Source organism: Halolamina rubra (assembly GCF_000739555.1).
Classification (GTDB): Archaea; Halobacteriota; Halobacteria; order Halobacteriales; family Haloferacaceae; genus Halolamina; species Halolamina rubra.
The window spans coordinates 106,330-149,546 of record NZ_BBJN01000030.1 but is presented as its reverse complement, the minus strand read 5'-3'; the positions used below and the strand labels follow the sequence as shown (position 1 = coordinate 149,546).

Below are 43,217 nucleotides of genomic sequence, written 5' to 3'. Positions count from 1 at the left end.
GTACGTAGCTGTACATCGTCGATGCTCAGACGTACGTAGCCTGTACATCGATCGATGCTCAGACGTACGTGCTCAGCAGGCTCCAGGCTCGCCGAACGGAGTCGGCGAGCGGTCGCTCGTCCCTTGGCTACACACAGACACGGCAGCAGGCTCCAGGCTCGCCGAACGGAGTCGGCGAGCGGTCACTCGCCGTGTCTGGCTACGTCCACTTGATGCTGCAGCCCCGCGACGGCTGTTCCTCGATGTCGACGGCCTCCCCGGCGAGCACGGCGTCGATCGCGTCGCGGATGTAGAACTCGGAGGGCTCGTCGTCGGGGTTGGGTGCGTCGTCGAGGCGGCCGTGGTACGCGAGCGTCCAGCGGTCCCCCTCGCGCCGGAACAGGAACGGGTCCGGCGTGCAGACGGCGCCGTAGGACTCGGCGACGGCCTGGCTCTCGTCGCGGAGGTAGGCGTCGTAGGCGACCTCGCCCGACTCGACGTACTCCCGCATCGTCTCGAAGCTGTCCTCCGGGTACTCCTCGGCGTCGTTGGGGTTGATGCCGACGACGGCCGCGTCGTCGTACTCGGCGGCCAGCTCGTTCAGCAGCTCGAACTTCGCCTGCGCGTACGGGCAGTGGTTGCAGGTGAAGACGATGAGGAGCGCGTCCGCGTCGGCGAAGCTGTCGAGGGAGTACGTCCCGCCGTCGACGCCCGGCAGCGAGAACGGCGGTGCCTCGTCGCCGCGCTCCAGTTCGGACTCGGATTCTTTCGCGACCATACCCGCGCTTGGACCCCACACCGGAAGGTCGTTTCGGCGGGCCTACGCGTCCATGTAGCTCCCCTCCCGCGTGTTCCGCATCTCCCGGACGATCTCGAGGTACTCGTCGGTCGAGCGCTTGCCCGCCTTCGCCTCGCGGATCGCCTCGCGCTTCTCGGGGTCGGCGAGCACGTCGACGACCATCGACGCCGTCACTTTCGCGGGGAGGAGGTACGCCATCTCCTCGTCGACGGCGCCGAACTCGGTGGAGTGGGCCGACCCCTCGAACCCGCCGGTCCAGGGGTGGACCGCGGGGACGATCTGGCTCACGTCGCCCATGTCCGTCGAGCCCGTGACGTGCTGGTGCTCGCCGTGGACGGCGTCCTCGCCGATCACCTCGCGGGCGTTGTCGTCGAACGCCGCGACGAGCGTCTCGTCGGTCCGCAGGGGGAGATAGCCCGGGAAGTCCTCGATCGTGACGTCCGAGCCGACGGCCATCGCGCCGGACTCCAGCGCCCGGTTGGTGGTCTCGTTGGCGTCCTCGATGGCGTCGACGCTCTTGGCGCGGACGTACGACTCCATGCGCACGTCCGCCGGGACGACGTTGACGCCGTCGCCCCCTTTCGTCACGATGGGGTGGACCCGGACGTGCTCCTCGTCGGGGAACGTCTCCCGGTTGGCGTTGACGGCGTTCATCCCCGCCATCGCGGCGTTGAGCGCGTTGACACCCTCCTCGGGCGCGCCGCCGGCGTGGGACTCCCGCCCCTCGTACTGGACGGTCTTCCCGACGAACCCGTTTGAGGAGAAGTCGCTGCTGACCTCCCGTTCCGGGGTCTCGCTGGCGGCGTGGATCATCGCCGCGCAGTCCACGTCGTCGAAGTACCCCCGGCGGATGAGCTCCTGCTTGCCGCCGAAGAACTCGATCTCGCCGTCGTCGAGCAGGCCGCGGCGGTACTCCAGGTCGAGATACTCCTCGGCCGGGACGGCGATGAACTCCACCGCGCCCGGCAGGTCGTCGACGACGCCCGACGCGACCAGCCCGTAGGCGGCGCCGACGAGGTTCGCCAGCTGCGCCTCGTGGCCGCAGGCGTGGCAGGCGCCCGTCTCCGGGTCCGCCGCGGGGTGGCCGGGGTTGACGAGCGCGTCAAGCTCGCCGAGCAGGGCGAACACGAACTCGTCGTCGGCTTCGTCGGCGTCGGCCTCGGTGTCCCCGGCGCCGCCAGCCCGGGCGCGGGCGCCGGTGACCGCCAGTTCGGTCTCCACGTCGAGCCCGAGTCCGCGGAACGCCTCGGCGACCTTCCGCGTGGTTTCGGTCTCCTTGTACCCCAACTCCGGCTCGGCGTGCACGGACTCGGCGAGTTCGAGGATCGCCTCGTCGTTGTCGTCGATCGCCTCCCGGACGCGCCGCTTGAGCGCCGCCGTGTCAGTCATCGAGGCCACCGACGGGTGGGCGGAAGATGAGTGTGGCGTCCGGGGCAATCAGGCCACGTTCCGCTCGTGGAGCAGCTCCCCACGCTCGAACCGGTCGCTCCCGAGGTCCGACACGTCGACCGTCGACGCCTCGCCGTCGAGGAGCAGCTCCGCGACGACCTGCCCGGTCGCGGGCGCGTGCTGGAACCCGTGCCCCGAGAAGCCGACCGCCTGCACGAACCCCGGGAACGACTCCTCGAGGATCGGGTGGTGGTCGGGGGTTACCGCGTAGAGGCCGGCCCAGCCGCGCTTCAGTCGCGTCTCGTCCCCGAAGTAGTCGCAGTAGACGCCGGCGCGTTCGACCGTCTCGGCCGCCCACGCGACGTCGAACGACTCGGAGAACGAGTCGGGGTCGGGCGTCTCCGGCGCGTCGGCGAAGTAGCCGCCCACGACCGCCGCGCCGTCGCGCTCCGGCCGGAAGTGCGAGCTCGTCTCGAGGTCGATGGTGAGCGGATCGCTCTCCGGCACTGGGCGCTCCGGGTCGACGACGAGCGCCTGGCGGCGCTGTGGCTCGATCGGGAGGTCGAGCCCCGCCATCGCGGCGAGTTCGCCGGCCCACGGGCCCGCGGCGTTCACCACCGCGTCGGCGTCGATGGCGCCGTCGCTGGGCGCGCCCTCGCCCGTCGCGTCGACGCCGACGACGCGGCCGTCGTCGAGCCGAACGTCGGTGACGGCGGTGCCTGTCCGGATGTCGACCCCCCGCTCGCGGGCGGCGTCGGCGTACCCCTGCAGCGCGAGGTACGGGTCCGCGAACCCGTCGCGTGGGTTGTACGTCGCGGCGGCGATCTCGTCCGGATCGACGCCCTCGCAGTACTCTGTGGCCTCCTCGGGCGTCAGCAACGCCGTCTCGGCGCCGCGCTCGCGCTGGAGCTCGACCTGCCGCTCCAGCCCGGCGGCGGTCTCCTCGGTCCGCGCGAGCAGCAGGTACCCCGTCTGCCGGAACGCGATGTCGACGCCGAAGCGCTCCTCGAACGACTCCCACACCGGGCGGCTGGCCAGCGTCAGATCGACGTTGACCGCCGTCGAGAACTGCGCGCGGATCCCCCCGAGCGCGCGGGCGGTGCTCCCGCTCCCCAGACTGTCCCGCTCACAGAGCACCACGTCGGCCCCGCGGTCGGCCAGCGCGGACGCGCTCGACAGGCCGACGATCCCCCCACCGACGACAACGACTCGCATGGGGAGGCCTCGGCGGGGGGTGGGGAAAACGGTTGTGCCGCCCGGCGTGTGCCCGGCACAGATCCGAGCCCGTCGCGAACAGGCGACGCGTGGGTCGCTCGCGAGGGGCGCGTCGCGCTCCGGCCTCGACTCCCTCGCGGTGGGTTCAGTCGACGGGGAGGCTGGTCCCGCCATCGCCCTTGAACGTTCGGCCAAGAGCTTTCTCCGCGGCGGCGAAGGTGGGAGTATGCGCGTACTCTCCGACGACGACGTGGCGAGCCTGCTGGAGCTCCCGGCGCTGCTGCCGGAGATCAAGCGGGCGTTCCTGAAGCAGGGGCGCGGCGAGGTCGAGCGCCCCGAGCGGCCGCATTTCCCGGTCGGGATCGGACTGGACGGCGACGACCCGCTGGGCACGGGGCTCACGATGCCGGCGTACCTCCACGGCGACGACCACTACGCGACGAAGCTGGCGAGCGTCCACGAGGGCAACGCCGACCGCGCGCTCCCGACCGTCCAGGCCCAGATCGCGGTCACCGACGCCCGGACGGGTGAGCCGGCGGGGCTGCTGGCGGGTACCCGGATCACCAACGCCCGGACGGGCTGTATCGGCGGGCTGGCGGCGAGGGAGCTGGCCGCCGGCGACGGGGCGGTCCGGCTCGGCGTCGTCGGCGCCGGCACGCAGGCGCGCTGGCAGACCCGCGCGATCGCGGCCGCCCGCGGCGTCGACGCCGTTCGGGTGTACTCCCCCAGCGACTCTCGGGCGGCGTGTGCCGCCGACCTCCGGGCGGAGGGGATCGACGCCGAGGCGGTCGACTCGGCGCGGGCGGCCGTCTCGGACGCCGACGTGGTCGTGACGGCGACGACGGCGACCGAGCCCGTCTTCCCCGGCGACGCGCTCGCCCCCGGGACGCTCGTCGTCGCCGTGGGGGCGTACACGGCCGAGATGCGCGAACTCGATCGGGAGACGGTCTCGCGGGCCGCGCGGCTGTTCGCGGACGTGCCGACGGAGGTGGCCGAGACCGGCGACTTCCCCGACCACGACGCGGCGGCGTTCACGCCGCTCTCGGCGGTGTTCGAGGGCGATACGGGGCGGGCGTCCGACAACGAAATCCTGGTCGTCGGCTCGGTCGGGTCGGCCGTGCTCGACGCCGCGGCGGCGACGGCGCTGTTCGATCGAGCGATCGCGGAGAATGTCGGGACGGACGTGGCCCTGTGAACTACTCCTGGACGCCGCCGAAGGGGTCCTCCTCCGACTCGTCGGCGAAGGGGCCGCCGCGCTCGTCGTCGAACTCGTCGTCGGCGCCGCCGAACTCCCGGAACAGCGTCTCGAACTCGTCGTCGGAGTCCATCTCCGCGATCGTCGTGTCCAGATCCTCGCGGAGCGTGTCGAGCCGGTCGGTGAGCTGGCCGTACTCCGCGTTCTCCGCGAGCTCGGCGTCGGTCTTCTCGGCCTCGAGCAGCGCCTTCTTCGACGCCAACGAGAACAGCTCCTGAACGCCGGCGTCGTACGTCCCACGGCGCTGCAGGTTGCCGACGGTGTCGAGCAGCTCGTCCCGCGCGACCGGCTTCACGAGGTAGTCGTCGAACCCCATCCCGAGCACGTCGAAGTCGGGCTCGACGGCGGTGACCATCGCGACCTGACAGTCCAGGCCGCGCTCCTGGATCGCGTCCAGCACGTCGTCGCCCGACAGCCCCGGCATCCGGCGGTCGAGCAGCACGATGTCGACCTCGGCGTCGAGGTCTTCGAGCGCCTCCCGACCACCGTAGGCGGTGCGAACGCGGTAGCTGTCGCCGAGCCACGCGGCGTAGAGGTCCGCCAGGTCTGCCTCGTCCTCGACTACGAGCACGAGAGGTCGATCGTCACTCATCTGAAGGGTAGCGGGTAGCTATAGGTGAAAACGAGTGGCCGGCTATATCAAAATACCCCTTCCGGCCTCCTCCCCCGCCGGCCCGAGTGCTTACTCGTTGGGGCTGTAGTTGGGCGCCTCGTCTGTGATCATCACGTCGTGGGGGTGGCCCTCGGTCTGCCCGGCCGAGGAGACGCGGACGAACTCCGAGCGCTCCTTGAACTCGGGGATGCTCTCGGCGCCGACGTACCCCATCCCGGACTGCATCCCGCCGACGAGCTGGTGGAGCTCGGAGGCCAGCGTGCCCGTGTACGGCGTCGCCGCCTCGACGCCCTCGGGGACGAACTCCTCGTCGTTCTCCTCCTTGAGGTAGCGCTCGCCGCCGCCGGACTGCATCGCGCCGACGCTGCCCATCCCGCGGTACTGCTTGTACTTCTTCCCATTCATCGTGATGACGCGGCCGGGCGCCTCGTCGGTGCCCGCGAAGTAGGAGCCGAGCATCACCGCGTCGGCGCCGGCGGCGATCGCCTTGATCGCGTCGCCGGAGTAGCGGATCCCGCCGTCGGCGATCACCGGCACGTCGTGCTGGCTCGCCACGTCGGCGACCTGCGCGACGGCGGTGATCTGGGGCATCCCCGCGCCGGAGACGACCCGGGTCGTACAGATGCTGCCCGGGCCGATCCCGACCTTGAGGCCGTCGGCGAAGTCGACGATCGCCTCGGCGGCCTCCCTGGTGCCGACGTTGCCGACGACCACGTCGGCGTCGACGGTCTCGGCGATCGCCTTCGCGGAGTCGATGACGTTGAGGTTGTGGGCGTGGGCGCAGTCGATGAACAGCACGTCGGCGCCGGCCTCGTCGGCGACGACCGCGCGCTCGTCGTCGAACGGGCCGACCGCGACGCCGACGCGCAGGCGACCGTCATCGTCCCGGGCCGCGTTCTCGTTCTCGCGGCGCGCGAGGATCCCCTGCATCGTCACGAGCCCGACGAGGTGGTCCTCGTCGTCGACGATGGGGACGCGCTCGATCTTGTGGTCGTACATGAGCTCGAGCGCGTCGCGGGCGCTCACGTCCGCCGCCGCGGTGACGACCTCGTCGGTCATCGCCTCGCGCACCTCGTCGCTCTCGCCGACCTCGAGGTACGGGCGGATGTCGGTGCCGGAGATGATCCCCAGCACGGTGTCGTCGTCGTCGACGACCGGCGCGCCCGAGACGCCCTCGCGCTCCATCATCGCGTCGACCTCGTTCACCGTCTGCTCGGGGGAGGCGGTGACGACGTTCTCCCGCCGGATCACCAGCTCGTCGGCGCGTTTGACCTGCGCGATCGACGCCGCCATCTCGTCGCTCGTCATGTTCTGGTGGAGCACGCCGAGCCCGCCCTCGCGGGCCATCCCGATGGCCATCCCGGCCTCGGTGACCGTGTCCATCGCCGCCGAGAGGACGGGGATCTGGAGTTCGACGTTGGTCGAGACGCGCGTGGAAACGTCCGCGGCGTCCGGTTCGACACGGCTCTCCATCGGCCGCAGGAGCACGTCGTCGAACGTCAGCGCCTCCGGCACTCGTAGCTTCTCTGAGAAGGGTTCTGCCCCGTTACTCGCCATGTAGTCGGTGGTGAGGCTCGCCCCAAAAACGTTCCGAGTCGGGTGACCGTATGGCCACGATACGCACAGTAGCCGGCCGACAGTGGCCGATAGCCGGTCGCAGCCGCCGAGCTAACGGGACGATTCGACGTTTCTTCAGTTCAACCGTGCATCTGCCGAGGGTTCCTCGACTCACGTCCAGTTTCACCGACGATCCGGTCGTGGTTATGGGGGCCACTCTCACACAACGTTTATCGGCTTATCGGGGGAATACCCGTGTATGGACGTCGACCGTCCCGCCGCATCGCGCATCGCCGGCCAGTCGCCCAGCAGCGCCGTCGACCAGCCGACACCGATGTGGCGGACAGCTCGATGTCTCTTCCCGAAATTTACAGGATTCCACCTCCGTCGCGGCTATCCGGACTCGGGAGAACACCACCGTTTGGCCACGGGTGAGGCCGCGAGCTAGTCGTGAGCGTCTCAGACCACCCGATCGCGTTACGCCTCGAACAGCGCGTCGGCGGCGCCACGAAGCTGCTGGCGACGGTGATGGGGCTGCCGCTCGTCGACGGCATCTTCCCCGCGCTCGTCGTCGCCGGCGCCCTCACGACCGACGCGGGCGGGATGGACCCGTGGGGCGTGCTCCAGACCGGGCTGCTCATCTTCGGCGGCTCCGCCACGGTCGCGGTGATCCTCGCCGAGATGGAGGGGAGCCCGATCCAGAAGGCGACCTCCGTCCTCCTGATCGGCCTGGTGCTGATCCCGCTCGCCGTCGTCGAGGCGGCGTTCGCCCAGACGATCTACTCGATGTTCGACCCGGACGTGTTCCAGCGCTTCGCGGGGCTGGTGATCCTCGCGATCGCCGCCAAAACCGCGAGCGCGGAGGTGGGCACGTACCTCCCGGGCCCCGGCGCGATCGTCGCGCTGGGTGTCGTCGCCAGCTACCGTCCCGCGGGCGCGACGCTCTCCATGAGCTTCGAGCTCTCGACGCTGCTGCCCGCGGCGGCCGCCGCTGGCACGGGGATCGCGTTCGCTCTGGGCGTCGCGCTCAGCGCCCCCCAGCTCCAGGGCGCGGTCGACATCGATCGCTTCCGGTTCGGCAGCGCCGTCGCGCTGGGGATGCTCGCCGTCGACGTGCTCGGCGTGCTGGTGACCGACCAGCCGGTCGCGCTCGCCGTGCTCGCGGTGACCGCGCTGCTCTCCTACGACCCGAACTCCGAGGGCGACGCGGGGGCGGCGACCGACGACGACGCGCCGCCGACGTACAGCCCCGACGCCGACAGCGAGGACCGCCCGGTCGACCTCCCCGCCGAGCTGGCCGCCGCCAGCCGCGCCGGCGGGGCCGACGCGGAGTCGGCCGTCGGCGCCGCCGACGGGGGGATGATCGAGGGCGAGGAGGAGCCGGCCGCGGAGTCTGACGAGCCCGAACGCCCGCCGTATCTCTGAGGCGGGTCAGCGGTTCTGCAGCCACCAGACTGCGCCGACGCCGAGCAGCACCGCCGCCCCGCCGAGGAAGAACAGCAGCCCCGGCGGGAGCGCGAACGCGTCCTCCGCGACCCGCACGGTTTCGGCCATCTCCGTCGCCGTGGGCTCGGGGGTCGAAGTCGTCTGGGCGATCGCCATATCGCTCTCGGTCTCGGTCGCGACCTCCGTCGCCGTGGCGCCGGCCTGGTGGTCGGCGGCGCCGCCGGCGCCCGTCCCGAACGGGAGCGGCAGGTCGCCGAGGTACGACTGGACGAGCACGCTCGCCAGCCCCAGCGCCGCGACGGCGCCGATGAGCCGCGAGAGCGCGGCTTTCAGGCCGGTCGTGTCGTCCTCGGTGCCGGCGTAGACGATCAGCGGCGCGTCCGCCGGGCCGTACACCGTCATCTCGCGACCCTTCTCGGAGTACACCGTGTCGACGGGCTCGATCAGGCCGGCGTCCTCGAGGTTGCCGATGTGGTACTGGGCGTTCTGCAGCGAGAGGTCCAGCCGGTCGGCGACCCCCGAGGGGGTGGCCGGGTCGTCGTGGAACTCCCGCAGCATCCCCCGAGCGGTTTCCGAGGAGAGCGCGGCGAGGGTCTCGCCCGCCTCGTCGCTGTCGACGCCGAGCACCCGGGGCTCCGGGTCGGGGTCGGCGTCCGGGGTGGAGGGCAGTATGTCGACCATGCAGCCACCGTTTTCGTGCGGGTCGTTGAAACTCTATCCCCTTCGACCCCGACGAGCTGTCACGTCGACGTCAGTCCCGCCGCCCTGGCACGACCAGCACCCGGAGGTCGTTGACGTTCGTCCCGGTCGGGCCGGTCGTCAGCGCCGCGTCCCGGGCCGCGAGATAGCCCAGCGAGTCGTTCCGCGCGAGCGCGTCGCCGGCCTCGGCGTCGTCCGTCACGGTCCCGGAGTCGACCAGCGCGCCCGCGGCGTCGCTCGCGCCGTCCCGGCCGTCGGTGTCGACGGCGGCGACGACCAGCCCGTCGCCCACGCGGTCGACGCCCGCCGACAGCGAGCGCGCCGCCTCGAGTGCGAACTCCGTGTTCGGGCCGCCGTCGCCGTCCCCCCGCACGTCGACGGTCGTCTCCCCGCCGGAGAGCAGGACGGCGGGCGGGTCGACGGGATCGCCGGACGCGGCTGCCTCCTCCGCGACCGCGACGTGGGTCGGCGCCGCGCCTCGTGCCTCGCCCTGGACTCGCGAGGAGAGCACGCAGGGCTCGTACCCCCGCTCCGCGGCCGCGTCGGCGGCGGCGTCGATGGCCGTTCGGGCGCCGGCGACGACGTGGGTTGGCACGTCGGCGACCGCCGGGTCTGCCGGACCGGGCGTCTCCGGCCGCTCGCCGGCGGCGCCGGCTTCGAGATGGTCGCGGACCGCCGGCGCGTCGACAGCGTACCGGGAGAGCACCGCGAGCGCGTCGTCGTACCCCGTCGCGTCCGGCGCCCCCGGGCCGGAGCCGATCACCGAGGGCGAGTCGCCGACCACGTCGCTGACCGCGAGCCCGACGACCGTGGCGGGGGCGGCGGCGGCCGCGAGCCGGCCGCCTTTCACCCGCGAGGCGTGCTTGCGGACGGCGTTGATCGCCTCGATGTCGGCGCCGGCGTCGAGGAGCCCCCGAGTGACCTCGCGGAGGTCGTCGACGGCGAGCTCACCGGCAGGCGACGCGAGCAGCGCGCTCGCACCGCCTGTGACGACCGAGAGGACGAGCGTGGACGCGTCGGCCGATTCGGCGAGGTCGAGCAGTCGCTCGGTCGCGTCGGCGCCTGCCGGCGTCGGGACCGGGTGGCCGCCGGCTTCCAGGGCGACGGCGCCGATGGAGCCGCCCACGTCGGCGTGGTCCTCGGGGACGACGACGAGCCCGTCGGTGATTCGCTCGCCCAGGCGGGCGTCGAGCGCGCGGACCACGCCGGGCGCCGCCTTCCCGCCGCCGAGGACGAGGATCCGGTCGAACGCCGAGAGGTCGACGAACGATCGATCGCCAGTGTCGATCTCGAGATCCGCGCCGGTCACGGCGACGGCGTCGCGGGTCGCGCGCTCGGGGTCGGCGCCGCGGATGCCGGCCGCGAGGCAGTCGAGCGCGACCTCGTGGGCTGGCGAGCGAGCGAGGGTCGCGCGGTTGCGGAACACGGGCGTGAGCGCGGCGGCAGGGGTCAAAACGGTTTGGGAGGGCTTTCGTCACGGTAAAGGCCCGGCGGCGCCGAGCCCTCCCCAATGAGTGAGTCGGAGGGGAGCGTGCAGGTCGTGGGGACCGCGCACGTCTCCGCCGAGAGCGTCCGGGAGGTCGAGGAGACCATCGAGACGGAGCGCCCGGACGCCGTCGCCGTCGAACTGGACGAGGGGCGCTACAACCAGATGCGCGGCGGGGAGCCCGAGGACCTCTCCGCGGGCGACCTGCTCGAGGGGAACACCGTGTTCCAGTTCCTCGCGTACTGGATGCTCTCCTACGTGCAGGCGCGGCTGGGCGACCGCTTCGACATCGAGCCCGGCGCGGAGATGCTCGCCGCCGTCGAGACCGCGGAGGATCTGGGGATCGAGATCGCCCTGGTCGACCGCGACATCCAGGAGACGATCCGCCGGTTCTGGTCGCGGATGGGGCTGTTCGAGAAGCTACAGGTCGTCGGGTCGCTCGCGTTCGGGGTCACCGACCCCCGGATCGGCGGCGTGCTGTTCGGCGTGCTGGTGGGGGTCGTGCTGGGCCCGATCCTCGGCGTGTTCGGCGGCGCCGTCGGCGTCACGCAGTCACTGCTGGTCGGGCTCACCGGGAGCGCGCTCGTGGGGCTGCTGTCGGCGTACGTGCTCGCCGAGCTCGCCTTCCGCACGCTCCAGGACGACGCGCTGGCGCTCGCGGTCGCCGGCGGCGGCGGGTTCGCTATCGGCACCCTCGCCGGCGTCGGGCTCGGACTCACCGACGCGTTGGTCACCCAGTACCTCGGCGACTTCGTGATCAGCGCCGTCGGGTCGATGACGCTGGGGCTCGCCGCGGGGCTGGTCGTCGGCGTCGCCGTCGCGGGCGCGATGAGCCTCCTCGGCGAGGGCGGCGAGTCTGCCGACGAGGAGGTTGAGGAGCTGCTCGATCCCGACGACCTCACCGACACCGACGTGGTGACCGCGATGATGGAGGAGTTCCGGCAGTTCTCCCCCGGCGGCGCCGAGGCGCTGATCGACGAGCGCGACGCCTACATCGCGCACAACCTGCTCGACCTGCGCGCCCAGGGGAAGGACGTGGTCGCGATCGTCGGCGCCGGCCACCGCGCGGGGATCGAGGAGTATCTCGCCCACCCCGAGCGACTGCCGCCGCGGGAGTCGCTGACGGGACAACGGGAGCGCCTGCTCCCCTGGGGGAAGATCGCCGCCGTCGCTATCACCGGCGCGTTCGTCGCATTCTTCGTGCTGCTGGCGATGGCGGGCGTCGAGGACCGCTTCCTGCTGGAGCTGTTCGCGGCGTGGTTCGTCGTCAACGGCGTGTTCGCGGCGGGGCTGGCGCGGCTGGTCGGCGCCCACTGGCCCTCGGCGCTGGTCGGCGGCTCGGTCGCGTGGCTCACCTCCGTGAACCCCCTGCTCGCGCCGGGCTGGTTCGCGGGCTACGTCGAGCTCCGGTACACCACCGTCAACGTCGGCGACATCGAGACGCTGAACGCGATGCTCGACGACCAGGAGACGCCGCTGCTGGAGCTGATCGACCAGATGTTCGACGTGCCGCTGTTCAAGCTCATCATGATCGTCGCGCTGACGAACGTCGGCAGCTTCGTCGCCTCGTTCCTGTTCGCGCTGTACGTGCTGCCACCGTTCTTCGGCGACATCGGCGGCGTGAGCGCGGTGCCACAGCTCCTGATCGAGGGCGCACAGAACAGCGCCCGCGGCATCTGGAGGTGGGTCGCGTGAGCGCGCCCGACGGCGGGCGAGGCGCGGCCGGGGGCCGGTTCGAACCCGACCCCTCGCTGCGGTTCTCGGGCCAGGAGATCCAGGACCTGCTGATCGCGTGGCTCGCGCTCGGCGTCGCGTTCGCGATCTTCTTCGCCGGCGGCGGCCAGCGCGCGATCGCGCTCGTGACGGGGAGCCCGTCGACGTTCGCGGTCGCGCTAGTCGTCTCGCTGCTGACCGCGGGCGTCGGGTTCCTGCTCCACGAACTCGGGCACAAGGTGATGGCGGTCAGGTACGGCAATATCGCCGCGTTCCGCGCCGAGTACAACATGCTGTTCCTGGCGATCATGAGCGCGTTCCTCGGGTTCATCTTCGCCGCCCCGGGCGCGGTCCACCACCGCGGCCGGCTGACCGACCGCCAGCACGGGCTGATCGCGCTCGCGGGGCCGGCGGTGAACCTCGTGCTCGCGGTCGTGTTCGTCCCGCTCTGGATCGGCGGCGTCGCCCTCGGCATCGACCTGCTCGAACTGCTCGGCGGCCGCGGGCTCGCGGTGAACCTGTTCCTCGCGGCGTTCAACATGATACCCATCGGCGCGCTCGACGGGAAGACGATCGTGGGCTGGAGCAAGGCGGTCTGGGCGGCGGTGTTCCTCCCCAGCATCGCGGTGACGGTGTACGTCGTGTTCGTGCTGGGCGTCGGCTTCTGACCCGCGACGGAGCGGAGGACTTTTGCGCGGCCCTCCCGCCGCTTCAGCCATGACCGAGGAGGAGGGGCTGACGTACTCGGACGCCGGCGTCGACATCGCCGACAGCGAGGCGGCGACGGCCGCGCTGGTCGGCGCCGCGGGCGCCGCGGGCGAGGGCACCGACAGCGACTACGCCGGGCTGCTCGACATCGGCGACCGCTACCTCGCGCTGGCGACCGACGGCGTCGGGACGAAGCTGCTCGTCGCCGAGGCGATGGAGGACTACTCGACGGTGGGCATCGACTGCATCGCGATGAACGCCAACGACCTCGTCGCCGCCGGGGTCCGCCCGGTGGCGTTCGTCGACTACCTCGCCGTCGACGAGCCCGACGAGCGGTTCGCCGAACAGATCGGCGAGGGGCTCGCCGCGGGCGCCGACGCCGGCGACCTCGAACTCGTCGGCGGCGAGACGGCGGTGATGCCCGAGGTCGTGAAGGGGCTCGATCTCGCGGGCACCTGCGCGGGGCTGGCCCGGAAGGACGCGGTGTTCGAGGGGCGCGCCGAGCCGGGCGACGCGCTCGTCGGCTGGGAGTCCTCCGGGATCCACTCGAACGGGCTCACGCTCGCCCGCGAGGCGGTCACCCGCGAGTACCAGTACACGGACCCCTACCCCGGCGAGCGCTACGAGGCCGTCGGCGACGCGCTGCTCGAGCCGACGCGGCTGTACACCGACCTGCTCGACCCGATGCGCGAGCACGGCGTCCGCGCCGCCGCACACGTCACCGGCGGCGGCTGGACGAACCTCGAACGCCTCGGCGAGTTCCACTACGAGATCGACGACCCGTGGCCGGCCCAGCCGGTGTTCGACTTCGTGCAGGACCTCGGCGACGTGAGTGACGAGGAGATGCACCGGACGTTCAACATGGGCACTGGGTTCGTCGCCGCCGTCGATCCGGAGAAGGCGGACTCGCTCGTGGGGGAGACCGAGGGGCGCGTGATCGGGCGGGTAGCGGAAGGCGACGGTGTGGCGATCCGCGGGCTGGAGCTGTAGCGGCTGGTTCTGTGGAGTCGCGGCCCGCGTCAGGAGAGGTGGCTCGCGATGTCCGCTTCGGTGATGATCCCCACAGCCTCGCCGCCGTCGGTGACGATCACCGCCTTGTAGTGGTCGAGCAGGTTGCGGATCTCGTCGACGGTCGCGTCGGCGCCGACGGTCGGGAACGACTCGCTCATCACCTCGGCGACGGGCAGGTCGCCGACGTTCTCGCCGGCGTGGATCACGTCGGACTGGGAGATCGAGCCCACGGGGACGCCGTTCTGGATCACCGGCAGCTGTGAGTACGCCTCCTCGTCCATCAGCTCGACCGCGTCGGTGACGGAGTCGTCCGGGCTCACGTGGACCACGCTCTCGTGCATCAGGTCCGTCGCCCGGACCACCTCGCCCTCGGCCTCGTCGAGCGCCTCGACGATCCGTCTGAGCGTCGAGAGCCGCGGGTCCACGTCGTCGTTCTCGACGCGGGCGATCAGCGGCTGGGAGACGCCGGCGCGGTCGGCCAGCGCCGACTGGGTCATCCCCACCGCGTTCCGCCGCTCGCGCAGGTCCTCGGGTGTCGGCAGCTCCATGCCGACGGATAACTACGGGTAATTTGAAAGCGTTTCGGAAGAACGGGCCGGCGAGCGCGCCGTGACCGGCCTACTCGGCTGTCTGCTCGTCCTCCTCGGTCTCGATCGTCTGGATGACCTCCAGGGGAACGTCCCGGAGCGCGCCGCCGACCTCGCTCTTGGCGATGCGGGTGGCGTGCTCCTCGTTCTCGGCGTTGAAGATGTCGATCTCGAGCACCAGCCCCACGAGGGCGGTGCCGGCGGCGATGAACGCGGAGTCGAACGGCTCGCCACAGGCCGGGCAGTCGGTCAGCCCGACCTCGACGTCGACGTACTCCTTGTCCGCCTCGTTGAGTCGGCGGCCGGACTCGGAGACGGCGACGCCGATGGCGTCGTCGATGTCCTCGACGTCTCGCACGAGCCACGCGGCCTCCATCACGACGTGATAGTTGCTCATACAGAAGCCAGTAGCCTGCGCACGTTAACTCCAGCGAAGCGCGACGACGAGCGACGAGCGCCCGAGTCGACCGTCAGGTCCGCCCCCACGTCCACTTCGCGTCGAACACGTAGCGGTAGACGCCGCTGACGACGATCCCCACCGCGTTCGCCAGCAGGTACTGGACCGAGCCGAAGTCGACCAGCGCGTACAGCACCGCCAGCTGGATCGGGATCGCCGTCCCGCGCACGACGTTCGTCTTCACGAGCCCGGTGAGGTAGTCCGCCCAGCCGGTGTTCTGCATCGACGCGAACGTCCACGCGTTGTTGAGCACGTACGTCATCACGATCGTGATCTCGATCGCGACCGTCGCGCCGAGGAGGTAGTTCGCGCCGCCGGCGTCGACGAACAGCCAGAGCAGCAGCATCTGCACGCCCGCGGTCGTCGTGCCGACGACGACGTACCGCCGGAGCTGGACGGCGACCGGGCCGCTCAGGAGGCTGCGGATGAACGAGCGGATCATCTACCGGTAGCCGAGCGCCTCGAGTCGGTTCTCCAGGTCGGCGTCGACGCCCTCCTCGGGGCCGGCTGCGGTGTCCGCCTCGGCAGCGGCGCGCAGCAGGTCGGCGTGGGCGTCGACGATCCCGCCGAACTCCGCCATCAGCTCCCGTTGCTCCGGCGTGGGGTCCGCGCTCAGGTCCTCCTGCTGGGTCGGGTCGTCGGGGCGGTAGTACAGTTCGGTCGCCTCGGCGCCGGCAGCATCGACGTTCTCGACGTACGTCCAGTCGCGGTCCCGGACACTCACCAGCAGGTCGCCGTCGTCGAGCGAGCGCGGGATGGGTTGGCTGGTCACCTCCTCCCCCCGGACCGTCACGGAGACGACGGGCTCGTCCGCCGGCTCCTCGCCGTCGCGGACGCTCGGCGCGACGCTCGACCCCGTCCAGGCCGCGGGCGCGTCGACGCCGAGCAGGTCGGTCACGGTCGGCGGGATCGCGTCGAGGCCGACCTGCCCCTCGATCCGCTCGCCGTCGGCGCCGGGCACGTCGACGATCAGGGGGACGTTGATCAGTTCGTCGTACAGCTTGGGGTAGTGCGCGAGGTGGCCGTGTTCCTGGAACTCCTCGCCGTGGTCGCCGGCGACGACGACCGCCGTCTCGTCGGCGACGCCCGCGGCTTCCAGGGAGTCGAGCACGCGACCGACGCTGGCGTCGACCTGCCGGACGGCGGCCTGGTAGAGCGTGCGGAGATCCCGGAGCGTCCGGTCGCCGACGTTCCAGCCCAGCCCGGTTCGGGTGTGGGCGTGGATCATCCTGTGGGTGCCGAGGCGGGCGTCGGACACCTCGCGGATGTACCGCGGCGCCGGCACGTACGGCGTGTGGGCGTCCATGTAGTGGATCCAGAGGAAGAACGGCTCGTCGGCGGCCTCGACGAAGTCGGTCGCCGCGTGTTCCACGTCGAACATGCGGGAGGTGTCGAGGAACGGGCGCTCGTCGGTGCCGCCGCGGAGCCAGGAGCCGAACCGCCGGAGCGGCGAGGTGGCGAGCTGGAGCCACGCCTCGACGGTCGGGTGGGTGGCGAGGTACTTGCTGTAGATGCTCGAGCCGACGCTGGCGACGAACGGTTCGAACTCGTCGAACCCGTCGTCGTACCCCCAGTGGGAGGTGAGGAACCCGTTGGCGGCGTTGAACCCCGCCGTGTCGAACCCCGCGTCCGAGAGCGTCTCCGCGAGCGTCTCGGCGCCGTCGACGCCGATGCGGCCGGTGTCGCCGAACACGGGTCGCGAGCCCATGATTGACGGGAACGAGAACGGCGTCCAGTTGCCGGTGGCGAAGGCGCGCTCGAACGTCGCGCCGCGGTCGGCGAGGCCGTCGAGCACGGGCGTGGTGCGGTCGTCGTCGTAGGCGCCCAGCGCGTCGGCCCGGAGCGAGTCGACCGTGACGAGTACGACGTTCGAGGGGTCGGTGTCGGTCATGGTGGGTCCCCGACTGCGGACGGCGGCCGTCGTTCCCCGTCGAGAGCCGGGAACGACGCGTCGGGCGGGTGGATACGTAGTACGGGGCGCCCGGGGCTAAAAGTACCACTATCCCGGAGAGTGACGAGCGCCGTCGTTTTCACCCCCTGCGCCGAACCGGCGCGTATGAACGGGACGGCGTGGCTCCAGCGCCGACAGGTCGCCGTCTACGCCGTCGGCGTCGCGCTCGCAGTCGCCGTCGCTGTCGCCCGGCCCGCTGCCGCGCCGGCGATCGAGGCGCTCATCGACCCGGCCCTGGCGCTGTTGCTGTACGTCACGTTCCTCGAGGTGCCCTTCGTCCGCCTCCGGCAGGCGTTCCGGAACCGCCGGTTCATGGGGGCGGCGCTGGGGATGAACTTCCTCGTCGTCCCGGTCGTGGCGTGGCTGCTGACGCGGGCGCTCCCGGATCGCCCCGCGCTGCTGGTCGGCGCGTTCATGGTGCTGCTGACGCCCTGCATCGACTACGTCATCACGTTCACCGACCTCGCCGGCGGGGACGCCGAGCAGGTCACGGCGGCGACGCCGGCGCTCCTCCTCGCCCAGCTCCTGCTGCTGCCGGCGTACCTCTGGCTGTTCGTCGGGCCGCCCGTCGCGGCGGCGATCGAGCCGCGCCCGTTCCTCGAGGCGTTCCTGCTGATCATCGCGCTCCCGCTGATGCTCGCGTGGCTGACGGAGGCGTGGGCCGATCGCTCGGGCCGCGGCGCCTCGTGGCAGGCGGCGATGGGCTGGCTCCCGGTGCCGATGCTCTCGGCCACGCTGTTCGTCGTGATCGCCTCACAGCTCCCGCGCGTCCGGGGCTCGATCGACCAGATCGCGGCCGTCGTCCCCGTCTACGTCGCGTTCCTGGTCGTGATGCCGCTGCTCGCGCGGGCCGTCGGCGCGCGCCTCGAACTCCCCCTTGCCGAGCGCCGCGCGCTCGTGTTCACGTCGGTGACGCGCAACTCGCTGGTCGTGCTGCCACTGGCGCTCGCCCTCCCCGCGACCTACCGGCTGGCCGCGGCGGTCGTCGTCACGCAGACGCTCGTGGAGCTGGCGGGGATGGTGACGCTGACGCGAGTCGTGCCGCGCTGGCTGGTTCCGGACGCGGCCCGCTGAGGCGACCATTTCCGGCGCGGTGGCCCCCACGCCCAGCCCCGACTCCATCGGCGACCTGCACACGCGAGTGGTGTGTCTGGGCATCGGTTACGAAATTCGTAAAGCTGCTTCGGAACTCGTAGCTATTCGCCGAGCTTATTACGATTCGCGTATTTCGGTGGAGTAATGACGGAGACCGGCAGTGACGACGGAGCGACGTTCGCCCCGGAACCAGTCACGGACGGCGGCACGGCCGACGGCGCGGGCGCCGGCCGGACCATCCTGCTGATCGGCAGCGGCCCGATCCAGATCGGGCAGGCCGCCGAGTTCGACTACTCGGGCGCGCAGGCCTGCCGGGCGCTGCAGGAGGAGGGCGCGGAGGTCGTGCTCGTCAACTCCAACCCGGCGACGATCATGACGGACCCCGAGACCGCCGACCGCGTGTACGTCGAGCCCATCACGCCCGACGCGATCGCGGAGGTGATCCGGAAGGAGCAGCCCGACGGCGTCATCGCCGGCCTCGGCGGGCAGACCGGGCTGAACGTCACCGCCGAACTCGCCGAGCAGGGCGTGCTCGAGGAGCACGACGTGGGATCATGGGGACGCCGCTGGACACGATCTACGCGACGGAGGACCGCGACCTGTTCCGCCAGCGCATGGAGGGGCTCGGCCAGCCGGTGCCGAAGTCGACGACGATCAGCCTCGACGACGACGAGTCGGTGACGGAGATGAGCGAGGACGCGCTGACCGAGCGCGTCGACGCCGCCGTCGACGCCGTCGGCGGGCTCCCGGTGATCGCCCGCACGACCTACACGCTGGGCGGCTCCGGCTCGGGCGTCGTCGACGAGATGGACGAGCTGCTCGAGCGCGTGCGGAAGGGGCTGCGCCTCTCGCGCAACGACGAGGTGCTCGTCACCGAGTCGATCTCGGGCTGGGTCGAGCTCGAGTACGAGGTGATGCGCGACGCGGGCGACTCCTGCATCATCATCTGCAACATGGAGAACCTCGACCCGATGGGGATCCACACCGGCGAGTCGACGGTCGTCACGCCGTCGCAGGTGATCCCCGACGACGGCCACCAGGAGATGCGCGACGCGGCGCTCGAGGTCATCCGCGATCTCGGCATCCAGGGCGGCTGTAACATCCAGTTCGCGTGGCGCGACGACGGCACCCCCGGCGGCGAGTACCGCGTCGTCGAGGTGAACCCGCGCGTCTCCCGCTCCTCCGCGCTGGCGTCGAAGGCGACGGGCTACCCGATCGCCCGCGTCACCGCGAAGGTCGCGCTGGGGAAGCGCCTCCACGAGATCGACAACGAGATCACCGGCGAGACGACCGCCGCCTTCGAGCCCGCGATCGACTACGTGGTGACGAAGGTGCCGCGCTGGCCGATCGACAAGTTCCCCGAGACCGACTTCACGCTCTCGACGGCGATGAAGTCGACCGGCGAGGCGATGTCGATCGGCCGCACGTTCGAGGAGAGCCTGCTGAAGGCGCTCCGGAGCTCCGAGTACGACCCCGCGGTCGACTGGACGGCCGTCGACGACGAGGAGCTCGCCGACGAGTACCTCGTCCGCCCGAGCCCGGACCGCCCGTACGCGATGCTCGAGGCGTTCGTCCGCGGGTTCTCGGTCGACGAGGTCGCCGACCTCACCGGGATCGAGGACTGGTACGTCGGGCGCTTCCAGCACGTCGCCGAAGCGGCTATCGACGCCGCCGCGGGCGACTACACCGCGGCCGCCGAGGTCGGGTTCACCGACAACGAGATCGCGGCCATCGCCGGCGGCGAGTTCCCGGACACCCACGCCTCCTGGCTCCCGGCCTCAGAGCCCGCCGCGGCCGACGACGCCCCGGCGGCGGCGACCGACGGGAGCGGCGTGACGCCGCAGGCAGTCGCCAGCGAGACGCCCGACCGCTCGTTCAAGCAGGTCGACACCTGCGCCGGCGAGTTCGAGGCGTCGACACCGTACTACTACTCCGCGCGCCGCCCGGAGCTGTTCGACGACGCGGGCGCCCACAACGAACTTCAGGTCGACACCGACGTGGAGAGCGTCGTGGTCGTCGGCGGCGGCCCGATCCGCATCGGGCAGGGCGTCGAGTTCGACTACTGTGCGGTCCACGCGGTCCGCGCGCTGGAGGAACTGGGCATCGACGCCCACGTGGTGAACAACAACCCCGAGACGGTGTCGACGGACTACGACACCTCCGACGGACTGTTCTTCGAACCCATCACCGCCGAGGAGGTCGCCGACGCGATCGAGGCGACCGACGCCGACGGCGTGATGGTCCAGTTCGGCGGGCAGACCTCCGTCGACGTGGGCGAGCCGCTCGAGGCGGAGCTGGGACGCCGCGGGCTCGACTGCGAGATCCTCGGCACCGGCGTCGACGCGATGGACCTCGCCGAGGACCGCGACCGCTTCAACCGCCTGCTGGCCGAGCGCGGGATCGAGCAGCCCGCCGGCGGCTCCGCGACGAGCGAGGCCGAGGCGCTCGATCTCGCCCACGAGATCGGCTACCCCGTGCTGGTGCGCCCCTCCTACGTGCTCGGCGGGCGCGCGATGGAGGTCGTCCACAGCGACGAGGAGCTCTGTGAGTACGTCGAGGAGGCCGTGCGCGTCTCTCCCGAGAAGCCGATCCTGGTCGACTCGTTCCTCGAGGACGCGGTCGAGCTCGACGTCGACGCCGTGGCCGACGGCGAGGACGTGCTGATCGGCGGCGTGATGGAACACGTCGAGAGCGCGGGCGTCCACTCGGGCGACTCCGCCTGCGTGATCCCGCCGCGCTCGCTGGACGACGCGACGCTGACCCGCGTCCGCGAAGTGGTGGAGGAGATCGCCGAGGCGCTGTCGACCGTGGGGCTGCTGAACGTCCAGCTGGCGGTCCAGGAGGACGACGACGGCGCGACCGTGTACGTGCTCGAGGCGAACCCGCGCTCCTCGCGCACGGTCCCGTTCGTCTCGAAGGCGACGGGCGTGCCGATCGCGAAGCTCGCCGCCCGCGCGATGGCCGGCGAGTCGCTGGCCGAGATCGACGCCGCCGAGCAGATTCCGGAGCAGCCGAGCGTGAAGGAGGTCGTGCTGCCGTTCGACCGCCTGCCGGACTCGGATCCGCGCCTCGGCCCGGAGATGAAGTCCACCGGCGAGGTGATGGGCACCGCCGAGAGCTTCGGCGCAGCCTACGGGAAGGCACAGATCGCGGCGGGCAACGAGATCCCCGACTCGGGCGCGCTCGCGGTCGACGGCGACTGGCCGGAGGCGGTGATCGACGGGTTCACCGACTACCTCGACGCGGTCGAGCCCGACGACCTGGAGTCGGCGCTGATGGCCGGCGAGGTCGACTTCCTGCTCTCGACGGAGCGCGACAGCCTCAGGACCGCGGTCGACGAGGAAGTTCCCTACCTCTCGACTGAGGCGTCCGCCCGCGCCGCGCTGGCGGCGCTGGAAGCGGGCGAGGAGACCGACGGCTCGCTGGCGGGCGTCGACGTGGCCGCGCTCTCGGACCGTCCGATCACGGAAGAGAACTGGGGCTGAACACGCGAGCGACCGCTACTCCAGCTTGTTGAGCGCCTCGAAGAACTCCGCGTCTGGCCCGGCCAGCCGGATCGGCGTGTCGGCGGTCCGGATCGTCACCGTCGCCGGCGGGTCGGGGCTCCGGGTGACGCGCCCGTCGACGATGACGTGAGCCTCGGGCGCGCCCGAGAGCCGGACCGTGATCTCGCTGTCCAACCCCACCGCCAGCGGCGGCATCCCCGCCTCGGCGCACATCTCGTTGAGCACGACCGCGTCCACGTCGGGGTGAACCAGCGGCCCGGACTCCGAGAGGTTGTACGCGGTCGACCCCGTCGGCGTCGCCGCGAGCACGCCGTCGGCCCGGCCGGAGGAGAACAGCGAGCCGTCGACACGGATCTCGAGGTCGATCCCGCCGGCCGGGCCGCGCTGGGCGCCCTGCAGCACGATCTCGTTCACTGCGGGCGGGCTGACCCAGTCGTCGCCCGCGGCGACCAGCCGGGGGGCTTCCCGGACCGTGAGCTCGCCAGCGCGGAGCGCCTCGACCTCGTCCAGCACCGCCTCGACCGCGTCGTCGGGGCCGATCGCGTTGAGGAACCCCACCTCGCCGAGGTTGACGCCGACGATCGGCGTGTCGCCGACGCCGCGGGCCGCGAACAGGAACGTACCGTCGCCGCCGATGGCGACCACGAGGTCGCACGCGTCCATCGCCGAGACCGGGCGGCCCGACTCCCCGTGTGACTCGGCCGTGGCCTCGTCCAGCCACACCTCCACGTCGGCCTCCCGGAGGCGGTCACGGATGTCCGCCGCCAGGAACGACGCCCGCCTGTTGCCTCGCCGCGCGACGATGCCGACCAGCATGGCTCGCGGTTCCAACCCCGCCGGCAAAAGCGCGCGGATACGTCGCGCCACGGACAACCTTCATTTGTGGGCACGCCGAGAGTCCGACAATGACCGGACGCCTCGCGGGGGTGGACGCGCCCACATGAGCGACGACGAGGAGGAAGACTGGTTCGAGCGCGCGATGCGTGAGGCCGAGGGGGCGTCCGAGGAGGACGAGCCGCCCGAGGAGCGCGACGCGGACGCGACGGACCCGACAGGTGAGGAGCGATCGGACGACGCCCCGGCCGACGACGGCCCGGCCGACGGCGAGCCGGAGGAGGCGCCGGCGTCGAACCCCTTCGGCGACGACAGCGACGACGGGGCCGACCCGTTCGGCGGCGGCAGTCCGAGCGGGGGGACGGAGTCGGATCCCTTCGGCGGCGTGGCCGGCAGTCGGGACCGCTCGGAGCGGACGGACCCGTTCGCCGACGCCCCGGGGTTCGGCGAGGGCGGCGCGCAGGGCGCCGACGACGCCCCGGGGGGGTTCGGCAGCGGTGAGTTCGGCGGCGACGAGGGGTTCGGCGAGGGCGACGAGGGGTTCGGCGGCGGCCGGGAGTCGTTCGAGGACGCCGAGCTCGACTCGGACATCGACCGCATCGACGTGGGGATCGAGGGGCTGGACGAGATGATCCTCGGCGGCGTCCCCCAGCGCTCGCTGATGGTGGCCATCGGCGCCGCCGGGACCGGGAAGACCACGTTCGGGCTCCAGTTCCTCACCGAGGCGCTCGAGGACGAGGGGCGGGCGATCTACATCACGCTCGAGGAGTCCCGGGAGGCGATCCTCTCGACGGCCGAGGAGAAGGGGTGGCCGTTCCGGGAGTGGCGCGACGAGGGGCGGCTCGCGATCGTCTCGATGGACCCGATCGAGATGGCGAACTCGCTATCGTCGATCCGGAACGACATCTCGCGGCTGGTCGAGGAGTTCAACGCCGACCGGCTCGTGCTCGACTCGGTGTCGCTGCTGGAGATGATGTACGACCACCCCGCCCAGCGCCGTTCGGAGGTGTTCGACTTCGCGCGCTCGCTCAAGCGCGCCGGGGTGACGACGATGCTCACCTCCGAGGCGAGCAGCGACGACCCGTACACCTCGCGGTACGGGATCATCGAGTACCTCGTCGACGCGGTGTTCATCCTGCAGTACGTCCGGCCCTCGGACTTCCGGGAGACGCGGCTGGCGGTGGAGATCCAGAAGATCCGGGACGCGAACCACTCCCGCGAGACAAAGCCGTACGAGATCACCAACGAGGGGATCTCGGTGTACCGGCAGGCGAACATCTTCTGAAGCTCGGTTCCGGCGACGGGCAGCCGGAACCGTGTGACGTTCGGCCGCGGTGGCGACCAACCGCGGCCGGGAGGCGTCCACGCCCCCGCGGCGCACCCGTCGGAGTAAAGAACCCCGCGGGTCAGGTGGTGGGTATGGTCTCGGTCCCGCGCGGGCTGCTCCGGCGGCTGTTCAACCGCGAGTTCAGGCCCGCCGACGTGGCCCAGCAGGTCGTCGGTGGCTTCCTGCTCGCGGGACCGTTCGTCGTCACCGAGGAGGTGTGGGTGCTCGCGGGGTACATGAACGTCGTGCAGTGGGCAGTGACGGTCGCGATGGTGTTCGCGATCGGCTGGGGCGCGCTCTACCGCGCCGACAGCGACCGGGACGCCGACGACGAGACCGAGGTCGCGGGGATCCCGTACCGCTTTCTGACGCTGATGCTGGTCTCCTTCGGCTCGGTGCTGGTGCTGGCGTACAGCTTCGCCGCCCCCCAGGCGTTCGGCGCGGACGCCTACCAGACGGCGAAGGCGGTGAGCATCGGCGCCGTGTTCGCGGTGGTCGGGGCCGCCACCGCCGACAGTGTGTTCTAGCCTTCCACGGCGCGCGCCCGGCTCCAGCCTCCGTGCTGGAGCCACGAAGCTCGATGCCGTGGAAGTGTTCTAGCCGGCGGCGGCTCGTGACCTACCGCGCGCTCCGTCGCGCGGCGACGGAACTCGACGCCGCAGACGTGTGGCGACCGTTTACGGCGAGCGACCGCGCGGCGTCGACGCCGGCACGTCGTACTCCCGCTGTTTCCACCCCCCACCGACGACGGAGTTAAATCCCCGTCACGACTACTCCCCCCAAGCGTGAGCGCGACCGTCGAGACGCGCCGGGACCCGCGGGGCGACGCTACCCACGAGTCCGCGGCGTGGCAACTGAAAGAGCGGATTCGCAGGGAGGAAGGCGTGCTGAAGCAGCGCCGGAGCTTCTTCAGGGACGCCTACCGCCGTGCCGACTGCCGGCTGCTGTTCGTCGACGACGAGCTCGCGGGGTTCGTCTCGGCCCGCCGGGACGGCTACATCCTCTTTCTCGCGGTGTCGCCCGAGTACCGCGGCGAGGGGTTCGGCGAGCGCCTCGTCGCCGCCGTCGCCGAGGACCACGACTCCGTCACCTGCCACGCCCGGGCGACCAACGACGACGCGCTGTCGTTCTACCGCCACATCGGCTTCGAGGACGTGCGCCGCATCGAGAGCTACTACGAGGACGGCGGCGACGCGTTCTACCTCAAACTCGGCGAGGACCGGACGCTCTCGGAGAAGCTCTCGGAGTTCGTCCGCCGGTAATCGGCCGTCGTGGCTCGCTCGTCGTCTCGCTCGCCGACCGGCTTCTGAACACGGCGGAGGGACTGCGACCGGCAGCAGCTGTTTTTGCGCTCGCACCCCCACGCCACCACATGGACGCCCACCTGCGGGCCGGCGTCGCCGTCTACAACGAGGGCGAGTACCACGGCGCACACGACGCCTGGGAGGAGCTGTGGCTGGACCTGGCGGCGGGCACCGACGACGAGCGGTTCCTGCACGGCCTGATCCAGTTCACTGCGGCGGTGTTTCACGCGCGGTACGGGAACTGGGCCGGCGCGGTCGGGCTGGCCGACAGCGGACGGGAGTATCTTCGGGACCTCCCCGGCGACTACCGGCGGGTGAACGTCGACGCCGCCCGGTCGTACCTCGCAGCGCTCGAAGCCGACCCGGAGCGGATCGAACGCGCACGACCGCCGGCGCTCCGCGTCGACGGCGACGCATTGCTGTACGACGATCTATCGTTCGACGCGGCCGTGATCGCCGCCGGGGTGCTCGCGGCGGAGCACGGGTACGACGAGTCACGACGGGAGGAGGCGGCGTCGTTCGCGCTGGCGAACCTCGGTGACGACGGGGCGCCGGGGTTCGAGACACTCGTTGTTGAGTTCCTCCGCGGTTCGGCAGAGCATTGAGGAACCCACTGCATCTGTCCCGGGACACCAGTACCTTCCCGACGACGTCGCACGGAACGGTCGCTAGTGCGAACGTCGCAGCCGGGAGGGAAGCGGGCGGGGCAGACGTCTCTCTCCCCGCCGACGGCGAGATCCGCGTGGAACCGACCTGCGAAACCGTGTACGCGACCCCGGAACCGTAGTCACTGACGGGAGTTCTCACGCTGCATCGAGCGAGGGGCTCGTCTACCGCAGAGGGCTCGCGGTCCCGACTACGCCAGCGCCTCGTCGAACGCCTGCTGCAGGTCGGCCTTCAGGTCGTCGACGTGCTCGACGCCGACGCTCACTCGGATCAGGCCGTCCGTGAGTCCCGCCGCCTCGCGCTCCTCCTTCGGGATCGCCGCGTGGGTCATCGTCGCCGGCTGCTCGATCAGGCTCTCGACGCCGCCGAGGCTCTCGGCGAGCGTGAACACGTCGGTCTCGGAGACGACCGTCTCGGCCTGCTCCAGCGTGCCGTCGAGTTCGAAGCTGAGCATCCCGCCGAAGTCGTCCATCTGCTCGCTCGCGAGCTCGTGGTCCGGGTGGCTCTCCAGCCCGGGGTAGTAGACGCGGTCCACGGCGTCGTGATCCTGCAGCCAGTGGGCGAGTTCGCTCGCGTTCTCGCAGTGACGGTCCATCCGCACCGGCAGCGTCTTCGTCCCGCGGAGGACGAGGAAGCAGTCGAACGGCGACGGCGTGGCGCCGACGGAGTTCTGGTAGAAGCCGATGCGCTCGTCGAGGTCAGCGTCGTCGACGATCAGCGCGCCGCCGACCACGTCGGAGTGGCCGCCGAGGTACTTCGTCAGCGAGTGGGAGACGATGTCGGCGCCGTGCTCGAGGGGTCGCTGGAGCATCGGCGTCGCGAACGTGTTGTCCACCGCCGAGAGCGCGCCGTACTCGTCGGCGATGTCGGTCAGCGCGTCGATGTCGTTGACGTTCATCAGCGGGTTCGTCGGCGTCTCGACCCAGAGCAGTTCGGTGTTCTCCCGCATCGCGTCCCGGACGGCGTCGTGGTCCGTGGTGTCGACGAAGTCGAACTCCAGGTCGTACTCCTCGTACACCTGCGTGAAGATGCGGTGGGTGCCGCCGTACACGTCGTCGCGGCGACGACGTGGTCCCCGGATTCGAGGAGGTTCAGCACGGTGTTGATCGAGCCCATCCCGGAGGAGAACGCGCGGCCGAACTCGCCGCCCTCCAGTGCGGCGAGGTTCGATTCGAGGTCGGTCCGGGTGGGGTTGCCCGTCCGGGAGTACTCGTAGCCGCGGTGGTCGCCCGGCGCGTCCTGCTCGTACGTGGAGTTGGCGTAGATCGGCGTCATCAGCGCGCCGGTCTCCTCGTCCGGCTCCTGGCCGGCGTGGATGGCCCGGGTCTCGATGCGCTCGTCGTCGCCGCGGTCGTCGCTCATACCGGCGAGTAGGGCGGTGGGGGCGTCATAGTTCCGCTTCCGGCGTGGTCGGGGTTGGGGCTCGTCGCCCGCGCGACGCAGGGGCCGCCCGCGCGGGCCACAGACGTGACTCGAGAACGCATCGTTTATACGCCGACCGCGAGTACGCGACGACAAGACCATGCCTAGCTCCAACGGGCCCAACACTGGCACTCGCAACAAGCTGTCCAACCACCCCCGGGACCGCGGCACGTCGCCACCCCAGCGCGCCATCGCCGAGTTCGACGAGGGGCAGAAGGTCCACCTCGTGCTCGACCCGTCGGTCGAGGACGGTCGGTTCCACGCCCGCTTCAGCGGCCACACCGGCGAGGTCGTCGGCACGCAGGGCGACGCGTTCAAGGTCCAGATCACCGACGGCGGCAAGGAGAAGACGATCATCGCCAGCGCCGCCCACCTTCGCGCACAGGAGGAGTAATGACGATCTTCAAAGAGAAGCTCGACGAGGAGTACCTCACGGCCGCGGAGGTCAAAGAGGAGCTCCAGGACGTCGAGGAACAGCGCGCGGCCGAGGACGACCGCGAGCTCCGCTACGAGCTCGCACGCGCCATCGAGCACGTGAACCGCTTCGCGCTGCTCGACGCCGAGGAGTCCCGCGAGCTGGTCGAGCGCCTGAAGGAGCTCGACAAGGTCGACAACCCGACCGCCCACAAGATCGCGGACCTGCTACCCCGCGACCGCGACGAGCTCCGGACGGTGTACGCCCAGGAGCGCTACTCGCTCTCGGGCGAGGAGCTCGACGCGATCCTCGACGTCGTCGCGGAGTACGCCTGAGTTCTCCCGGCCCGGTCCCACACCGGGCGACAGTTTATCCGTCGCGATGACTTATCAGGGGCATGAGCGATGCAGAAGAGTCCGACACGGCCGAGGACACGGCCGAGGACGCAGCCGTCGAGCACGCGGTCGTGCTCGACCATCTCCCCTACGGACGCCCCGACGACGACCGACCACAGCACCAGAAACCCGAGATCGCCTACGCGGTCGGCGAGGAGGAGTTCGACCTGTTCGAGCTCACGCTCGTCGACGGCGCCGACGTGAGCATCGGCGACCGGATCGTCGTCGCGCCGGACGCCGACCGCGAGCTGGTCGACCGCTACCGCGAGATCCAGCACGACGATCTCTCCCGGGGCGCCGAACAGGAGCTGGAGTACGTGATCGAGGAGATCGTCGACCGCCACCCCAAGCGCTTCCTCGACTACTTCAACGACGCCCAGCCGCTGACTCTGCGGCTCCACCAGCTGAACGTCCTGCCCGGGATCGGCGACAAGCTCCGGGACGACATCCTCGACAGCCGCAAGCGACAGGGCCCCTTCGAGAGCTTCGAAGACCTGGAGGAGCGCATCTCCGGCCTCCACGACGCGAAAGGGACCGTCGTCGACCGGATCATCGAGGAGCTCACCGAGGACGTGAAGTACCGCGCGTTCGTCGGCGAGGAGTAGTTTTCTCGCGGGCACTGTGTAGCTCCCCCGCCGCGCTCTGACAGCCGCCGAACAGGTCGAACGGGGCCGGAGCGGGGCTTTTAACGCCGACGGCCCGCTACCGCGGGTAATGACTGGCCCCGACGACCCTCGGGATCCCGACGCCCTCATCCGCCGTGCCAAGCGGGGGAACCCGGAGTTCGATCAGCACTTCCTGGTCGACGACCGGGTGCTCGACCGGCTCCCGGGCTACCTCCCCGAGTCGGCCGACCGCTCACACGTACTGGAGATCGGCGGCGGGACGGGGGCACTCACCGACCGGCTGCTTGCAGCGGCGCCCGAGGGCGGCGAGGTGACCGTCGTCGAGCGCGACCCGGACCTCGTCGCGTTCCTACGCGAGGAGTTCACCGCGGCCATCGACGCCGGCGAGCTAACGGTGATCGCCGGCGACGCGCTCGCGGTCGACCTCCCCGAGTTCTCGGCCTCGGTGTCGAACCTCCCGTACGGCGCCTCCTCGGAGATCGCGTTCGACCTCCTCCCGCGGAAGCGTCCGCTGGTGTTGATGTTCCAGCGGGAGTTCGCCGAGCGCATGGTCGCCGAGCCCGGCGACGACGACTACGGGCGGCTCTCGGTGTCGGCCCAGCACTACGCCGACGTGGAGATCGTCGAGCACGTGCCCGCGGAGGCGTTCGACCCGCGACCGCGGGTCGACAGCGCGGTCGTGCGCTGTACGCCCCGCGAGCCCGAGTACGAAGTGGCCGACGAGGACTTCTTCCTCCGGTTCGTGAAGGCGCTGTTCACCCAGCGCCGGAAGACGATGCGCAACGCGGTGCGGAACACCGGCCACATCTCCGGGCTCGAGACGCCGGACGCGGTCGTCGACGCGGCCGACGAGTCGCTGATGAGCCGGCGCGCGGGCACCGTCACGCCCGCCGAGTTCGCCGAGCTGGCGGCGCTGGCCCGGCAGGTCGACCCCGGCGTCGAGGGGGGTGGCTGAATGTCGACGCACACCCTCCGCGAGCTGATCTGGTCGGCGACCGTGTCGACGGAGGCCCGGATCCTGGCGACGGTGCTCGTGTTGGCGCTGTTCGCGGGGCTCAGCGTCGGCGTCCGGACGCTCGGCGCCCGACTGAAACAGCACGTCGACGAGGCCGTCGCGGAGTCGGTGCAGGCGACCGTCGTCGCGCTCGCGACCGCCCTGACGGCGATGTTCCTGGTGACGGTCTGGCGGGCGGGCTGGCTGCTCGAACAGGGGTTCGCCCAGATCGACCCCTCCCGACAGCAGGTCGTCGCGACCGTACTGAGCGGCGTCATCCTCGTCGCCGCGTACCTGCTGACGCGGTTCACCAAGAACAGCATCCGGCGGCTCTCGAAGGAGCGCGGCGCCATCACCGACCACCAGCAGGAGGTCGCTCACCACGTCGTCCAGCTGCTGATCTTCGGGATGGCCGTGCTGGTCGTGCTGGGGATCTGGAACGTCGACCCGAGCCAGCTGCTGCTCGGCGCCGGCGCCGCGGGTGTCGTGATCGGCCTCGCGGCGCGACAGACCCTCGGCGCGGTGCTCGCGGGCTTCGTCGTGCTGTTCTCCCGGCCGTTCGATCTCGGCGACTGGGTCGTCATCGGCGACGAGGAGGGGATCGTCACCGACATCAGCGTGTTCAACACCCAGATCCGCACGTTCGACGAGGAGTACGTGATGATCCCCAACGACATCGTCACCGACACGGAGGTGCGCAACCGCTCCCGGAAGGGCCGACTGCGCCTCGAGACCGACGTGGGCGTCGACTACGACACCGACGTGGAGCACGCGATGGAGGTCGCCGCCGCGGCGATGGCGGAAACCGAGACGCCGATGGAGCGCCCCGACCCCAACGTCGTGCTCGCGGAGTTCGGCGGCTCGAGCGTCGTGCTCCGCCTGCGCTACTACATCGACAACCCCAGCGCCCGGAAGATGTGGAAGGCCCGGACGGAGGTCATCGCGGCGGTCAAGGAGGCGTTCGCCGCCGAGGGGATCAAGATCCCGTTCCCGCAGCGCGAACTCTCCGGGCGGGCCGAGGCCGAGAGCCTCGCGGTCTCCGGGGTAGCCGCCGACGGCGAGCGTGACGACGGCGACGGCGGCGACGACGACCGCGTCGAGCGCGAGGCGGCCGCCGCGGACGGCTCCGGCGACGACGGGGGCGACGAATGACCGCGAACGAGCCCGACGACGAATCGACGGCGACCAAGCTCGCGGACCGCCGCGGCCAGGAGACGAACGTGTACCAGCCCGCGGAGGACTCGGGACTGCTCGCCGACGCCGCCGAGGAGTTCGCCCGCGGGCGGACGCTGGAGGTCGGCACCGGCTCGGGCTGGGTCGCCGAGCAGGTCGGCCCCCACGTCCCGTCGGTCGTCGCCGCCGACGTGAACCCCCACGCCTGCCGGCAGGCCCGCGAACGCGGCATCGAGACGGTCCGGACGAACCTGCTCGACGCGTTCGGCGACGGGAGCTTCGACACGGTGCTGTTCAACCCGCCGTACCTCCCGACCGACCCGGAGAACGAGTGGGACGACTGGATGGAGCAGGCGCTCTCCGGCGGCGAGAGCGGCCGCGAACTGATCGCGCCGTTCCTCGACGATCTCGGGCGCGTGCTCGCGCCCGGCGGGCAGGCGCTGCTGCTCGTCTCCTCGCTCGCCGGCTACGAGGAGGTCGAGGAGCTGGTTCGCGACGCCGGCTTCGTTCCGGAAGAAGTGCGACAGGAGTCCTACCCCTTCGAGACGCTGTCGATCCTGCGGCTGACGCGGTTCTCGATCTGTGGGAAGCCGTCGAGCGGGAAGATCGAGTAGCTGCCGCTAGTCGAGTACCGTCGAAGTTTTGCGAGGGAAGAACGCTCTGTGAGCGTCCTCCCGCACTGTGTGCCAGTGCGAGGGAAGGGATTTGAACCCTTGGACCTCTACAGGAGCGGATCTTGAGTCCGCCGCCGTTTCCCAGCTTGGCTACCCTCGCACGCAGTCCGTGGAAACGGGCCGTCGGGGTTTAAGCCACCGGTTCGGACCGACCGCCGTCGGTCCGTCGGTTGGTTCGTACTGGCGCCTGCTCGGCCCGGCGATAGTTTCACGCCCCCACCGCCACTACATCTCGGACGATGGACGAGCACACCCGCGACCCCGGCGTGGCGCCGCCGCTGGGGAACCCCACCGGGTGGCGCGAGGACCGCCGCTGGGAGCACGCGACGCTCCGCCGGGCGGCCGAACACGGCGTGCGCCTCTACAACGACGGCGCCTACACCGAGAGCTACGACTGCTTCAAGTTCGAGTGGTACAACTACGGCCGCGGCACGGCGGAGTCGGCGTTCTGCCACGGGATGCAGCAGGTCGCCGCCGGGACGCACAAACACGCCGCAGACTGCGGCCGGGGCGCCGACGCCGGCGACGCCGGGATGCGCTCGCTGTTCTCCACCGCGCTCGAGTACCTCCACGGCGTCCCCGACGACTTCTACGGCGTCGACGTGGCCGCCGTCCGGCGCCGCCTGCTGGTCGCGATCTTCGAACCGGCCCTGATCGACGACTGGCGCATCGCCATCGACGACCACACCCCGGACGCCTACCCCGCCGACTACGAGTACGCGGCGGGGCTGGGCTGACGTGCTCGCCCCCCCAGCGCGTCGCCGACGCCGAGTACGCCAAACGCCGGGTGCTCGCCGACGAGACCGACACCCGGTTCGGGACGTTCGTCCACGACTCGACCCACGAACACAGAGCGGCGGCGACCCAACTGCTCGACGCGCGGCTCCCGGCCGTCGAGACGCCGAGTCGGCCGACGCGCGATGGGGCCGCCCGCGCGCTCCTTGATCGAGTTGACGCGCTGTTCGAGCGGCACGACCGCCCACAGCGCGTCGTCGCCGGCGTCGACGCCGAGACGGCGGCCCGACTCGCGCCGCTGGCCAGAGCGCGAGGCTACGAGCGCGAGGACTACTGGGCGCTGGTCGCCCACGACGTCGACGCCCGCGCGGCCCCGGACGCCCTGCGGTTCGACGTTCGATCGCACGGCAGCGACGCCGCCCGCGCCGTCCACGAGTCGGTCGGCCGCGACCCCGAAGGCGTCGCGTACGCCGCCGCGGTCGCGAGCGCGCTGGGTGGCCAGGAGCTGGTCGCGGTCCGCGACGGCGAACCGGTCGGGGCCGCCGGCTGGTACGTCCACGGCGGCGCCGACGACCCCGTGGCTCGGCTGACCCACGTCGGCGTCCGTCCCGGGGCACAGAGCGAGGGCGTCGGATCGGCGCTGCTCCGGACGCTCGTCGATCGCTGCCCGCTCCCCCCGGCCCGAATCGTCGTCTGTGCGACCGCCGACCGGTCGGGGTTCTACGAGTCGCTGGGGTTCGTCCGGAACACCGCCCTCTGGCGGTTCGCCCGGCTCCCCTGAGCCGGCGACGGTCGCCCCGACCGGAGCGCCTTTGGCCGCGCCGGGCCAGCCTCGGGTATGCACGACCGCGACCTGCTGTTCGACCTCTCGGCGGCCGCGGGCCCGTCGGCTACGAGGACGGCGTCCGCGAGGTGGTCCGCGCGGCGCTCGGACCGGAAGTCGACCGACTCCGGACGGACGCGATGGGCAACGTCGTCGGAACGGTCGACGGCGAGGGCGACCGCGAGGTCGTCGTCGCCGCCCACGTGGACGAGATCGGGTTCATGGTCTCGCGGGTCACCGACGACGGGTTCCTGAAACTCGACTCCCTGGGCGGCTGGAACGCCCAGATCCTGCGGGCCCAAGCAGTGACCGTCCACACCGACGACGGCGAGGTGGCCGGGGTCATCGGCGCCGAGCCGGCCCACACCCGCGACGAGGACGACGTGGAGGGGGTCGACGACCTCGCGGTCGACCTGGGACTGGACGGCGACGCCGCCGCCGAGGCCGTCTCCGTCGGCGACGTGGTCACGCTCGACACCGACCCACGGGTGCTGGGTGACTGCGTGACGGGGAAGGCGCTGGACGACCGGGCGGGCGTGTACGCGATGCTCGCGGCCGCCCGCGTGGCCGAGCCCGACGCGACGGTCCACTTCTGTGCGACGGTGCAGGAGGAGGTGGGCCTGCGCGGCGCCCGCGCGGTCGCGACGGACGAGCGGTTCGACCCGGATCTCGTCGTCGCGCTCGACGGAACGCTCGAACGGAGTGTGCCCGGCGTCGACGACGCCGAGACGATCACCAGCCTCGGCGACGGCGTCGGCATCAAGCGGAAGGACGCCTCCGTGATCCCGAGCCCCGCGGTCGTCGACTGGCTGACCGACGTGGCCGAGGAGGAGGGCGTCGAGCACCAGCGCGAGGTCGCGTGGAACATCGGCACCGACACCGGCGCGCTCCAGAACGCCGGCGGCGCCGTGCTCTCCGGGGCGCTCTCGGTGCCCGTGCGCTACCACCACTCGCCGGTCGAGACCGCCCACCGCGACGACCTGACGGCGACGGTCGACCTGCTCGCGGCGGCGCTTTCCCGGACCGGCGAGCTCGTCGACTGACCGAGGGGACCGTTCCCGGCGACTGCGGCCGAAGCCGAGCCCTTCTTGCACGTTCACCCCGTGGGAGAGTGTATGCAGATTCACCAGTTGGGTGAGGGGCAGCCCGAACTGGCCGTCGTCGCCGGGATCCACGGCGACGAGCCGTGTGGGGTGCGGGCGGTCGAGCGCCTGATCGACGACGACCCCGAGGTCGAGCGGCCGGTGAAGCTGATCGTCGCCAACGAGGAGGCGCTGGAGGCCGGCGAACGGTTCCTCGAGGAGGACCTCAACCGCGCGTTCCCGGGCGATCCCGACGGCGACACCCACGAGTCGCGGCTGGCCCACGAGCTCGCCCGCGAGGTGCAGGGCTGTACGGTGCTGGCGCTGCACTCCACCCAGTCGTACGCCGAACCGATCGCGGTGATCGACACCGTCGACGAGATCGCGCGCTCGCTCGCTCCGCTTCTACCCGTCGACGTGCTGATCGAGACCGACAACTACACCGACGGCCGGCTGGTCGAGCACGCTCACACGATCGAACTGGAGTGCGGCCTCCAGGGGACCGACGAGGCCGCCGACAACGCCTACTGGCTCACGCGCTCGTTCCTCGCGGCGACGAACGCGCTGTCCGTGCCGACCGCGGACGACCGCCTCGCCCAGCCGGGCCGCGACGAGGTGCAGGTGTTCCGCCTCGACGGCCCCATCGCGAAGCCGCCGGGGAAGGAGTACGACGTGGTCGTGCCGAACTTCGAGCGCGTCGACGCCGGCGAGCGGTTCGCACTGGCCGACGGCGAGGCGCTGACCGCCGACGAGCCGTTCTACCCCGTCCTCCTCTCGGCGGAGGGGTACGACGACATCTTCGGCTACGCCGCCGAGGCCGTCGGCACCATCGAGTAGCCGGATCGACGCCGTCGGGCGGCGAACGCGGCGTCGGCGGTTCGGTACGTTTATTTCCGGCACCGGGGTTTGGGTGACCATGAGTGGACGCCCGCTCGACGTGCTCGAGGAGTCGCTCTCGGAACCGGTGACGGTCCATCTGAAGGACGGCGAGTCCTTCTACGGGACGCTCGCGGGCTACGACCAGCACATGAACGTCGTGCTCGAAGGCGCTGACGCGAGCGACGCCGTGCTGGGCGAACTCGACGTCGAGGAAGTGGACAACACAACGATTATCCGTGGGGACAACGTCGTTTCGGTAACTCTATGACCGGCGCAGGAACACCGAGCCAGGGGAAGAAGAACACCACGACCCACACGAAATGTCGACGCTGCGGCGAGAAGTCCTACCACACGAAGAAGAAGGTCTGCTCGTCGTGTGGCTTCGGCAAGTCGGCGAAGCGACGCGACTACGCGTGGCAGTCGAAGAGCGGCGACAACTGAGGCTTCTCTCTGCGGCCGTTCTCGAGACTCGATAGCGATCGCGCTATCGACTCCCGCCGTCGTCGAGTCACCAGCTACGGCGTCGTCAGCGGCGATACATCCTCAGCGACAGCGTCGTCGACGTCGATACCCCACAGCGACGGCGTCGCCGACGCCGACGGGTATACACGATACTGTATACTCTCTGGAGATGACGGCGAAGATGTAGCACGATAGCGGGGGTTTTTGGTTCCCGAACCCGGAGCGAGAGGTATGCACGAGGGTTCGGCTGGGAGGCCGGCCGGCGAGGACGGGATGCGAGACAAATGCGGCGTCGTCGGCGTCGCGCTCGAGGACCGCGGGGCCGCACGCCCCTGCTACTACGGGCTGTACGCGCTCCAGCACCGCGGGCAGGAGTCCGCGGGGATCGTCACCCACGACGGGTTCCAGCAGCACGATCACGTCGAGATGGGGCTGGTGGGCGAGGCGTTCGAGGAGGCCGACCTCGACGGCCTGCAGGGCGAGAACGGCGTCGGTCACGTGCGCTACCCGACGGCCGGCAGCGTCGACGAGGCCTGCGCCCAGCCGTTCACGGTCTCCTTCCGCTCGGGGTCGCTGGCGCTCTCCCACAACGGGAACCTGGTCAACGCCGGCGAGATCCGCGAGGAGCTGGCCGGCGAGGGCCACGCGTTCACCTCCGACGGCGACACCGAGGTGATCGCCCACGACCTCGCGCGGAACCTGCTCGATTCGGACCTCGTCCGCGCGGTCAAGCGCACGATGGACCGCATCCACGGCTCCTACGCGCTGACGGTGATGCACGACGAGACCGTCCTGGGCATTCGGGACCCCCAGGGGAACCGCCCGCTCTGTCTCGGCGAACTCGACGACGGCTACGTGCTCGCCAGCGAGTCGGCGGCGATCGACACGCTCGGCGGCGAGCTGATCCGCGACGTGAAGCCGGGCGAGCTGGTCCTGCTGGATCCGGACGGCAGCGGCTACGAGAGCTACCAGCTGGTCGAGGAGTCCAACACCGCCCACTGCTTCTTCGAGCACGTCTACTTCGCCCGCCCGGACTCCGTGATCGACGAGGAGCTCGTCTACGACACGCGCCGCGACCTCGGCGCGCGCCTCTGGGCGGAGTCGGGCGTCGAGAGCGACGTGGTGATGCCCGTGCCCGACTCCGGGCGCGCGTTCGCGACCGGCTACGCGGAGGCCGCGAACGAGGCGCTCGGCGACGACGCCCCGGAGTTCGCCGAGGGGCTGATGAAGAACCGCTACGTCGGCCGGACGTTCATCATGCCGACCCAGGACCAGCGCGAGCAGGCGGTCCGGCTGAAGCTCAACCCGATCCGCTCGACGGTCGAGGGGAAGTCGGTGACGCTCATCGACGACAGCATCGTCCGCGGGACGACGTCGACGCAGCTGGTCTCGCTGCTGGAGGAGGCCGGCGCCGCGGAGGTCCACCTCCGGATCGGCGCGCCACAGATCGTCGCACCCTGCTACATGGGGATCGACATGGCCTCCCGCGAGGAGCTGATCGCCGCGGACCAGGACACCGCGGCGATCCGCGAGACCGTCGGCGCCGACTCACTCTCCTACCTCTCGGTCGACGGCGTCGCCGAGGTGCTGGGCGAGTCCCGTGCGGACCTCTGCCTAGGCTGTGTGACGGGCGAGTACCCCTACGACATCGACGGCGAGGAGACCGACCGCGACGTGAGCCGGCCGGGGATCGACGGCGGCGTCGTGGCCGACGACTGAAGCGCGGCGACTGTCAGCCGCGTGTCTGTGACGACCAAGCGCCGGCAACTGTCAGCCGCGCTTCTGTGACGACCAAGTCCTGGCGACTGTCAGCCGCGCTTCCGTGACGACTGATACGCTCGGCCGAGGTTTTTGAGGACCCGTGCGGACGTTCGCGTATGGAGACGTTCTCCCCGGACGACGCGGATCGAGCGTCGCTCTCGGAGGGGCTCGGAACGACCGACGTGGCGATCAACCGCTACCGGCTGGCGCCGGGCGAAGGGCTGCCGGGCGGGCTCCACACCCACCTCGATCAGGAGGAGGTGTTCGTCGTCCTCGACGGCACGGTCCGGTTCGAAACCCTCGCTGAGCCGGCGGTCGTCGACGCGGGCGAGGCCGTGCGGTTCGCGCCCGGCGAGTACCAGACCGGCGCGAACGACGGCGACTCGCCGGCGGTCGTGCTCGCGATCGGCGCGCCGAAGGGGAGCGAGGCGGTGCGCGTCCCGCTCGCCTGCCCGGACTGCGACCACCGTGGACTCGCCCCCGAGTGGGACGGCGAACTGCTGCTCGCGTGTCCGCAGTGTGCCGGCGAGCACCGGACGCGAGGCTGTCCAGAGTGTGAGCGCGGGGAGCTGAAGGTCGCAGCCGGGGAGAACGAAGGCGAGACGGTCGTGGTCTGTCCGGACTGTGGCGCCGAGCGAGCGACGCCGCAGTGGGCGTAGTCAGGCGAGGACGTAGATCAGCAGGTAGACGACGACGCCGAGCGCGAAGGAGATCGCCCACAGCGGCGCCGCGACCTTCCCCACCCGCCGGTGGTTCGTCGACGGGATCTCGCTCACAGGGTGGCTCCAGGCGAGCAGCAGCGTGTAGAACAGCAGCGGCACGGAGACCACCGCGAGCGTGATGTGGATCCCGAGGATGGCGAAGTAGACGGTCTCGATCAGCCCCGATCCGGGGAACTCCGTCGGGCCGATCAGGGCGACCCGGTAGAGGTAGCCGACGAGGAACACGACGAACAGGCCAAAGGCCGTGCCCATGAGTTTGCGGTGGCGCTCCACGTCGCCGCCGCGGATGGCGCGGACGCCGACGACGATCAGCACGAACGCGACCGCACTGACGAACGCGTTGACGTGCGGAATCGCGTCGACGACGGCCGACGGCGCCCGCGGGAGCGCCTCGGGGGGAATGACTCGCAGCGCGGCGGCGAACACCAGTGCGAGTGCGACGACGGACAGCGCCGTCGCGGTAGCGAGGGTGTGGTCTCGAACGGCGGCACGGAGGTTCATACCTGACCCTCGTCCCGGGAGGGGATTAAACGTGTGGCGACGGCATCGCCGACCGCCCGGCCGGCCCCGCCGGACGGCGCCGTCGCCCGAGGGGAAAGGGAAGCCCTTTTACTGGCCCGACGGCAACGATGGAGTGCAGCAAGCACACGAGTGCGTGGGTAGCCAAGCTAGGCCAACGGCGCAGCGTTGAGGGCGCTGTCCTGTAGAGGTCCGCCGGTTCAAATCCGGTCCCACGCATACCGCTTTACCTCAGAAAATCACCTTCCCAGAGGCGTTTCCGTCGATCCAGGGCTCCGGCGCTTATCACCGGTGGCGGCCGTCGCTCGAGCCCCCGAGCCGAACCGCTACTCGAGATCCCGCCTCATCCCTTACCCTCGTTTTTGCCTTCGCCCTTCCCCCCGCTCTTGCCGTTCCCGTTGCCCTTGCCAGGTGCGTGTTGCCGTCGTGACCGTTCCCCTTCCCGCGGTCGTGACCCTTCCCCCGGTCCTTCTCGTGGCCCTTGCGTTTCCCAGGTTTGTCGTCGTCATCGTCGTCGTCGTCGTCGTCGTCATCGTCGTCGTCCTCTTCCTCTTCTTCCTCCTCCTCCTCTTCTTCCTCTTCTTCCTCCTCCTCCTCTTCTTCCTCTTCTTCCTCTTTTTCCTCCTCCTCCTCTTCCTCTTCTTCCTCTTCCTCCTCTTCTTCCTCCTCGCTGTCGTCACCGTCGTCCGTACTCTCGTCGTCCTCGCTCCCCTCACCGTCGTCGCCGCCCTCGTCGGTCGAACAGCCGCCGCGACGGACGACGATCGGCTCGTCGAGCGCGAGCGTGGTCCGGGTCCGGCCGTCCGCCGACGCCGAGACCACCTCCCAGGCCGTGAGTTCACCGTCGTAGTACACGCCGTACAGCGTGGCGTCGGCGTTGAACGACGGGTCGATCCGGAGCGCCAGATCCGGGTCGGTTCCCAGTCCGCGGAACGCGCCGCCGTCGGTCCGGCTCTCGCCCCACGTCCAGTCGACGGTCGCCTCGGTGCCGTCGCGACGCCACTGGTCGTAGTTCGACTCGCCGTCGTAGTAGTCGTCCTGGACGACCCACTGGCCGTCCAGCGGGAGGCCGGCGAACTCGAACGTCACGGAGCCGCCGTCGGTCCCGTCACCGTACTTGTCGTGGACGACGACGAGGCTCAGCCCGTTCGGGCCGTCGTAGAGGAACAGGACGCTCGTGTCGGGGCGCTGCAGCCCCACGAGCCCCGTCGCGCTGTAGTCGGCGCCCTCGACGGCCCAGCCGTAGCGCTCCTCGATCGGCACGTCGCCGGAGAGCGGAACGACTGGAACACAGTCCTCGCCCTGCTCGACGACGAACTCGGCGGTGCTGTCGCCCGCGGCGTCGGCCGCCGCGCCGGACTGTGACGCGACGCCGAGTCCGGTCACGGCGACACCGAGACCGCCGAGGAACGATCGCCGCCTCGTGTGGGTCGATCGCTGATCTCGCTGCATACCCCCGACGAGGGCTACCGCGGAGTTTGTTATGGCACTCGTACTGTCGCCGTGGAACCTGGTTCGCCCCAGCGCCGTAGTGATCTCGTCCCGGACGGTGCCGGTCGGTAGTTGGTTCGGCGGTCGGCAGCGGCGTCGATCGACGAGCGCAGCCACCGCAGCGCGACCGCTCCGCGGCCGTCGGCGCCGCTGTCGGGACAGTCGAAAGAAAAACGGAACTGTCGGAGTCGAAGAGGGAGCTGCCGTTTAACCGAACAGCTCGCCGAGGCCTTCGCCGCCGTCGCCTTCTTCCTCCTCGTCCTCTTCCTCGGCCTCGGCCTCCTCCTCGTCGGCCTCCTCGGCTTCCTCGTCGGCCTCGGCGTCGGCCTCGCTGGCGCCGCCGGCGGCCGCACCGCCCGCGGCGGGGGCGGCGGCGGCCGTCTCGATGGCCTCCTCGATGTCGACGTCCTCCAGCGCGGCCACGAGGGCCTTGACGCGGGACTCCTCGACGTCGACGCCCGCGGCTTCGAGCACCGCGGTGACGTTCTCCTCGTTGATCTCCTCGCCCGATTCGTTCAGCGTGAGTGCAGCGTAAACGTATTCCATTGTACTGAGTTACCCGAACATCTCGCCGAGCCCTTCGCCGCCGTCGCTCCCGTCGTCGTCGGAGTCGTCCTCCGGCTCGGAGTCGTCGGCGTCCTCGGCGTCCGTTGCTTCGTCGTCCTGTGCGTCCTCCTCGTCGTCGGTCTCCTCGGTGACTGCCGGGGCTTCGACGCCCTGCAGCTCCTCGGGGAGCGCCTCCTGATCGTCGATCTGGGCCGCCAGCGCACGCAGCTGTGCGTCGGCTTTCCCGATCAGATCGGGGGCGAGATCCTCGTTGACGATCGTCGCCTCGAGGCCGACGGACTTGGCCTGGCCGGCCGCCTTCGCGAGCAGCGTGCCCGCGTTCTCGGCGGTCGGGTAGGCCGCGTTGACCGAGAGGTTCCGAGCCGCCGCGGCGGCGGCCTCGATGTCCTCGCGGTACTCGTCGACGTCGATCTCGAGCTCGTCGGGCTCGAACAGCACGCCGTCGGCGTACACGGCGCGCAGGTCGAGACCGACCTCCTTGGGCTCGATCCCCATCTCGGCGAGCACGTTCGCCAGGTCCTGCGAGACGACCTCGCCGGCGTCGAGCACGTGGGAGTCCTCGGTGACCTTGATCGACCCCTCCATGATCCGCGCGGAGGCGCCGATCGACTGCAGCTCGCCCACGAACGGGCCGGGGTCGATCCCGGTGTCACCCTCGGGGATGACGATGTCGTTGGGCGCGGTCTCGCCGGCGCCGATGGGCGCCGGGGTCTTCGAGGCTTCGAGCTCCTTGAACAGCCCGAACGGGTTGTCGTTCGTGCCGACGAAGGCGACCTCGCCGGCGATCTCGGCGGCGAGCTGCTCGAGCCCCTCGTCGACCTGCTCGACGGCGCGGGTCATGAGCGTGTTGCGGCTCATGCGCACCTCGGCGGTGCCGTGGAGCCCGCGGCGCATGCTCTGGAGCTGTCGCGAGGGGATGCCCGTGACGCCGACGACGCCGACGGCGTCGTAGCGCTCGAGGAAGTCGACGAGCTCGTCGACCTCCGCCTGCTTCCACTCGGGCACCGTCTCGGTTTTGCGGACGTCCTCGGCTTCGCTCATGCGGGCACCTCCACGGCCGGCCCCATCGTCGTTTTCACGAAGATGGAGTCGATGTTGAGGGGGCCCTTCTCGAGGTCAGCCTCGAGGCGTCGAACGATCACGTCGATGTTGTTCGACACCTCCTCGGGCGTCATGTCCTGGGCGCCGACGCGGGTGTGGAACGTCCGGCGGTCGCCGGACCGGATCTGAACGGTGTTCTTCATCCGTTCGACCGTCTCCACCACGTCGTCGTCGGGCTGGAGCGGGGTCGGCATCTTCCCTCGCGGACCGAGCACGGTCCCGAGGTAGCGGCCGATATCTTGCATCATCGCGGCCTCCGCGATGAAGAAATCCGTCTCGTCGGCGAGGTCTTTGGCCTCGTCGTCGTCGTCGCCGAGGTCCTCGAGCTCGTCGGGGCCGAGCACCTCGTCGGCGACGTCCTCCGCACGAACGGCGGTCTCACCGGTCGCGAAGACGACGATACGGGTCTCCTGTCCGGTACCGGACGGGAGAACGACACTCTCGTCGACCCGGTTGGACGGGTCGTTCAGGTCGATGTCGCGCAGGTTGATCGCGAGGTCGACCGTCTCGGTGAAGTTCCGAGCCGGGGCGTCCTCGAGTGCGCGGGATACTGCTTCCTCTATTGAATCTGCCATCTTTCACCTCCGTAGTACGCGTAGGCGGCTCCTACGGGTGAGTGAAACAGGCTACGCCTGTCTCGTCGGAGAAGACGGCGATGCGAGACTTAAAGCCGTCGAACTGGAGAGCCGTCGAAACCCGCGGATGGCGCCGACTCGAACCCTGTGACCGCGTCCCGTGGCGACGTCGACGACGGCTCGAGGACGGGCCCGCGACCGACAGCAAGGCCTAAACCCCGAACCACACAAGCGGGCACAGAGATGGAGGACCGCACGCGAAGCTACCTCCGGGGTCGCTTCGGCGACTACTACGCCGACGCCGACCTGTCGGTCCCGCCGGCGCCCGACGCCCGCGAGTGGGGGCACATTCCCTACACCGAGAGCGACGGGACGACGATGGTGCGCCACCGCTCGCTGCTGGACATGGGCGGGGACGCCCAGTCGGTCCGGGAGTTCCTCGAGCGGGAGGCGCCCCGCCACGCCTACTTCTCGGCGGCGCGCTACGACGACCCCGGCGCGCGGCAGATGCCCGAGAAGGGCTGGCGCGGCGCGGACCTCGTGTTCGACCTCGACGCCGACCACCTCCCCGGCGTCGACGAGGAGGAAGCCAGTTACGCCGAGATGCTCGCGGCCTGCAAGGACGCGCTCCAGCGCCTGCTCGACCTGCTCCGCGAGGACTTCGGCTTCGACGACGACGAGCTGCTGATCGTGTTCTCCGGCGGCCGCGGCTACCACGTCCACGTCAGGAACGACGCGCTGCTCGAACTCGACAGCGAGGCGCGCCGCGAGATCGTCGACTACCTGCGAGCGGTCGACCTCGACCGCGACGACCTGATCCGCACGGTCTCCCACGGCGGCACGACCCGCCGCGAACTCAAAACCGGCGGCGGGTGGGGCCGGCGCGTCCACCGCGAACTCGTCGAGTTCGTCGCCGACCTGCGGGAGATGGACCGCGAGGACGCGACCGAGGAGCTCACCGCGTTCGACGGGATCGGCGACGGCCGCGCGGGCACCATCCTCGACGCCGTCGAACGCAACCCCGAAGCGATCCGCGAGGGGAACGTCGAGGCCGGCGGCCCGGGGCTCCGGAAGCTGGTCGAGGCGCTGACCGCCCAGGTCGTCGGGAACGAGACCGCGCCTATCGACGAGCCGGTCACCACCGACGTGCGCCGGCTGATCAGGCTCCCGGGGACGCTCCACGGCGGCACGGGGTTCGTCGTGA

At 70.8% G+C, this 43,217-nt stretch carries 41 protein-coding genes, 2 tRNA genes and 3 pseudogenes (1 of these 46 running past the window's edge); 27 read left to right on the top strand and 19 right to left on the bottom strand.

Annotation, left to right across the window (positions count from 1 at the left end; translation table 11 throughout):
- Window positions 1–199: 199 nt before the first annotated feature.
- Genes ACP95_RS09020 through ACP95_RS09010 form a run of 3 tightly spaced genes read right to left on the bottom strand, consistent with a single transcriptional unit; the run spans window position 200 to window position 3,382 of the window.
- Window positions 200–757, bottom strand: coding sequence for a thioredoxin family protein (locus ACP95_RS09020; protein WP_049980881.1), 558 nt, complete (start codon window positions 755–757; stop codon window positions 200–202).
- Between the two features lie 42 nt (window positions 758–799).
- Entirely contained in the window at window positions 800–2,167 is a 1,368-nt protein-coding gene (locus ACP95_RS09015) for an amidohydrolase (RefSeq protein ID WP_049980880.1), read from the bottom strand.
- A 48-nt stretch (window positions 2,168–2,215) separates the two neighbouring features.
- Window positions 2,216–3,382: an NAD(P)/FAD-dependent oxidoreductase gene (locus ACP95_RS09010; RefSeq protein WP_049980879.1), complete on the bottom strand. Its 1,167-nt coding sequence runs from the start codon at window positions 3,380–3,382 to the stop codon at window positions 2,216–2,218.
- A 226-nt stretch (window positions 3,383–3,608) separates the two neighbouring features.
- Between ACP95_RS09010 and ACP95_RS09005 the strand changes: the two genes are divergently transcribed.
- Window positions 3,609–4,577 carry an ornithine cyclodeaminase family protein gene (locus ACP95_RS09005; protein WP_049980878.1) on the top strand — a complete coding sequence of 323 codons (969 nt, stop codon included), beginning with the start codon at window positions 3,609–3,611 and terminating at the stop codon, window positions 4,575–4,577.
- Between the two features lies 1 nt (window position 4,578).
- Here ACP95_RS09005 and ACP95_RS09000 read toward each other — a convergent pair whose 3' ends face one another.
- Together ACP95_RS09000 and guaB are read right to left on the bottom strand one after the other, a co-directional pair.
- A complete protein-coding gene (locus ACP95_RS09000) occupies window positions 4,579–5,229 on the bottom strand; it encodes a HalX domain-containing protein (protein ID WP_049980877.1) in 651 nt (216 codons plus the stop codon).
- Window positions 5,230–5,319: 90 nt separating this feature from the next.
- Window positions 5,320–6,807: an IMP dehydrogenase gene (gene guaB, locus ACP95_RS08995; RefSeq protein ID WP_049980876.1), complete on the bottom strand. Its 1,488-nt coding sequence runs from the start codon at window positions 6,805–6,807 to the stop codon at window positions 5,320–5,322.
- 450 nt (window positions 6,808–7,257) lie between these two features.
- Here guaB and ACP95_RS08990 point away from each other — a divergent pair, with 450 nt between their 5' ends.
- Complete coding sequence (locus tag ACP95_RS08990) at window positions 7,258–8,232, top strand: DUF5794 domain-containing protein (protein ID WP_049980875.1); 975 nt, start codon at window positions 7,258–7,260, stop codon at window positions 8,230–8,232.
- Between the two features lie 6 nt (window positions 8,233–8,238).
- Here ACP95_RS08990 and ACP95_RS08985 read toward each other — a convergent pair whose 3' ends face one another.
- Together ACP95_RS08985 and ACP95_RS08980 are read right to left on the bottom strand one after the other, a co-directional pair.
- Window positions 8,239–8,934, bottom strand: a complete 696-nt coding sequence (locus ACP95_RS08985) for an ArsR/SmtB family transcription factor (RefSeq protein ID WP_049980874.1) — start codon at window positions 8,932–8,934, stop codon at window positions 8,239–8,241.
- Window positions 8,935–9,004: 70 nt separating this feature from the next.
- Window positions 9,005–10,378: a glycerate kinase type-2 family protein gene (locus tag ACP95_RS08980; protein ID WP_049980873.1), complete on the bottom strand. Its 1,374-nt coding sequence runs from the start codon at window positions 10,376–10,378 to the stop codon at window positions 9,005–9,007.
- A gap of 84 nt (window positions 10,379–10,462) precedes the next feature.
- Here ACP95_RS08980 and ACP95_RS08975 point away from each other — a divergent pair, with 84 nt between their 5' ends.
- From ACP95_RS08975 to purM, 3 genes are read left to right on the top strand one after another with little or no spacing between them, the layout of a single operon-like run.
- Window positions 10,463–12,133, top strand: coding sequence for a TraB/GumN family protein (locus ACP95_RS08975; protein WP_049980872.1), 1,671 nt, complete (start codon window positions 10,463–10,465; stop codon window positions 12,131–12,133).
- On the top strand, window positions 12,130–12,819 hold the full coding sequence (locus tag ACP95_RS08970; protein ID WP_202593808.1) for a metalloprotease: 690 nt from the start codon (window positions 12,130–12,132) through the stop codon (window positions 12,817–12,819). Before ACP95_RS08975 ends, ACP95_RS08970 begins: the two co-directional genes overlap by 4 nt.
- Before the next feature lie 49 nt (window positions 12,820–12,868).
- Window positions 12,869–13,849, top strand: coding sequence for a phosphoribosylformylglycinamidine cyclo-ligase (gene purM / locus ACP95_RS08965; RefSeq protein WP_049980871.1), 981 nt, complete (start codon window positions 12,869–12,871; stop codon window positions 13,847–13,849).
- A 29-nt stretch (window positions 13,850–13,878) separates the two neighbouring features.
- Here purM and ACP95_RS08960 read toward each other — a convergent pair whose 3' ends face one another.
- The 4 genes from ACP95_RS08960 to ACP95_RS08945 all read right to left on the bottom strand — a co-directional run bounded on the left by ACP95_RS08960 (window position 13,879) and on the right by ACP95_RS08945 (window position 16,805).
- A complete protein-coding gene (locus ACP95_RS08960) occupies window positions 13,879–14,418 on the bottom strand; it encodes a CBS domain-containing protein (protein ID WP_049980870.1) in 540 nt (179 codons plus the stop codon).
- A gap of 70 nt (window positions 14,419–14,488) precedes the next feature.
- The gene (locus ACP95_RS08955) at window positions 14,489–14,854 is read right to left on the bottom strand and encodes a DUF555 domain-containing protein (RefSeq protein ID WP_049980869.1); all 366 of its coding nucleotides are present in this window, start codon (window positions 14,852–14,854) and stop codon (window positions 14,489–14,491) included.
- A 73-nt stretch (window positions 14,855–14,927) separates the two neighbouring features.
- Window positions 14,928–15,356, bottom strand: a complete 429-nt coding sequence (locus ACP95_RS08950; RefSeq protein ID WP_049980868.1) for a GtrA family protein — start codon at window positions 15,354–15,356, stop codon at window positions 14,928–14,930.
- Window positions 15,357–16,805 (bottom strand): sulfatase, encoded by a 1,449-nt coding sequence (locus tag ACP95_RS08945; protein WP_049980867.1) that lies wholly within the window; start codon window positions 16,803–16,805, stop codon window positions 15,357–15,359.
- Between the two features lie 165 nt (window positions 16,806–16,970).
- Here ACP95_RS08945 and ACP95_RS08940 point away from each other — a divergent pair, with 165 nt between their 5' ends.
- Together ACP95_RS08940 and carB are read left to right on the top strand one after the other, a co-directional pair.
- Window positions 16,971–17,939: an arsenic resistance protein gene (locus ACP95_RS08940; protein ID WP_049980866.1), complete on the top strand. Its 969-nt coding sequence runs from the start codon at window positions 16,971–16,973 to the stop codon at window positions 17,937–17,939.
- A 165-nt stretch (window positions 17,940–18,104) separates the two neighbouring features.
- Window positions 18,105–21,445, top strand: a pseudogene (carB, locus tag ACP95_RS08935) (carbamoyl-phosphate synthase large subunit).
- A gap of 15 nt (window positions 21,446–21,460) precedes the next feature.
- On the opposite strand, the gene ACP95_RS08930 reads toward carB, so the two are convergent.
- Window positions 21,461–22,282, bottom strand: coding sequence for an NAD(+)/NADH kinase (locus ACP95_RS08930; protein WP_049980865.1), 822 nt, complete (start codon window positions 22,280–22,282; stop codon window positions 21,461–21,463).
- Between the two features lie 124 nt (window positions 22,283–22,406).
- Here ACP95_RS08930 and ACP95_RS08925 point away from each other — a divergent pair, with 124 nt between their 5' ends.
- The 4 genes from ACP95_RS08925 to ACP95_RS08910 all read left to right on the top strand — a co-directional run bounded on the left by ACP95_RS08925 (window position 22,407) and on the right by ACP95_RS08910 (window position 25,536).
- On the top strand, window positions 22,407–23,585 hold the full coding sequence (locus ACP95_RS08925; protein ID WP_049980864.1) for a KaiC domain-containing protein: 1,179 nt from the start codon (window positions 22,407–22,409) through the stop codon (window positions 23,583–23,585).
- Between the two features lie 134 nt (window positions 23,586–23,719).
- Window positions 23,720–24,154: a hypothetical protein gene (locus ACP95_RS08920; protein WP_049980863.1), complete on the top strand. Its 435-nt coding sequence runs from the start codon at window positions 23,720–23,722 to the stop codon at window positions 24,152–24,154.
- A 258-nt stretch (window positions 24,155–24,412) separates the two neighbouring features.
- Window positions 24,413–24,889 carry a GNAT family N-acetyltransferase gene (locus tag ACP95_RS08915; RefSeq protein WP_049980862.1) on the top strand — a complete coding sequence of 159 codons (477 nt, stop codon included), beginning with the start codon at window positions 24,413–24,415 and terminating at the stop codon, window positions 24,887–24,889.
- 110 nt (window positions 24,890–24,999) lie between these two features.
- Window positions 25,000–25,536, top strand: coding sequence for a DUF309 domain-containing protein (locus ACP95_RS08910; RefSeq protein ID WP_049980861.1), 537 nt, complete (start codon window positions 25,000–25,002; stop codon window positions 25,534–25,536).
- A gap of 251 nt (window positions 25,537–25,787) precedes the next feature.
- Here ACP95_RS08910 and ACP95_RS08905 read toward each other — a convergent pair.
- Window positions 25,788–26,959: pseudogene (locus ACP95_RS08905) on the bottom strand (cystathionine gamma-synthase).
- Between the two features lie 160 nt (window positions 26,960–27,119).
- On the opposite strand from ACP95_RS08905, the gene ACP95_RS08900 reads away from it, so the two are divergent.
- From ACP95_RS08900 to ACP95_RS08875, 6 genes are all read left to right on the top strand, one after another.
- The gene (locus tag ACP95_RS08900) at window positions 27,120–27,413 is read left to right on the top strand and encodes a 50S ribosomal protein L21e (RefSeq protein ID WP_049980860.1); all 294 of its coding nucleotides are present in this window, start codon (window positions 27,120–27,122) and stop codon (window positions 27,411–27,413) included.
- Entirely contained in the window at window positions 27,413–27,769 is a 357-nt protein-coding gene (locus ACP95_RS08895; RefSeq protein ID WP_049980859.1) for an RNA polymerase Rpb4 family protein, read from the top strand. The genes ACP95_RS08900 and ACP95_RS08895 overlap by 1 nt, the downstream gene beginning before the upstream one ends.
- Window positions 27,770–27,831: 62 nt before the next feature.
- Window positions 27,832–28,434: a DUF655 domain-containing protein gene (locus ACP95_RS08890; RefSeq protein ID WP_049980858.1), complete on the top strand. Its 603-nt coding sequence runs from the start codon at window positions 27,832–27,834 to the stop codon at window positions 28,432–28,434.
- Window positions 28,435–28,543: 109 nt separating this feature from the next.
- Window positions 28,544–29,410 carry a 16S ribosomal RNA methyltransferase A gene (locus ACP95_RS08885; RefSeq protein WP_049980857.1) on the top strand — a complete coding sequence of 289 codons (867 nt, stop codon included), beginning with the start codon at window positions 28,544–28,546 and terminating at the stop codon, window positions 29,408–29,410.
- The gene (locus ACP95_RS08880) at window positions 29,411–30,601 is read left to right on the top strand and encodes a mechanosensitive ion channel family protein (protein WP_049980856.1); all 1,191 of its coding nucleotides are present in this window, start codon (window positions 29,411–29,413) and stop codon (window positions 30,599–30,601) included.
- Window positions 30,598–31,236 carry a HemK2/MTQ2 family protein methyltransferase gene (locus ACP95_RS08875; RefSeq protein ID WP_049980855.1) on the top strand — a complete coding sequence of 213 codons (639 nt, stop codon included), beginning with the start codon at window positions 30,598–30,600 and terminating at the stop codon, window positions 31,234–31,236. The genes ACP95_RS08880 and ACP95_RS08875 overlap by 4 nt, the downstream gene beginning before the upstream one ends.
- A gap of 76 nt (window positions 31,237–31,312) precedes the next feature.
- Here ACP95_RS08875 and ACP95_RS08870 read toward each other — a convergent pair.
- Window positions 31,313–31,396 (bottom strand) — tRNA-Leu (locus tag ACP95_RS08870).
- Window positions 31,397–31,535: 139 nt separating this feature from the next.
- On the opposite strand from ACP95_RS08870, the gene ACP95_RS08865 reads away from it, so the two are divergent.
- From ACP95_RS08865 to ACP95_RS08830, 8 genes and pseudogenes are all read left to right on the top strand, one after another.
- Window positions 31,536–32,033, top strand: a complete 498-nt coding sequence (locus ACP95_RS08865; RefSeq protein WP_049980854.1) for a DUF309 domain-containing protein — start codon at window positions 31,536–31,538, stop codon at window positions 32,031–32,033.
- Window positions 32,034–32,083: 50 nt separating this feature from the next.
- A complete protein-coding gene (locus tag ACP95_RS08860) occupies window positions 32,084–32,812 on the top strand; it encodes a GNAT family N-acetyltransferase (protein ID WP_049980853.1) in 729 nt (242 codons plus the stop codon).
- A gap of 57 nt (window positions 32,813–32,869) precedes the next feature.
- Window positions 32,870–33,897: pseudogene (locus ACP95_RS08855) on the top strand (M42 family metallopeptidase).
- Between the two features lie 72 nt (window positions 33,898–33,969).
- Window positions 33,970–34,773, top strand: a complete 804-nt coding sequence (locus tag ACP95_RS08850; RefSeq protein WP_049980852.1) for a succinylglutamate desuccinylase/aspartoacylase domain-containing protein — start codon at window positions 33,970–33,972, stop codon at window positions 34,771–34,773.
- A 79-nt stretch (window positions 34,774–34,852) separates the two neighbouring features.
- Window positions 34,853–35,083, top strand: a complete 231-nt coding sequence (locus ACP95_RS08845; RefSeq protein ID WP_049980851.1) for an LSM domain-containing protein — start codon at window positions 34,853–34,855, stop codon at window positions 35,081–35,083.
- Complete coding sequence (locus tag ACP95_RS08840; RefSeq protein WP_049980850.1) at window positions 35,080–35,256, top strand: 50S ribosomal protein L37e; 177 nt, start codon at window positions 35,080–35,082, stop codon at window positions 35,254–35,256. Before ACP95_RS08845 ends, ACP95_RS08840 begins: the two co-directional genes overlap by 4 nt.
- Before the next feature lie 294 nt (window positions 35,257–35,550).
- Window positions 35,551–36,996 (top strand): amidophosphoribosyltransferase, encoded by a 1,446-nt coding sequence (purF, locus tag ACP95_RS08835; protein WP_049980888.1) that lies wholly within the window; start codon window positions 35,551–35,553, stop codon window positions 36,994–36,996.
- A gap of 158 nt (window positions 36,997–37,154) precedes the next feature.
- Entirely contained in the window at window positions 37,155–37,697 is a 543-nt protein-coding gene (locus ACP95_RS08830; protein WP_049980849.1) for a cupin domain-containing protein, read from the top strand.
- Here the strand turns inward: ACP95_RS08830 and ACP95_RS08825 are convergent, their stop codons facing one another.
- Window positions 37,698–38,261 carry a DUF420 domain-containing protein gene (locus ACP95_RS08825; protein WP_049980848.1) on the bottom strand — a complete coding sequence of 188 codons (564 nt, stop codon included), beginning with the start codon at window positions 38,259–38,261 and terminating at the stop codon, window positions 37,698–37,700. It abuts the gene before it with no gap.
- Window positions 38,262–38,413: 152 nt separating this feature from the next.
- On the opposite strand from ACP95_RS08825, the gene ACP95_RS08820 reads away from it, so the two are divergent.
- Window positions 38,414–38,498 (top strand) — tRNA-Leu (locus ACP95_RS08820).
- Between the two features lie 66 nt (window positions 38,499–38,564).
- Here the strand turns inward: ACP95_RS08820 and ACP95_RS16105 are convergent.
- The 4 genes from ACP95_RS16105 to ACP95_RS08800 all read right to left on the bottom strand — a co-directional run bounded on the left by ACP95_RS16105 (window position 38,565) and on the right by ACP95_RS08800 (window position 42,013).
- Window positions 38,565–39,731: a hypothetical protein gene (locus ACP95_RS16105; RefSeq protein WP_202593806.1), complete on the bottom strand. Its 1,167-nt coding sequence runs from the start codon at window positions 39,729–39,731 to the stop codon at window positions 38,565–38,567.
- 246 nt (window positions 39,732–39,977) lie between these two features.
- Window positions 39,978–40,316 carry a 50S ribosomal protein P1 gene (gene rpl12p, locus ACP95_RS08810; protein WP_049980846.1) on the bottom strand — a complete coding sequence of 113 codons (339 nt, stop codon included), beginning with the start codon at window positions 40,314–40,316 and terminating at the stop codon, window positions 39,978–39,980.
- A gap of 9 nt (window positions 40,317–40,325) precedes the next feature.
- A complete protein-coding gene (locus ACP95_RS08805) occupies window positions 40,326–41,378 on the bottom strand; it encodes a 50S ribosomal protein L10 (RefSeq protein WP_049980845.1) in 1,053 nt (350 codons plus the stop codon).
- On the bottom strand, window positions 41,375–42,013 hold the full coding sequence (locus tag ACP95_RS08800) for a 50S ribosomal protein L1 (protein ID WP_049980844.1): 639 nt from the start codon (window positions 42,011–42,013) through the stop codon (window positions 41,375–41,377). The genes ACP95_RS08805 and ACP95_RS08800 overlap by 4 nt, the downstream gene beginning before the upstream one ends.
- Before the next feature lie 243 nt (window positions 42,014–42,256).
- Here ACP95_RS08800 and priS point away from each other — a divergent pair, with 243 nt between their 5' ends.
- Window positions 42,257–43,217: the 5' portion of a DNA primase small subunit PriS gene (priS, locus tag ACP95_RS08795; protein WP_049980843.1), read on the top strand. It continues 215 nt past the right edge of the window; only the first 961 of its 1,176 coding nucleotides appear in the window; the start codon lies at window positions 42,257–42,259; its stop codon lies beyond the right edge, outside the window.

Excerpts from the sequence above, each read along its gene's own strand:
- ACP95_RS09020 (WP_049980881.1), bottom strand. The coding sequence starts at position 757 with ATGGTCGCGAAAGAATCCGAGTCCGAACTGGAGCGCGGCGACGAGGCA.
- ACP95_RS09015 (WP_049980880.1), bottom strand. The coding sequence starts at position 2,167 with ATGACTGACACGGCGGCGCTCAAGCGGCGCGTCCGGGAGGCGATCGAC.
- ACP95_RS09010 (WP_049980879.1), bottom strand. The coding sequence starts at position 3,382 with ATGCGAGTCGTTGTCGTCGGTGGGGGGATCGTCGGCCTGTCGAGCGCG.
- ACP95_RS09005 (WP_049980878.1), top strand. The coding sequence starts at position 3,609 with ATGCGCGTACTCTCCGACGACGACGTGGCGAGCCTGCTGGAGCTCCCG.
- ACP95_RS09000 (WP_049980877.1), bottom strand. The coding sequence starts at position 5,229 with ATGAGTGACGATCGACCTCTCGTGCTCGTAGTCGAGGACGAGGCAGAC.
- guaB (WP_049980876.1), bottom strand. The coding sequence starts at position 6,807 with ATGGCGAGTAACGGGGCAGAACCCTTCTCAGAGAAGCTACGAGTGCCG.
- ACP95_RS08985 (WP_049980874.1), bottom strand. The coding sequence starts at position 8,934 with ATGGTCGACATACTGCCCTCCACCCCGGACGCCGACCCCGACCCGGAG.
- ACP95_RS08975 (WP_049980872.1), top strand. The coding sequence starts at position 10,463 with ATGAGTGAGTCGGAGGGGAGCGTGCAGGTCGTGGGGACCGCGCACGTC.
- purM (WP_049980871.1), top strand. The coding sequence starts at position 12,869 with ATGACCGAGGAGGAGGGGCTGACGTACTCGGACGCCGGCGTCGACATC.
- ACP95_RS08960 (WP_049980870.1), bottom strand. The coding sequence starts at position 14,418 with ATGGAGCTGCCGACACCCGAGGACCTGCGCGAGCGGCGGAACGCGGTG.
- ACP95_RS08955 (WP_049980869.1), bottom strand. The coding sequence starts at position 14,854 with ATGAGCAACTATCACGTCGTGATGGAGGCCGCGTGGCTCGTGCGAGAC.
- ACP95_RS08950 (WP_049980868.1), bottom strand. The coding sequence starts at position 15,356 with ATGATCCGCTCGTTCATCCGCAGCCTCCTGAGCGGCCCGGTCGCCGTC.
- ACP95_RS08945 (WP_049980867.1), bottom strand. The coding sequence starts at position 16,805 with ATGACCGACACCGACCCCTCGAACGTCGTACTCGTCACGGTCGACTCG.
- ACP95_RS08940 (WP_049980866.1), top strand. The coding sequence starts at position 16,971 with ATGAACGGGACGGCGTGGCTCCAGCGCCGACAGGTCGCCGTCTACGCC.
- ACP95_RS08930 (WP_049980865.1), bottom strand. The coding sequence starts at position 22,282 with ATGCTGGTCGGCATCGTCGCGCGGCGAGGCAACAGGCGGGCGTCGTTC.
- ACP95_RS08925 (WP_049980864.1), top strand. The coding sequence starts at position 22,407 with ATGAGCGACGACGAGGAGGAAGACTGGTTCGAGCGCGCGATGCGTGAG.
- ACP95_RS08920 (WP_049980863.1), top strand. The coding sequence starts at position 23,720 with ATGGTCTCGGTCCCGCGCGGGCTGCTCCGGCGGCTGTTCAACCGCGAG.
- ACP95_RS08910 (WP_049980861.1), top strand. The coding sequence starts at position 25,000 with ATGGACGCCCACCTGCGGGCCGGCGTCGCCGTCTACAACGAGGGCGAG.
- ACP95_RS08900 (WP_049980860.1), top strand. The coding sequence starts at position 27,120 with ATGCCTAGCTCCAACGGGCCCAACACTGGCACTCGCAACAAGCTGTCC.
- ACP95_RS08895 (WP_049980859.1), top strand. The coding sequence starts at position 27,413 with ATGACGATCTTCAAAGAGAAGCTCGACGAGGAGTACCTCACGGCCGCG.
- ACP95_RS08890 (WP_049980858.1), top strand. The coding sequence starts at position 27,832 with ATGAGCGATGCAGAAGAGTCCGACACGGCCGAGGACACGGCCGAGGAC.
- ACP95_RS08885 (WP_049980857.1), top strand. The coding sequence starts at position 28,544 with ATGACTGGCCCCGACGACCCTCGGGATCCCGACGCCCTCATCCGCCGT.
- ACP95_RS08880 (WP_049980856.1), top strand. The coding sequence starts at position 29,411 with ATGTCGACGCACACCCTCCGCGAGCTGATCTGGTCGGCGACCGTGTCG.
- ACP95_RS08875 (WP_049980855.1), top strand. The coding sequence starts at position 30,598 with ATGACCGCGAACGAGCCCGACGACGAATCGACGGCGACCAAGCTCGCG.
- ACP95_RS08865 (WP_049980854.1), top strand. The coding sequence starts at position 31,536 with ATGGACGAGCACACCCGCGACCCCGGCGTGGCGCCGCCGCTGGGGAAC.
- ACP95_RS08850 (WP_049980852.1), top strand. The coding sequence starts at position 33,970 with ATGCAGATTCACCAGTTGGGTGAGGGGCAGCCCGAACTGGCCGTCGTC.
- ACP95_RS08845 (WP_049980851.1), top strand. The coding sequence starts at position 34,853 with ATGAGTGGACGCCCGCTCGACGTGCTCGAGGAGTCGCTCTCGGAACCG.
- ACP95_RS08840 (WP_049980850.1), top strand. The coding sequence starts at position 35,080 with ATGACCGGCGCAGGAACACCGAGCCAGGGGAAGAAGAACACCACGACC.
- purF (WP_049980888.1), top strand. The coding sequence starts at position 35,551 with ATGCGAGACAAATGCGGCGTCGTCGGCGTCGCGCTCGAGGACCGCGGG.
- ACP95_RS08830 (WP_049980849.1), top strand. The coding sequence starts at position 37,155 with ATGGAGACGTTCTCCCCGGACGACGCGGATCGAGCGTCGCTCTCGGAG.
- ACP95_RS08825 (WP_049980848.1), bottom strand. The coding sequence starts at position 38,261 with ATGAACCTCCGTGCCGCCGTTCGAGACCACACCCTCGCTACCGCGACG.
- ACP95_RS16105 (WP_202593806.1), bottom strand. The coding sequence starts at position 39,731 with ATGCAGCGAGATCAGCGATCGACCCACACGAGGCGGCGATCGTTCCTC.
- rpl12p (WP_049980846.1), bottom strand. The coding sequence starts at position 40,316 with ATGGAATACGTTTACGCTGCACTCACGCTGAACGAATCGGGCGAGGAG.
- ACP95_RS08805 (WP_049980845.1), bottom strand. The coding sequence starts at position 41,378 with ATGAGCGAAGCCGAGGACGTCCGCAAAACCGAGACGGTGCCCGAGTGG.
- ACP95_RS08800 (WP_049980844.1), bottom strand. The coding sequence starts at position 42,013 with ATGGCAGATTCAATAGAGGAAGCAGTATCCCGCGCACTCGAGGACGCC.